At 69.6% G+C, this 56180-nt stretch carries 51 protein-coding genes and 1 tRNA gene (2 of these 52 only partly in view); 31 read left to right on the top strand and 21 right to left on the bottom strand.

Translation table 11 applies throughout. The features are described 5' to 3' along the window. Positions 1–2852: the start of an autotransporter outer membrane beta-barrel domain-containing protein gene (locus tag G5B46_RS17445; protein WP_165260782.1), read on the bottom strand. It extends 3196 nt beyond the left edge of the window; only the first 2852 of its 6048 coding nucleotides appear in the window; its start codon is at positions 2850–2852; the stop codon falls past the left edge of the window. Positions 2853–2954: 102 nt separating this feature from the next. Further along, positions 2955–3668: a glutaredoxin family protein gene (locus G5B46_RS17440; protein ID WP_165260982.1), complete on the bottom strand. Its 714-nt coding sequence runs from the start codon at positions 3666–3668 to the stop codon at positions 2955–2957. 116 nt (positions 3669–3784) lie between these two features. On the opposite strand from G5B46_RS17440, the gene G5B46_RS17435 reads away from it, so the two are divergent. The 14 genes from G5B46_RS17435 to G5B46_RS17370 all read left to right on the top strand — a co-directional run bounded on the left by G5B46_RS17435 (position 3785) and on the right by G5B46_RS17370 (position 15958). Further along, positions 3785–4201, top strand: a complete 417-nt coding sequence (locus G5B46_RS17435; RefSeq protein ID WP_165260780.1) for a MerR family DNA-binding protein — start codon at positions 3785–3787, stop codon at positions 4199–4201. Between the two features lie 61 nt (positions 4202–4262). Beyond that, entirely contained in the window at positions 4263–6053 is a 1791-nt protein-coding gene (locus tag G5B46_RS17430; RefSeq protein ID WP_165260778.1) for a M3 family oligoendopeptidase, read from the top strand. 109 nt (positions 6054–6162) lie between these two features. Next, the gene (locus G5B46_RS17425) at positions 6163–7512 is read left to right on the top strand and encodes an AarF/UbiB family protein (protein WP_165260776.1); all 1350 of its coding nucleotides are present in this window, start codon (positions 6163–6165) and stop codon (positions 7510–7512) included. Positions 7513–7659: 147 nt separating this feature from the next. After that, positions 7660–8511 carry a pirin family protein gene (locus G5B46_RS17420; RefSeq protein WP_165260774.1) on the top strand — a complete coding sequence of 284 codons (852 nt, stop codon included), beginning with the start codon at positions 7660–7662 and terminating at the stop codon, positions 8509–8511. A 234-nt stretch (positions 8512–8745) separates the two neighbouring features. Next, positions 8746–9219, top strand: a complete 474-nt coding sequence (locus tag G5B46_RS17415) for a PaaI family thioesterase (protein WP_165260772.1) — start codon at positions 8746–8748, stop codon at positions 9217–9219. Between the two features lie 2 nt (positions 9220–9221). Then, positions 9222–10145: an alpha/beta hydrolase gene (locus G5B46_RS17410; RefSeq protein WP_165260770.1), complete on the top strand. Its 924-nt coding sequence runs from the start codon at positions 9222–9224 to the stop codon at positions 10143–10145. Positions 10146–10210: 65 nt separating this feature from the next. After that, positions 10211–11155, top strand: coding sequence for a glycosyltransferase family 9 protein (locus G5B46_RS17405; protein WP_165260979.1), 945 nt, complete (start codon positions 10211–10213; stop codon positions 11153–11155). A 62-nt stretch (positions 11156–11217) separates the two neighbouring features. After that, positions 11218–11448 carry an aa3-type cytochrome c oxidase subunit IV gene (locus tag G5B46_RS17400; protein ID WP_165260768.1) on the top strand — a complete coding sequence of 77 codons (231 nt, stop codon included), beginning with the start codon at positions 11218–11220 and terminating at the stop codon, positions 11446–11448. A gap of 208 nt (positions 11449–11656) precedes the next feature. After that, a complete protein-coding gene (locus G5B46_RS17395; RefSeq protein WP_165260766.1) occupies positions 11657–12796 on the top strand; it encodes a Re/Si-specific NAD(P)(+) transhydrogenase subunit alpha in 1140 nt (379 codons plus the stop codon). After that, a complete protein-coding gene (locus G5B46_RS17390) occupies positions 12793–13536 on the top strand; it encodes a hypothetical protein (RefSeq protein ID WP_165260764.1) in 744 nt (247 codons plus the stop codon). Before G5B46_RS17395 ends, G5B46_RS17390 begins: the two co-directional genes overlap by 4 nt. Beyond that, positions 13537–13860: a proton-translocating transhydrogenase family protein gene (locus G5B46_RS17385; RefSeq protein WP_165260762.1), complete on the top strand. Its 324-nt coding sequence runs from the start codon at positions 13537–13539 to the stop codon at positions 13858–13860. It abuts the gene before it with no gap. Beyond that, complete coding sequence (locus G5B46_RS17380) at positions 13857–14177, top strand: hypothetical protein (RefSeq protein WP_165260760.1); 321 nt, start codon at positions 13857–13859, stop codon at positions 14175–14177. The genes G5B46_RS17385 and G5B46_RS17380 overlap by 4 nt, the downstream gene beginning before the upstream one ends. A 14-nt stretch (positions 14178–14191) precedes the next feature. Further along, entirely contained in the window at positions 14192–14479 is a 288-nt protein-coding gene (locus G5B46_RS17375; RefSeq protein ID WP_165260758.1) for a hypothetical protein, read from the top strand. Between the two features lie 60 nt (positions 14480–14539). Further along, a complete protein-coding gene (locus G5B46_RS17370) occupies positions 14540–15958 on the top strand; it encodes an NAD(P)(+) transhydrogenase (Re/Si-specific) subunit beta (RefSeq protein WP_165260756.1) in 1419 nt (472 codons plus the stop codon). Between the two features lie 242 nt (positions 15959–16200). Here the strand turns inward: G5B46_RS17370 and G5B46_RS17365 are convergent, their stop codons facing one another. Then, positions 16201–16551, bottom strand: coding sequence for a UrcA family protein (locus G5B46_RS17365; protein WP_165260754.1), 351 nt, complete (start codon positions 16549–16551; stop codon positions 16201–16203). A 324-nt stretch (positions 16552–16875) separates the two neighbouring features. Here G5B46_RS17365 and G5B46_RS17360 point away from each other — a divergent pair, with 324 nt between their 5' ends. Then, positions 16876–17667, top strand: a complete 792-nt coding sequence (locus G5B46_RS17360; protein ID WP_240903551.1) for a M23 family metallopeptidase — start codon at positions 16876–16878, stop codon at positions 17665–17667. On the opposite strand, the gene G5B46_RS17355 is transcribed toward G5B46_RS17360, so the two are convergent. Continuing rightward, positions 17664–18020 carry a phage holin family protein gene (locus G5B46_RS17355; protein ID WP_165260750.1) on the bottom strand — a complete coding sequence of 119 codons (357 nt, stop codon included), beginning with the start codon at positions 18018–18020 and terminating at the stop codon, positions 17664–17666. The two genes, G5B46_RS17360 and G5B46_RS17355, sit on opposite strands and share 4 nt — an antisense overlap. Before the next feature lie 209 nt (positions 18021–18229). On the opposite strand from G5B46_RS17355, the gene G5B46_RS17350 reads away from it, so the two are divergent. The 3 genes from G5B46_RS17350 to G5B46_RS17340 all read left to right on the top strand — a co-directional run bounded on the left by G5B46_RS17350 (position 18230) and on the right by G5B46_RS17340 (position 22296). Next, positions 18230–20362, top strand: coding sequence for a histidine kinase dimerization/phosphoacceptor domain -containing protein (locus tag G5B46_RS17350; RefSeq protein WP_165260748.1), 2133 nt, complete (start codon positions 18230–18232; stop codon positions 20360–20362). Between the two features lie 391 nt (positions 20363–20753). Further along, positions 20754–21641, top strand: a complete 888-nt coding sequence (gene rpoH, locus G5B46_RS17345) for an RNA polymerase sigma factor RpoH (protein WP_165260746.1) — start codon at positions 20754–20756, stop codon at positions 21639–21641. Between the two features lie 172 nt (positions 21642–21813). Next, positions 21814–22296, top strand: coding sequence for an ASCH/PUA domain-containing protein (locus G5B46_RS17340; RefSeq protein WP_165260744.1), 483 nt, complete (start codon positions 21814–21816; stop codon positions 22294–22296). A gap of 17 nt (positions 22297–22313) precedes the next feature. Here G5B46_RS17340 and vapC read toward each other — a convergent pair whose 3' ends face one another. Genes vapC through G5B46_RS17320 form a run of 4 tightly spaced genes read right to left on the bottom strand, consistent with a single transcriptional unit; the run spans position 22314 to position 25189 of the window. Continuing rightward, positions 22314–22724, bottom strand: coding sequence for a tRNA(fMet)-specific endonuclease VapC (vapC, locus tag G5B46_RS17335; RefSeq protein ID WP_165260742.1), 411 nt, complete (start codon positions 22722–22724; stop codon positions 22314–22316). Beyond that, complete coding sequence (vapB, locus tag G5B46_RS17330; protein WP_165260740.1) at positions 22724–22945, bottom strand: type II toxin-antitoxin system VapB family antitoxin; 222 nt, start codon at positions 22943–22945, stop codon at positions 22724–22726. Before vapB ends, vapC begins: the two co-directional genes overlap by 1 nt. A gap of 49 nt (positions 22946–22994) precedes the next feature. Continuing rightward, positions 22995–23864, bottom strand: a complete 870-nt coding sequence (locus tag G5B46_RS17325) for an alpha/beta hydrolase (protein WP_165260738.1) — start codon at positions 23862–23864, stop codon at positions 22995–22997. Between the two features lie 8 nt (positions 23865–23872). After that, positions 23873–25189 (bottom strand): MFS transporter, encoded by a 1317-nt coding sequence (locus G5B46_RS17320; protein ID WP_165260736.1) that lies wholly within the window; start codon positions 25187–25189, stop codon positions 23873–23875. Between the two features lie 160 nt (positions 25190–25349). On the opposite strand from G5B46_RS17320, the gene motA reads away from it, so the two are divergent. The 3 genes from motA to mnmD all read left to right on the top strand — a co-directional run bounded on the left by motA (position 25350) and on the right by mnmD (position 28534). Next, entirely contained in the window at positions 25350–26219 is an 870-nt protein-coding gene (gene motA / locus G5B46_RS17315) for a flagellar motor stator protein MotA (RefSeq protein WP_101711521.1), read from the top strand. A 156-nt stretch (positions 26220–26375) separates the two neighbouring features. Further along, entirely contained in the window at positions 26376–26681 is a 306-nt protein-coding gene (locus G5B46_RS17310) for a hypothetical protein (RefSeq protein WP_165260734.1), read from the top strand. Positions 26682–26749: 68 nt separating this feature from the next. Then, positions 26750–28534 carry a tRNA (5-methylaminomethyl-2-thiouridine)(34)-methyltransferase MnmD gene (mnmD, locus tag G5B46_RS17305; RefSeq protein WP_165260732.1) on the top strand — a complete coding sequence of 595 codons (1785 nt, stop codon included), beginning with the start codon at positions 26750–26752 and terminating at the stop codon, positions 28532–28534. A gap of 191 nt (positions 28535–28725) precedes the next feature. Here mnmD and G5B46_RS24740 read toward each other — a convergent pair whose 3' ends face one another. Beyond that, complete coding sequence (locus G5B46_RS24740) at positions 28726–29955, bottom strand: OmpA family protein (RefSeq protein WP_165260730.1); 1230 nt, start codon at positions 29953–29955, stop codon at positions 28726–28728. A gap of 724 nt (positions 29956–30679) precedes the next feature. Between G5B46_RS24740 and G5B46_RS17295 the strand changes: the two genes are divergently transcribed. Further along, positions 30680–31975 carry an MFS transporter gene (locus G5B46_RS17295; protein ID WP_165260728.1) on the top strand — a complete coding sequence of 432 codons (1296 nt, stop codon included), beginning with the start codon at positions 30680–30682 and terminating at the stop codon, positions 31973–31975. A 1-nt stretch (position 31976) separates the two neighbouring features. After that, positions 31977–32978, top strand: a complete 1002-nt coding sequence (locus G5B46_RS17290) for a helix-turn-helix domain-containing protein (RefSeq protein ID WP_165260726.1) — start codon at positions 31977–31979, stop codon at positions 32976–32978. Positions 32979–33102: 124 nt separating this feature from the next. Here the strand turns inward: G5B46_RS17290 and G5B46_RS17285 are convergent. Further along, a tRNA-Val gene (locus G5B46_RS17285) sits at positions 33103–33177 on the bottom strand. 108 nt (positions 33178–33285) lie between these two features. Continuing rightward, positions 33286–33642 (bottom strand): cell cycle two-component system response regulator CpdR, encoded by a 357-nt coding sequence (gene cpdR, locus G5B46_RS17280; protein ID WP_058350243.1) that lies wholly within the window; start codon positions 33640–33642, stop codon positions 33286–33288. A gap of 151 nt (positions 33643–33793) precedes the next feature. On the opposite strand from cpdR, the gene G5B46_RS17275 reads away from it, so the two are divergent. Beyond that, on the top strand, positions 33794–34726 hold the full coding sequence (locus G5B46_RS17275) for an N-formylglutamate amidohydrolase (RefSeq protein WP_165260724.1): 933 nt from the start codon (positions 33794–33796) through the stop codon (positions 34724–34726). A 523-nt stretch (positions 34727–35249) separates the two neighbouring features. Then, positions 35250–37085 (top strand): translational GTPase TypA, encoded by a 1836-nt coding sequence (gene typA / locus G5B46_RS17270; RefSeq protein ID WP_165260722.1) that lies wholly within the window; start codon positions 35250–35252, stop codon positions 37083–37085. Between the two features lie 168 nt (positions 37086–37253). Here typA and G5B46_RS17265 read toward each other — a convergent pair whose 3' ends face one another. The 3 genes from G5B46_RS17265 to G5B46_RS17255 all read right to left on the bottom strand — a co-directional run bounded on the left by G5B46_RS17265 (position 37254) and on the right by G5B46_RS17255 (position 42297). Continuing rightward, a complete protein-coding gene (locus G5B46_RS17265; RefSeq protein WP_165260720.1) occupies positions 37254–40235 on the bottom strand; it encodes a TonB-dependent receptor in 2982 nt (993 codons plus the stop codon). 497 nt (positions 40236–40732) lie between these two features. Further along, the gene (locus tag G5B46_RS17260) at positions 40733–42046 is read right to left on the bottom strand and encodes a sorbosone dehydrogenase family protein (protein WP_165260718.1); all 1314 of its coding nucleotides are present in this window, start codon (positions 42044–42046) and stop codon (positions 40733–40735) included. Continuing rightward, entirely contained in the window at positions 42046–42297 is a 252-nt protein-coding gene (locus tag G5B46_RS17255; RefSeq protein ID WP_101717094.1) for a GlsB/YeaQ/YmgE family stress response membrane protein, read from the bottom strand. The genes G5B46_RS17260 and G5B46_RS17255 overlap by 1 nt, the downstream gene beginning before the upstream one ends. Before the next feature lie 249 nt (positions 42298–42546). Here G5B46_RS17255 and G5B46_RS17250 point away from each other — a divergent pair, with 249 nt between their 5' ends. After that, positions 42547–43701, top strand: coding sequence for an aminotransferase (locus G5B46_RS17250; RefSeq protein WP_165260976.1), 1155 nt, complete (start codon positions 42547–42549; stop codon positions 43699–43701). Here G5B46_RS17250 and G5B46_RS17245 read toward each other — a convergent pair. From G5B46_RS17245 to G5B46_RS17225, 5 genes are all read right to left on the bottom strand, one after another. Then, positions 43698–44474, bottom strand: coding sequence for a polysaccharide deacetylase family protein (locus G5B46_RS17245; protein WP_165260716.1), 777 nt, complete (start codon positions 44472–44474; stop codon positions 43698–43700). The two genes, G5B46_RS17250 and G5B46_RS17245, sit on opposite strands and share 4 nt — an antisense overlap. Positions 44475–44712: 238 nt before the next feature. Then, complete coding sequence (locus G5B46_RS17240; protein WP_116567128.1) at positions 44713–45678, bottom strand: helix-turn-helix domain-containing protein; 966 nt, start codon at positions 45676–45678, stop codon at positions 44713–44715. Between the two features lie 6 nt (positions 45679–45684). Continuing rightward, positions 45685–46758, bottom strand: a complete 1074-nt coding sequence (locus G5B46_RS17235; protein WP_165260714.1) for an acetamidase/formamidase family protein — start codon at positions 46756–46758, stop codon at positions 45685–45687. Between the two features lie 13 nt (positions 46759–46771). After that, on the bottom strand, positions 46772–47578 hold the full coding sequence (ygiD, locus tag G5B46_RS17230) for a 4,5-DOPA dioxygenase extradiol (RefSeq protein ID WP_165260712.1): 807 nt from the start codon (positions 47576–47578) through the stop codon (positions 46772–46774). Position 47579: 1 nt separating this feature from the next. Further along, positions 47580–48782 carry an SRPBCC family protein gene (locus tag G5B46_RS17225; protein ID WP_165260710.1) on the bottom strand — a complete coding sequence of 401 codons (1203 nt, stop codon included), beginning with the start codon at positions 48780–48782 and terminating at the stop codon, positions 47580–47582. Between the two features lie 272 nt (positions 48783–49054). Here G5B46_RS17225 and G5B46_RS17220 point away from each other — a divergent pair, with 272 nt between their 5' ends. The 5 genes from G5B46_RS17220 to G5B46_RS17200 all read left to right on the top strand — a co-directional run bounded on the left by G5B46_RS17220 (position 49055) and on the right by G5B46_RS17200 (position 54522). Further along, the gene (locus G5B46_RS17220; RefSeq protein ID WP_165260708.1) at positions 49055–49915 is read left to right on the top strand and encodes a TauD/TfdA family dioxygenase; all 861 of its coding nucleotides are present in this window, start codon (positions 49055–49057) and stop codon (positions 49913–49915) included. A gap of 155 nt (positions 49916–50070) precedes the next feature. Next, entirely contained in the window at positions 50071–50901 is an 831-nt protein-coding gene (locus G5B46_RS17215) for an oxidoreductase (protein ID WP_165260706.1), read from the top strand. Between the two features lie 14 nt (positions 50902–50915). After that, complete coding sequence (locus G5B46_RS17210) at positions 50916–51401, top strand: VOC family protein (RefSeq protein ID WP_165260704.1); 486 nt, start codon at positions 50916–50918, stop codon at positions 51399–51401. 258 nt (positions 51402–51659) lie between these two features. Then, the gene (locus G5B46_RS17205; protein WP_165260702.1) at positions 51660–53648 is read left to right on the top strand and encodes a protein meaA; all 1989 of its coding nucleotides are present in this window, start codon (positions 51660–51662) and stop codon (positions 53646–53648) included. Between the two features lie 31 nt (positions 53649–53679). Next, complete coding sequence (locus G5B46_RS17200; RefSeq protein WP_165260700.1) at positions 53680–54522, top strand: hypothetical protein; 843 nt, start codon at positions 53680–53682, stop codon at positions 54520–54522. On the opposite strand, the gene G5B46_RS17195 is transcribed toward G5B46_RS17200, so the two are convergent. Both G5B46_RS17195 and G5B46_RS17190 read right to left on the bottom strand, forming a co-directional pair. Next, the gene (locus G5B46_RS17195) at positions 54519–55337 is read right to left on the bottom strand and encodes a nucleotidyltransferase domain-containing protein (RefSeq protein ID WP_165260698.1); all 819 of its coding nucleotides are present in this window, start codon (positions 55335–55337) and stop codon (positions 54519–54521) included. The genes G5B46_RS17200 and G5B46_RS17195 overlap by 4 nt on opposite strands. Positions 55338–55376: 39 nt before the next feature. After that, positions 55377–56180: the 3' portion of an MFS transporter gene (locus tag G5B46_RS17190; protein ID WP_165260696.1), read on the bottom strand. It continues 567 nt past the right edge of the window; only the last 804 of its 1371 coding nucleotides appear in the window; its start codon lies off the right edge, out of view; the stop codon is at positions 55377–55379.

Genomic DNA, 56180 nt, shown 5'->3' with positions numbered 1-56180 from the left:
GTCTCGGTGTTGGTGATCGTGACCCCGCGCGTGTTGCTGTACTGCACGATGGCCGTGCCGGCGGTGCTGCGGATCGTGCCGCTGTTGACGACGCTGGGGGCGTCGGTCGCGGGCGTGTAGTAGTTGGTGTAGTTCAGCGTCACCGCGGCGCCGGCGGTGCTGATCGTGCCGCTGTTTTCCAGGCTGTTGACGTTGTAGACGCCGTACGACAGGCCGCCGTCGGCCGTCTGGACGATCTGGCCGCTGTTGACGACCTTCAGCGCGCCGTTGACCCCGGCGGCGAAGTCGAGGCTGATCACGCCCGAATTGGTCACCAGGGCGCCGCCCGAGATCCCCGCGGACGGCGGGCTGGTGTAGGGCCGGCCCGAGACCTTGATCGCGCCGCGATTGTCGAAGGTTGACTTGTCGAGCAGCTGGATGCCGACCGACGACCAGCCGTTGGGCGAAGCCCGGAACGACAGGTCGCCCCGGCTGATGATCGAGACCTCGCCCGGATCGGTATAGCCGCCGGCATAGGGCGTGGTGACGACGATGCCCATCTGGTCGACGACGTCGAAGTCGACGTCCATGTCGACCGAGCCCTTGCCCGCCAGGGTCAGGGTCTTGGTGATCGGCGCGTCGGCGGTCAGGGTCAGCGCCGCACCGTTGCTCAGTTCATAGCCGATGCGCTCGAAGGTGGCGGCGGCCTTGAACTTGGCGGTCGCGTCGGCGCCCACCCGCAGGACGAGACGGTCGGAACCCTCGCCCGCGTCGACCTGGCCGGTGATGTTGCTGAAGACGCCATCGACATAGTTGCCCACGTCGGTGACCAGCAGGTCGCTGCCGGCGCCGAACCGCAGCGAGCCGTTCAGCTTGCCGCCTTCATCGACATAGGTGTTGGAGCCGGAGGACCAGCTGTACTGCGGACCAACGTCGCCGTTCAGCGTGCCGGCGTTGTAGATCTGGCCATCGGTCAGGATGATCGAGTTCCTGGTCCCGGTGACCACGCCGCCGGCCTTGTTCTCGAAGCGGGTCGAGGACAGGCTGACGCCCACGCCGTCGGCGGCCGTGGCGACGACGCTGCCGCTGTTGGTGAAGGTCCCGCCGCTCATCGAGGCGCCGACCGTCACGCCGGTGATCGCGCCGCTGTTGGTGGACTTGCTCGACCCGAACAGGTTGAGCCCGACGCCGCGCGTCGAGACGATCGTGCCGCTGTTGGTCAGCGAGCCGTAGTTGATGGACAGGGCGGTCGCGTCGCCGACGACCCAGCCGCTGTTGGTGAACACGCCGGCGCTGTCCCAGCCGTAGAAGCTGGCCTGGGCGCCGCCGCCGGTCAGGCCGGTGATCGCGCCGGTGTTGGTGAAGCTGCGCAGGTTCTGCAGCATCACGGCCGCGTCGGAGGTCGACGACAGGGCCGAAAGGATCTGGCCGCTGTTCTCGAAGGCCAGCTTGGCGGTGGAGTCCGAAGACCAGGCGTAGGAGAAGGCCGGCCCCCAGGCGCTCACTGCCCCGGTGGTCACGAACCGGCCGGCGCCGCCGATGGTCAGGCCGTCGATGGCGTCGCCGCCGAGCGTGGCGGTCACGTTCGGCGCCAGGATCAGCGCCAGGCGCTGGAAGTTGGTCGGCAGCACGATCCGGCCCGCCAGGTCGTCGACATTGGCGTCGGCGGTGATGTTGAACAGCAGGCGGTTGAGGCCGCTCCCGCCGTTGATGCGCCCCGAGACGCCGGCGAGGGTGTTCCGGGTGAAGTCCCACGTGCCCATCAGGGTGTCGTCGGCCGAACCGAAGATGACGTCGCCGTTGATGACGCCGCCCGTGTTGTCGAGGACCGACGCGCTCCAGAAGTTGCCCGAGGTCATGTAGATCGAGCCGTTGATCGTGCCGGCGTTGGTGATCGTACCCCCGTTGGTGATGATCGCATCGCCGCTGGTGGCGGTGATCACGCCTCCCGCCCGGTTGTTCAGCGTGACGTTGTTGGCCGTGCGGATGGCGTTGCCGCCACCGTCGTTCAGGACCAGGCCGCTGTTGTCGATCGTCACCGATCCGAACGGAATGTAGATCGCGCCGAAGTAGTCGCGGCCGCGCATCACGCCGGTGCTGGTGTTGATGACCTGCGAGGGCAGGACGCCCAGGCTGCTGTTGCCGTAGGGATAGAAGGCGTAGGCCGCGCCGTTTCCGCCGTCGATGAGGCCGGCGTTGGTCAGGACGCCGACCGGTGCGTAGATCGCCGCGACGCTGCCCGGCGTGTAGACGGTGACCGCACCGCCGGAGATCACCCCGCCCTCGCGGTTGTTGACCGACAGGAAGCCGCCGTACTGGATGCTCGGGGTGTATAGGCCGTACACCCGGCCGGCCACCACGCCGCTGTTGTCGAGCGTGGCGGCGGCCAGCCGGTAGCCGAAGGCGTTGTACTGCGTGCCGTCGGCCGAGATCGCGGCCCAGCCCTCGATGCGGCCGGCCTGGCCGACCGTGACGTCCAGGCGGGTGCTCGGATAGCTGTAGTTGCCGACCTGCGCCTGCACCGTCACGGCAGCGGAGCGATCGTCGGCGTCACCACGAATGGTCCCGTCCACGCGCAGCGTCGCCGTGGTGGCCGCCGCGCCGGTCGGCGTCGTGACGAACAGGGTGCTGGTGTCGAGCCCGGCGTCGCTCTGGAGCAGCGCCCCAGAGGCGACGACGACCGAGCCGCTGGTCGACACCGTGACCTGGCCGAGCGTCGTGCCCGTGCAGGTGGTCGTCGCCGAGGTGGTGACGGGAAGCGGCGTGCAATCGGCCAGGGCCGTGCCCGCAGCGGCTGCCGCCAGAACCGTCAGGCTGCAGCCCAGGAACCGCCGCCGCAGAGCCGACGACCGCGAAAAACTCAACCCCGACATAACCTGCCCCCAGATACATTTACTGAAGGTCGTGTACCGTTACGGTAGAGCTACGTCGAGTGACTGGTCGGTCGATTTTCGGCCTGCGGCGAAACCACCGCCTCAGTGCATCGGCCGCGCCAACATCCACACCGCCATGGCTGCCATCATCAGGTTCTCGGTCAGCGAGATGAAGCCCAGCGGCACGTTGCTGTCGCCGCCGACGCAGGCGCATTTCAGGTCGCGCTTGTCGATGTAGACGGCCTTGAACACCGAGACCGCGCCGATCCCGCCGATCACCAGGGCCAGCGGCGCGGAGAACCAGGTCAGCGCCCCGGCCGTCATCAGCACGCCCGCCAGGCCCTCGGCGAACGGATAGACGTAGGCATACGGCACCCAGCGCTTGGCCAGCAGGTCGTAACCCAGGAACATGCTGGAGAAGCTCTCGACGTCGCGCAGCTTCTGGATGGCCAGCACCACCATGGAAAAGCTGATGAACCACTCGACCGCCCGCGCCGTGAAGGGCGTTCCGTCCGCGGCGTAGGTCGCCGCCAGGGCCATCAGGGCGGTCATGGCGAAGAGGGCGATCACCGGCGTGTAGGTCTTGGCCTTGGGGTCGCGGGGCTTCTTGCCGAACCAGCGGCGCAGGTCGTCGAACCCGCCAATGCGCTCGCCGCCGACAAAGACCTGCGGCGTCGTCTTCACCCCGTGCTGTTCCTTGAAGGCGTCGGTCGCCTCGCGGGTGGTCAGGTGATGGTCCTCGACCTCGTAGCCCCGGGACCGCAGCAAATGCTTGGCCTTCAGGCCGTACGGACAGACGTGCTTGTCCATCACCATGCGGTAGAGGACGGCCTTCTTGGGGGCGGTCGAAGCGGCGGTCGTCACGGCGGTCTCCTTGTACGCGAGCGGGACCGGGCTCATATGGGTTCCGTACCATGGTACGGAGTCAAGCGATGACGACGACGAACGCCGCCACGACGATCGCGGGCCTGGCCAGGGCCGGCGGCGTGGGCGTGGAGACGGTCCGCTACTACCAGCGCCGCGGCCTTCTGGAGACGCCGCAGCGCGGCGAGGGTTCCGGTCTGTCCGGCGGCGTGCGGCGCTATGGCGACGAGGCGGTGCGGCGCCTGCGCTTCATCCGCTCCGCCCAGGCCGCCGGCTTCACCCTGGAGCAGATCAGCGAACTCCTGGCGCTGGACGCCGGCGAAGACCGGGTGCGGGCGCGCGAACTGGCCCGCGAGCGCATCGCCGACCTGGACCGCAAGATCGAGGAGCTGCAGGCCGCCCGCGCGGGCCTCTCGCGCCTGCTCCACACCTGCAGCGCCGATGATCGTGGACCCTGTCCGATCATCGCCGCGTTCGAGACCTGAGCGGAGAAACCCGCCGCTTCCGATTGCCTCCCGCCCTCCAGACGCCATATCCCTTGCTGCCATGAACGCGCCCTTCAAGCCCGACGCCCTCCCCGAGTGGAACCTCGCCGACCTCTATACAGGCCGCGAGGACCCCAAGATCGAAACCGACCTGGCCGCCGCCAAGGCCGCCAACGACGAACTGGCCTCGCTGGAAGGCATGTTCCTCGAGGCCCGCGGCGAGCCCGAGCGCCTGGGCAAGCTGCTCGATCGCGGCGTCCGGCTCTACGAAGAGGCCGTCAACGGCCTGTGGGGCGTGGGCGCCTATGCGGGCCTGGCCGCCTCGACCGCCCGCGACGACCCGGCCTGGGCGAAATTCGAGGCCGATCTTCGCGCCCGCTCCTCGCAGATTGCCGCCGACAGCCTGTTCTTCTCGCTGGAACTGAACCAGCTGGAGGACGCCGAGCTGAACGCGGCGCTGGACGCGCACGAGCCGGCCCGCCGCTGGACTCCGTGGCTGCGCCGCCTGCGCCTGTCGCGCCCGCACGAGCTGTCGGCCGAACTGGAGCGCTACATCGTCGACCGCGGCCCGGCCGTGGCCAACTGGGTGCGGCTCTATGACGAGACCCTGGCCAAGCTGTCGGCCAAGGTGGGCAAGGAGCAGCTGACCCTGCCCGAGGCGTTGAACCGCCTGTCGGATCCCGACGTGCGCCGCCGCCAGGCCGCCGCCGACGGCCTGGCCCAGGCGCTGGCCGAGCGCGCCTCGACGCAGGGCCTGGTGATGAACACCCTGGCCTTCGAGAAGCAGGTCGAGGACCGCTGGCGGCGCTATGACGACCCGGCCCACTCGCGCCACCTGGCCAACGAGGTCGACGCCGACGCCGTCGACGCCCTGGAACAGGCCGTGGTCGAGGCCTATCCGCGGCTGTCGCACCGCTATTATGCGCTGAAGGCCAAGGCCATGGGCCGCAAGACCCTGGACTACTGGGACCGTAACGCCCCGCTCGACGCGGCCCAGCCGCGCACCTATCCCTGGGCCGAGGCCAAGGACGTGGTGCTGGAAAGCTTCCAGGCCCTGGCCCCGAAGTTCGCCGACACGGCGCAGACCTTCTTCGCCCAGCCCTGGATCGACGCCCGCCCCCGCGCCGGCAAGCAGTCGGGCGCCTATTCGCACCCGGTCACCGCCGACCGCCACCCCTATGTCTTCATGAACTACATGGGCGAGCGGCGCGACGTGCTGACCCTGGCCCACGAACTGGGCCACGCCGTGCACCAGACCCTGTGCGCACCGCTGGGCACCCTGCTGGCCGACACGCCGCTGACCCTGGCCGAGACCGCCTCGATCTTCGGCGAGGGCCTGGTGTTCGACCGCCTGCTGGCCGAGGCGACCCCGGCCGACCGCAAGGGGCTTCTTGCAGGGAAAATCGAGGACGGGCTGAACACGGTCGTCCGCCAGATCGCCTTCCACCGCTTCGAGCGCAGGTTCCACGCCGCCCGCCAGGACGGCGAGCTGTCGCCCGACCAGATCGGCGCGCTGTGGATGGAGACCATGGCCGAGAGCCTGGGCCCGGCCGTCGTGCTCAACGAGGGCTACGAGCACTACTGGGCCTATGTCAGCCACTTCGTGCACGCGCCGTTCTACGTCTACGCCTACGCGTTCGGCGACCTTCTGGTGCGCGGCCTGATGGAAAAGCGCCGCGAGGACCCGCAGGGCTTCGCGCCCCTCTACGAGGACCTGCTGGCCGCCGGCGGCACCCGCACCTATGTCGAGGCGCTGAAACCCTTCGGCCTGAACCCGCGCGACAAGGCCTTCTGGGCGGCCGGCTGCAAGCAGCTGGAACGGCTGGTGGACGAGTTCGAGGCGCTGGTGTGAGACCCCCTCAGTCGCTCCGCGACAGCTCCCCCAGAGGGGGAGCATCTTGGCGCCTTAGATCCTCCCCCTCTGGGGGAGGTGGCCCGGAGGGCCGGAGGGGGTTTCGCCCATGACGTCCGACCCAGAACGCGACCGTCTCTCCGGCCGCCTGGCCCGCTTCGCCAAGGTCGGCGCGGGCCTGTCGGGCGCGGCCGTCAGCTACGGCGCCAACCGGGTCTTCGCCGGTGACGACGCGGCCGCCCGCAACGCCAAGGCCCTGAAGGCCGCGCTGGGGAACCTCAAGGGGCCGCTGATGAAGGCGGCCCAGATGTTCGCCACCGTGCCCGACCTCCTGCCGCCCGAGTTCGCCAAGGAGCTTTCCGAGCTGCAGACCAACGCGCCGGCCATGGGCTGGCCGTTCGTGCGCCGGCGGATGGCGGCCGAGCTGGGCGCCGACTGGGCCAGCAAGTTCGCAAGCTTCGAGCACGAGGCCGCAGCGGCTGCTTCCCTGGGCCAGGTGCACCGCGCGCTCGCGCCCGACGGCCGCAGGCTGGCGGTGAAGCTGCAGTACCCCGACATGCAGAGCGCCGTCGAAAGCGACCTTGGCCAGCTGCGCGCCCTGATCGGCCTGTTCAAGAAGATGGACGGCTCGATCGATCCCACGCAGATGATCGAGGAGATCGGCGACCGCCTGCGCGAGGAGCTCGACTACGACCGCGAGGCCAAGATGATGGCCGTCTACGGCGGCTTCTTCGCCGGCCGCGACGACATCAGGACGCCGCAGCCCGTTCCCGAGCTTTCCACCCGGCGCCTGCTCAGCATGACCTGGCTCGACGGCCAGGGGCTGATGGCCTTCAAGACCGCGCCGCAGGAGACCCGCGATCGCATCGCCGCCCTGCTGTTCGAGGCCTGGTGGGGCCCGATGACCCATATCGGGGTGATCCACGGCGACCCGCACCTGGGCAACTACACCTTCGGCGGAGAAGGCGCGGCGCACCTGAACCTGCTCGACTTCGGCTGCATCCGGGTGTTCCCGCCGCACTTCGTGGGCGGCGTGGTGCGGCTCTATCGCGCCCTGTCGGAGGACGACCGCGCCGGCCAGGTCGAGGCCTATCGCAGCTGGGGCTTCTCCAACCTGACCGACGAGTTGGTCGACGTGCTGAACGTCTGGGCGCGGTTCATCTACGGCCCGCTGCTGGACGATCGCGTTCGCACCGTGGCCGACGACACCCCGCCCGGCGAGTACGGCCGCCGCGAGGCGTTCAAGGTGCGCCAGGCGCTCAAATCGGTCGGCGGCATCGTGATCCCGCGCGAGTTCGTGTTCATGGACCGCGCCGCCATCGGCCTGGGCGCGGCCTTCCTGCACCTGGGCGCCCGCCACAACTGGCGCGCCCTGTTCGAGGCCTCGCTGGAGGGCTTCTCCGAAGAGGCGCTGGCGGAGCGGCAGGCCAAGGTGCTGGGGGCGGCTGGGATTGCATAATGCTCCTCCCCCGCATGCGGGGGAGGGGGACCACGAAGTGGTGGAGGGGGCGAGACGGGGCGCCGTGCCGGCCGTCGCCCCCTCCGTCACGGCGCTGATAGCGCCGCGCCACCTCCCCCGCTATGCGGGGGAGGAGTAGGAGTTCGCATGACCACCCGCACCATCGCCCGCCTGCACGGCGCCTATCGCGACGACATCGGCGACCTGACCACCCGCCGCCCCCTGCCCGGCCCGGCGATCGGCCAGCTGGACCCGTTCCTGTTCCTCAATCACCACGGCCCGCAGACCTATCGCCCCGGCAATCGCGGCCTGCCGTTCGGGCCGCATCCGCATCGCGGCTTCGAGACCGTGACCTTCATCCTCGAGGGCCAGCTGTCGCACCTGGACAGCGGCGGCCACGAGAGCATCATCGACGCGGGCGGCGTGCAGTGGATGACGGCCGGCAGCGGCCTGGTGCACGCCGAACTCTCGCCCGAGGCCTTCAAGAAAAGCGGCGGGCCGCTGGAGATCCTGCAGCTGTGGGTCAACCTGCCCAGCCGGCTGAAGATGACCACGCCGCGCTATGTCGGCCTGCAGGCGCCCGACATTCCCAAGATCGAAAAGGACGGCGCGACCATCGCGCTGATCTCGGGCGAGGTCGATGGCGTGACGGGGCCTATCGCGTCGCTGACCGGCGTGGCCATGAGCGTCGTGCGGCTGGACGCCGGGGCTGCGCTGTCGCTGCCGATCCCGGCCGGGCGGGCGGTGTTCCTCTATGTGGTGCGCGGGTCGATCACGATCGGCGGGCGGACGGCGGACGCCTTCAACCTGGTGGAACTGACCGACGGCGAGGGGCTGGACCTGGCGTCGGCCGACGGCGCGGTGCTGCTGCTGGGCCACGCCGACCCGATCCGCGAGCCGGTCGTCTCGCACGGGCCGTTCGTGATGACGACGCGGGAAGAGATCGTCCAGGCGATCCAGGATTACCAGGCTGGGAAGTTCGGCGAGGTCAGGGCTTAACCAGCCGCTCCGCCTCTCCCCTTGCGTTGTCATCCCGGCCGTAGCGAAGCGGAGCGCCGGGATCTCCCACGGTTGCCGAACCTGCCGATGTGGGAGATCCCGGCTCTACGGATCGCTGACGCGCTCCTCCGGCCGGGATGACAAGCTTCTTTGAGTTTCGGGGCGGAGCCAGCGCCCACAGCCGTACTCAAAGGAAACTTGCCCCCTCATTCAAACGGCCGTTAGACTTCACCCATGTCCGATGACCTGACCGAGGCCCAGAGCGCCGCCATCCCGCCCGGCTACGCCCAGCTGAACTGGACGCGGGGCTTTGGCCGACAGATCGGGCCGCTGTACGAGCGCGCCGACGGGCCCGGCGAAGCCACGCTGGGCTTCCGGGTCGAGGAGCACCACACCAACGGCCTGGGCAATTGCCACGGCGGCATGCTGATGAGCTTCGCCGACATGGCCTGGGGCCGGATCATCTCGCTGCAGAAGTCGTACAGCTGGGTCACGGTGCGGCTGATGACCGACTTCCTGTCGGGCGCGCAGCTGGGCGAGTTCGTCGAGGGCCGGGGCGAACTGCTGGCGCAAGAGGACCTGGTCTTCACCGTGCGCGGCCGCATCTGGACCGGCGAGCGCACCCTGATGACCGGCACCGGGATCTTCAAGGCGCTGTCGCCCCGCAAGCCGCGCCCCGGCGAGATCGCCTTCCGCGAGGAGGCCTGAGCATGGCCGACGACCAGACCCTGCCCGCCTCGCTGCTGGCCCCGTTCAACGGCGCGCCGCCGCCCGCCCCCGCCTGGTTCGAGGCGGCGATCGCCATCGCGCCCGAGCGCTCGACCATCGCCGTCGAGGGCGTCGACATCGAGCTCCTGACCTGGGGCGAGGTCGGCAAGCCTGGCCTGCTGTTCCTGCACGGCAACGGCGCCCACGCCGACTGGTGGAGCTTCATCGCGCCGTCCTTCGCCAAGGACTGGCGGGTGGCGGCCATCTCCTGGGCCGGCATGGGCTCCAGCGGCTGGCGGGAGGCCTACAGCGCCGACACCTTCGCGGCCGAGGCCTTCGCCGCCGTCGAGGCCGCGCAGCTGGAAGCCGGCGGGGTCAAGCCGATCTTCGTCGGCCACTCGTTCGGCGGCTTTCCCACCCTGTTCTGCGCCGCTCGATACCCTGAGCGCCTGCGCGGGGCGATCATGGTCGACACCTCGATCCAGCCGCCGGAGAAGCGCTGGAAGGGCCCGCCGCCGCGCTCGGGCTTCGGGACCAAGGTCTATCCGACCCTGGAGGAGGCCCTGACGCGCTTTCGCCTGGCGCCGCCGCAGCCGTGCGAGAACCTCTACATCGCCGACTACATCGCCCGCCGCTCGCTGAAGCAAGTCGAGGGCGGCTGGACCTGGAAGTTCGATCCGGCCATCTGGCAGCGGTTCTCGATGCCCGACCTTGGCCTGCTGCTCAGCCAGATCGCCTGCCCCGCCGCGCTGATGTGGGGCGAGCGGTCCGGGCTTATGCACGCCGAGACCTTGGACTATATGATCGCGCACATGCCCAAGGACGTGCTGCGCTTGCCCATCCCCGACGCCGACCACCACGTGATGCTCGACCAGCCCCTGGCCTTCGTGGCCGGGCTCCGCGGACTGCTGGCCGCCTGGGCCTGACCGTGGGCGGCAAATCCAACGGGCCGGTGCTGGTCTACACGCCCGATCGCGGCATCGGCGACCTGATGTGGCACCTGCCGACGATCCGGGCGATCGCCGCGACCACACCCGAGGGCGAGGTCGTTCTGGCCGCCCGCCCGGCCAGCCGCGCGTCCGAGGTGCTGGCCGTCGAGCCGACGGTGAGCAAGGTCGTCGACGCCCCGAACTACAAGGACCGGCTCAAGGGCGTGCGCGAGGTGCTCGACTTCCTGCGGATCTGCCGCACCGAGAAGCCGCGCGCGGTGTGGATCCTCGAGAAGATCGACCGCCCCGCCATCGCCGCGGCCCTGGCCGGCGTGCCCGAGCGGCGCGGTTTCGGCCTGGGGCACGGCCAGGAGGGCTGGCTGAACACCGGCCCCTACCTGCCCAAGTCCATGCGGCCGGCCCACCGGATCGACAAGCTGGAAGCCTTCGAGAAGGCCCACGGCCTGGTGGTGACCAGCCGCGAGCCGGCCCTGAAGCTGGATCCCAAGGCCCTGGCCGCCGTCGCCGCCCGCTACGCCGACCGCCCAGGCCCGTGGCTGACCCTGGGGATCGGGGCCAGCGAGCTTCCCCGCACCTGGCCGGCCGAACGCTTCGCCCAAGCCGCCGCCGCGCTGTCGGACCTTTTCGGCACGGTGTTCTGGATCGGCGGCCCGCACGAGGCCGAACGGGCGCGGGCGGCGATCGGCGACCTGCCGGGCAACGTCGTGGCCTGCGACCTGACGCTGGACCAGTCGGCGGCGCTGATCGCGCTGTCGGCCGGGTTCCTGGGTAACGACTCGGGCCCGCTGAACGTCGCCGCCGCCGTCGGCACGCCCGCGGTCGGGCTGATGGGCACCAGCCCCGTGCCGGCCTATTCGCGCTGGCTGTCGATCCTGGACGGCGGCGCCGGCCGCATCACCGACATCTCGGTCGACCAGGCCACGGCCGCCGTGCGCGCCCGCTTTACCGCCGAGGCCTGGGACAATCGGTCCGTCGTGGACGCTTGAGCCCCGGGCCACGCCGTTGTATCGGCGATACGCCAATAAATTTTCCACAGGGACGAAACCACATGGCCGGCGACTACCACCGCGGTGAAATGGACATCCACGAGCAGGTCGCGACCTACGACGCGTTCGGCAAGATGACCAAGTGGGGCTCGCTCGCCGTCGCCGTGCTCGTCACCTTCTTCACCCTGCTGTTCTGCACCCCGGCCGGCTTCGTCGGCGCGGCGATCACCGCCGTGGTGATGACCGCCCTGGGCATTGTGTTCCTTCGGGAAAAGGCCACCCCGGGCCACTGACACCGGTAGACATCGGCAAGATTTTGCGCCCGACGCGAGGGAATCCCTCGACAAGGGGCAAGAACCTCCCCTAAAGAGCAGCCCAAGCTGCTGGAGCGACGTTCGACGAAAGTGTTAGCTTTTCGCCGAACGTCGTTTCAACTTTAGGATCCCGAGTCCGCGCGAAGCGCCCGGGCTCGGAAGAGCGAACAACGCTCACGGGGGAGGTATGCCGATGGCCGTCATCGCCGTCACGAAAGAGACCCGCGCCAACGAAACGCGGGTCGCCGCGACGCCCGAGACCGTCAAGAAACTGATCGCCGCCGGCTTTTCGGTGACGGTCGAGGCCGGCGCGGGAACCGCCGCCTCCTACCTCGACGCCGACTACGAGGCGGCCGGGGCCAAGCTCGCCAAGACCGCCAAGGACGCCATCAAGGACGCCGACGTCCTGTTCAAGGTGCGCGCGCCCGAAGCCGCCGAGATCGCGGCCCTCAAGAGCGGCGCGATCGTCGCCGCCGCCCTCAATCCCTACCAGGACAAGGATACGCTGAACGCCCTGGCCAAGGCCGGCGCCAGCGCCATCGCCATGGAGTTCATCCCGCGCATCACGCGGGCCCAGGTGATGGACATGCTGTCCAGCCAGGCCAACCTGGCCGGCTATCGCGCCGTGATCGAGGGGGCCGAGGCCTACGGCAAGGCCCTGCCGATGATGATGACCGCCGCCGGCACCGTCGCCGCGGCCAAGGTGTTCATCATGGGCGTGGGCGTGGCCGGCCTGCAGGCCATCGCCACCGCCCGCCGCCTGGGCGCCGTGGTCACCGCGACCGACGTCCGCCCCGCCACCAAGGAGCAGGTCGAGAGCCTGGGCGCCAAGTTCCTGGCCGTCGAGGACGAGGAGTTCAAGAACGCCCAGACCGCCGGCGGCTACGCCAAGGAGATGTCGGCCGAGTACCAGGCCAAGCAGGCCGAACTGGTCTCCAGCCACATCGCCAAGCAGGACATCGTCATCACCACCGCCCTGATCCCGGGCCGTCCCGCGCCCAAGCTGGTCAGCGCCGCCCAGGTGGCGTCGATGAAGGCCGGCTCGATCCTGGTCGACCTGGCCATCGAGCAGGGCGGCAATGTCGAGGGCGCCAAGCTGAACGAGACCGTGGTGACGGCCAACGGCGCCAAGATCCTCGGCCACGCCAACCTGCCCGGCCGCATCGCCGCCGACGCCAGCGCGCTCTACGCCCGCAACCTGTTCGCCCTGTCGAGCCTGTTCCTGAACAAGGAAGGCGCCTTCGCGCCCAACTTCGAGGACGAGATCCTGCAGGCCGCGGTCGTCACCAAGGGCGGGGCGATCGTGCACCCGAACCTGCAGGGATGAGCCGCGCCGCCCTCTTCCTGGGCGCCGCGATCGCCCTGGCCGGCGGGGCCTCGAGCGCCGCGGCCGACCCCAACGCCTTCGTCCAGGCCTATGGCGAAAAGCTCGCCGTCTCCTCGGTCGACGTGTCGATCAAGGACGGGCTGATCCCGGTCAGCAGCGACGTGCAGGCCAAGGCCTATGTCGAGCAGCGGATGCCCGCCGACCAGAAGGCGCGGTACGAGGCCTTCGTCGCGACCCGCACCCTGACCGACGACACCGCCGCCGAGCGGCTGGCCGAGTTCTTCACCATCGACAACATCGCCGACCGCCTGAAGGCCGACGATTCGACGGCCCGCCGCGCGCGCCTGTCGATCGTGATCGACAAGGCCAAGTTTCCGGTGATGAAGCTGCCGGGCCAGGTGCTGCCGATCAAGAACACCATCCTGAGCGGCAGCTTCCGGATCGAGGACGCCGCCTCGGGCGCCCTGCTGGCCGAAGGCCGCATCAACGACAGCGTCGCCTTCGTCCCCGACATGCAGGAAGCCAAGAAGCGCAACGCGCTCAAGGTCCTGAACTTCGGCCGCGACGATCACCTCCAGGTGCTGGCCGCCGCCGGCAACGGCCTGGCCCGCGACGCCCAAGCGGTGTTCCGCGACCCGGCCCTGGAGCGCATGAGCCCTCACAAGATCGAGGGCGTGCGGGTCCAGCAGGCCTCGTTTGAAATCCGGGTCTCGCCGCCCGCCACGTCCCAGGAGCCGTAAATGGAAGCCGTCGACCCCACCGTGTTCCGCCTGGCGATCTTCGTGCTCGCCATCTTCGTCGGCTACTACGTGGTCTGGAGCGTGACGCCCGCGCTGCACACCCCGCTGATGGCCGTGACCAACGCCATCTCGTCGGTGATCATCGTCGGCGCGCTTCTGGCCGCCGCCGCGCACGGCGCCTCGGGCGAGGCCGCCGCGGGTTCGGTGTGGATCTCCAAGGGCGCCGGCGCCGTCGCCGCGGCCTTCGCGGCGGTCAACATCTTCGGCGGCTTCCTCGTCACCCAGCGGATGCTGGCCATGTACAAGAAGAAAGAAAAGAAGTGAGCCTGGCCCTGTCGATCCTGGGCGCGACGACCGTCCTGGCCGGCTTCGCGCTGCTGTTCGCCAACGCCGCCCGCGTGCGGCGTACGCGCCAGCGTGCGTCGCTGAGCCGGCGCTGGACCTCGATCGCCTGCCTGCTGATCGGCGCCGCCACCCTGCAGGCGACCGCCGCCCAGCGAGACGCCGAGAACCGCCAGGCGACCGCCATCGACCGGCAACAGCTCCGCCAGGACCTCGCCAAGGCCGAGCAGCAGCTGAGCCGGAACGAACGCGAACTCGCCGCTCTCAAGGCCGAAGTCCAGGAGGCCGACGCCCGATGAATGGCGCCTCGCCCATGCTGACCGTCGCCCTGATGGGGGCCGGCTTCGCGCTGGCCTTCCTGCTGCTGCTGTTCATGCTGTGGAGCAGCGGCAAGAGCCCGAAAGTGCGTCGACTCGGCGAATTGGTCGCGTCGCTGCTCTATCTCCTCGGGCTGGCCGGACAGGCCTGGAACACCCGCGAGAGCGCACTGGCGGATGCCATGCGCCTAGCTGTCACGATCTGCGCGATGGTCCTGGTCGTGAGCATCTTCCGCTACTTCAAGGCGCTCCGGAGCGGCGATCACGCCGACGGCGCGCGATGACCAACAATCGATGCGGCCTGGCCGCGACCAAAACAACGCTCTTGGGGGGCAAGGCCTGACATGAACGCCAATCTCGCCGCCGTCCTGTACCTCGTCTCCGGGGTGCTGTTCATCCTGGCCCTGCGCGGGCTTTCCAGTCCCGAGACCAGCCGCAAGGGCAACACCTACGGCATGGTCGGCATGGCCATCGCCGTGGTCACCACCCTAGCCACGCTGTGGAGCCAGGGCGCGCTCGACGCCGTGACCCTGGGCCTGATCGTCGGCGGCGTCGCCGTCGGCGGCGGCGTGGGCGCGGTGATCGCCCGCAAGGTGCCGATGACCTCGATGCCGCAGTTGGTCGCCGCCTTCCACTCGCTGGTCGGCATGGCCGCCTGCTTGGTCGCGGTCGCCGCCATCTACACCCCGGCCGCCTACGGCATCGTGGGCGAAGACGGCCACATCCACCTCAACAGCCTGATCGAGCTTTCGCTGGGCCTGGCCATCGGCGCCATCACCTTCACCGGCTCGGTCATCGCCTTCGCCAAGCTGAACGGCAACATGGGCGGCGCGCCGATCCTGCTGCCGGCCCGCCACCTGCTGAACATCATCATCGCGCTGGCCATCGTCGCCCTGATCGTGGTGCTGGTCGTCACCGGCGGCCAGGCCAAGTGGGCCTTCTGGGGCATCTTCGCGCTGAGCCTGCTTATCGGCGTCACCCTGATCATCCCGATCGGCGGCGCCGACATGCCGGTCGTGGTGTCGATGCTGAACAGCTATTCGGGCTGGGCGGCGGCGGCGCTGGGCTTCACGCTGGAGAACACCACCCTGATCATCACCGGCGCCCTGGTCGGCAGCTCGGGCGCGATCCTGTCCTACATCATGTGCAAGGGCATGAACCGCTCGTTCGTCTCGGTGATCCTGGGCGGCTTCGGCGCCGACGCCGCAGCGGCAGGCCCCGGCGGCAAGGTCGAGACGCGTCCCGTCAAGCAGGGCAGCGCCGACGACGCGGCCTTCATCATGAAGAACGCCAGCAAGGTGATCATCGTCCCGGGCTACGGCATGGCCGTCAGCCAGGCCCAGCACGCCCTGCGCGAAATGGCCGACAAGCTGAAGGAAGAGGGCGTGGAGGTGAAGTACGCCATCCACCCCGTCGCCGGCCGCATGCCGGGCCACATGAACGTGCTGCTGGCCGAAGCCAACGTCCCCTACGACGAGGTGTTCGAACTGGAGGACATCAACAGCGAGTTCTCGACGGCCGACGTGGCCTTCGTCATCGGCGCCAACGACGTGACGAACCCCGCCGCCAAGACCGATCCGACCAGCGCCATCTTCGGCATGCCGATCCTCGACGTCGAGAAGGCCCGCACCGTGCTCTTCGTCAAGCGCGGCATGTCCTCGGGCTATGCCGGGGTCGAGAACGAGCTGTTCTTCAAGGACAACACCATGATGCTGTTCGCCGACGCCAAGAAGATGGTCGAGGGCATCGTCAAGGGCCTCTGAGCCTTCGGCCCCTTCCAGAAAGACGAAAGCCCCGGTCGCAGGACCGGGGCTTTTTCGTTGATCCTCCCCCTCTGGGGGAGGTGGCCCGAAGGGCCGGAGGGGGGGCGTTTTCAGCTTCCGAAGCGCTGGCCGAGTTCGCAAACCCTGCCTTCGCCGACGCCTCTCCATCGGGAAATGGGTAAAAAAGCAAAGGCCCCGGTTTTCACCGGGGCCTCCGCGGCGGATCGATCGGCATGGGCTGCTCAGTAGACAGCCACCGCGACCGGAGCCAGCTTGCCGGCCGAGGCCAGGGCCTTGCGTTGCTGGGTAGACAGCTTGTCGTTGATCTCGGCGCGAACCTCGTTGGCGCAGGCGCGGCGCGACAGCAGGTCCAGGCGTTCCTTGCTGGCGCGGACGCCGCAGAACTGCTTCACGGCTTCCTTGGAGCGGGCTTCGAACTCGGCGGCGTCGGCGGGGCTGGCCAGGTTCAGATCGCCCACCCGAACGGTCACGGCGCGCTCGCCGGCGTGGGCCACCTGGGCGATGCCGATCAGCGGCACGGCGGCCAGGGTCAGGGTGGCGATCGAGGTGAGGCTGATCATGAACTTGCGCATCTGGGTCTTCCCTCTGTTCCAGGGCGCGTCCGCCGCGCCTCCATGAACAAAGGTGTACTGAACGATACTTGAAGAGTCCCGTTAAGTGTCGTTCATGACTCCGTATTCATAGTATTGCCTGACTTTAATGTTCTAAATTCCACGTAATGTTTGACAGTATCGCGACAGCGGCCAGCCAAGCTCTGGAAAGCGCCACGGCGCAGCTGCCGCCTTTCCGCCCGATCGGTCGGGCAGATAGCCGCGTTCATGATCGCGAAAGGCCAAGCCTCTAAGACGGCGCGGCCCGCCGGTCCTCGCGTCGACCGTTCCACGAGGTTCCGCTCCTTGGCGCCAGACATCCAGGCCCCGCCCGCCCGCAAGTTCGCCCTGCCGCTGACGCTCGGCTTCGCCGTGCTCGTCGCCGCGGCGTCCGTGCCGGCCGCCCGCGCCCTGGCCGACCTGATCGCGCCCGCGCCGATCCTGGAACCGGTCGCCGCCGCCCCGGCGACGCCGCAGCAGGCCCCGCCGCCCCCGCCCGCCTACGCCTTCGACGCGCCGCTGCCCGGCCGCGAGGTCGCCTCGCCCTTCGGCCTGCGCCAGCTGCCGTGGGAAGAAGGCGGCCGCCTGCACGAGGGCGTCGACATCGCCGCCCCCTCGGGCACGGCGGTGAAGGTCGCCGCCGACGGCATTGTCGCGCGCACCGGGACCGACCCCGGCTACGGCCGCTTCGTCGAGGTCAGGCACAAGGACGGCTTCTCGACGCTCTATGCGCATCTGGGCCGCAATCTCGGCATGAAGAAGGGCGTCTATGTGAAGCGCGGCACGCCGATCGCCGTGGTCGGCGACAGCGGCCGCTCGACCGGCTCGCACCTGCATTTCGAGATCAGCCGCAAGGGCCGGCCGCTGAACCCGGCCCACTTCATGGACCGGACCTTCGCCAGCGCCGACGACCTGCCGCTGAAGGCCGCCGCCCGCGTACCGCGCAAGGTGCGCCTGGCCCACGTCTCGCGCTGGCCCGAGGGCATGAAGGAGAAGGTCGCCGCCCGGCGCGCGGCCAAGGGCGCCGCCTCCGGAACCCAGGCGAGCCGCGGCGAGGACGGCCGCGTGCGCGTGCGGATCGAGGTCGCCGCCAGCTAGTCCCGCTCGGCCCCCTCGCCCAGCAGCAGGTGGCCAAACCAGCTGACGACGCCGATCACGATCGTTCCAAAGATCCCCGCCCAGAAGCCGTTCACGGCCAGGCCCGGCAGGATGTAGGCCACCAGGCCCAGCATGGCGGCGTTCACCACCAGCAGGAACAGGCCCAGCGTCACCAGGGTGATCGGCAGGGTCAGCAGCACCACCACCGGCCGCACCACCGCGTTCACCAGCCCCAGCAGCACGGCGGCGATGGCGATCGTCTGCCAGCCCGCGGCATGGACGCCGGGCACGATGCGCGAGGCCAGCCACAGGCCCAGCCCCGCGAACAGCGCGCGCAGGAGAAAACCGGTCATCTGGAAACTCCCCGAAGTCGTCGCCGACCTTTACGCCCGCCAAAGCTGCACACAAGCGCCGTTCGCGCGCCGGGATGCGAAATGTCGACAAGACGACGGTGAACCTGTTCAATGACGCGTACTGTCAAGCACCGGCCTAGGCCGCATGGAGCCGCCGCCGTGACTACAGCCTTCCTTCCGCGCGTCCTGACGCCTGATCGGCCCCGCGCATGACCGCGGCGCCGACGCCCGAACAGATCCAGGCCTGCGACCGCGAGCCGATCCACATTCCCGGCGCGATCCAGCCGCACGGCGTACTGCTGATCCTCGACCGCGACAGCCTGACGGTGCGCATGGCGGCCGGCGACGTCGCCGGCCTGCTGAAGGTCGAGGCCTGGCTGGGCCAGACGGCCGGGGCGCTGATCGGCGACGAACTGGCGGCCCAGGTGGCGGCCATCTCCAACTCGCGCCCGGCCGGCGGCTTCATCGGCGTGCTGGCCCGGGGCGGCCGCAATCTCGACCTCAGCGCCACGGTGCAGGGCGAACTGGTGCTGCTGGAGATCGAGCCCGGGCTGGAGCGGCCGATGGCCGGCTCGCAGATCCTGGCCCATCTGGAGGCCGCCGCCGCGGCCTTCGAGCGCTGCCCCGGCCTGAAGACGCTCTATGACCGCGCCGCGCTGGAATTCCGCCGCCTGACCGGCTTCGACCGGGTGATGATCTATCGCTTCGGCGACGACGACGCCGGCGAGGTGGTCGGCGAGGACCGCGCCCATCACCTGAAGAGCTTCCTCAACCACCGCTTCCCCGGCTCGGACATCCCCAGGCAGGCCCGCGCTCTGTATGTGCGCAACCTGGTGCGGGTGATCCCCGACTGCACCTACACCCCCGCCCCGCTGGAGCCCGCGCCCGACAGCCCGCTCGACATGAGCGACCTGGCCCTGCGCAGCGTCTCGCCGGTGCACATGCAGTACATGCGCAACATGGGCGTCATCGCCTCGGCCTCGGTGTCGATCGTCAAGGACGGACGCCTCTGGGGCCTGGTGGCCTGCCATCACAACAGCCCGCGCCTGCTGCCCTACGAGATCCGCGCCGCCTGCCGCGCCCTGGCCGGCGGCCTGGCCCGCCAGATCAAGGCCAAGGAAGAGGCCGAGACCTGGCGCGAGAAGCTGCGCCTGCGGGCCCTGGGCGACGACCTGACGGCCGTGCTGGCCCAGTCCGACGTCGGCGACCTGTCGCTCGAGGAGCACGCCGCCGACCTGGTGGCGCTGGGCGAGGCCGACGGCGTGGCGGTGTTCCGCGACGAAGCCATCGAGACGGCCGGCAAGACCCCGCCGCACACGGCCCTGGCCATGCTGCGCGACTGGCTGCTGGACGTCGACGCCGGCGGCGTGATCGCCACCGACCGCAGCGAGACCGTCTTCCCCGGCGCCGGCGCCTTCCGAAGCTGGGCCTCGGGCCTGATGGGCGTGGTCATCGAGCGCTCGCCCCTGCTGGCGGTGCTGTGGACCCGCGCCGAAGAGGTCGAGGTCGTGCGCTGGGCCGGCGATCCCTACCGCACCGCCAAGGCGGCCGGCGGCGACGGCGCCCTGACGCCGCGCGCCTCGTTCGACGCCTGGACCGAGACCGTGCGCGGCCGCTCGCGCCCCTGGAGCGGCTCGCAGACCGAGGCCGCCCTGCGCCTGCGCCAGGACCTGCTGGACCTGCGCCGCGCCCGCCGCACGGCCGAACTGAACAGCCAGCTGCGCGCCACGCTGGACGACAAGGACGACCTGCTGCGGCAGAAGGACTTCCTGCTGCGCGAGGTGAACCACCGGGTGCAGAACAGCCTGGCCCTGGCCGCCGGCTTCCTGACCATCCAGATGAAGGCCATCGAGGATCCGGCCGCCCGCGCGCCGCTTGAGGAAGCCAGCCGCCGCCTGACCGCCGTGGGCCTGGTGCACCGCCGCCTCTATCGCGGCGACCAGCTGGAGACCGTCTCGCTCGACCGCTACCTCGTTGAGCTGGCCGAGGAGCTGGTGGAGTCGCTGGGCCAGGAATGGGCGCGGATGATCCGCGTCGACGCCGCCCCAGCCACGGTCTCGACCGACAAGGCCGTGACCATCGGCCTGGTCGTCACCGAACTGGTGATCAACGCGGTCAAGTACGCCTATGGCGGCCGGCCCGGCCGGGTCGACATCGGCCTCACCGAACAGGGCGGCCGCGTGCGCATCTCGGTGGCCGACCAGGGCGGCGGCAAGCAGGGGCCGCGCGTCGGCTTCGGCAGCAAGATGATGGACGCCATGGTCCGCCAGCTGGCCGGGACCCTGGCCTATCACGACAACAATCCCGGCGTGCGGGCCGAACTGGACGCCCCGGCGGGCTGAGCCGACGGTTCTTCTTCTCCCGTCATTCCCGCCCTTGTGGCGGGAACCCCTGGTTCCGTTCGCATGTGAAGCGCCAGCGGACTGCTCAGCAGTCCGCCCCATCCGCCCTTTCGGCTGACAGAGGGGTTCCCGCCACAAGGGCGGGAATGACGGGCGGCTATGGAGAAGGCGGCCCCTCTCCAGCCCCCCCTTGCAATTTTGAGAATGATCGTTCATTTTTTTGAGAATGAACGTTCATTCCGCCATCGAAATGTCCAATACCTGAGCCAGGGTGTCGGACATTACAATTGCGTTATCGCCCTTACCTTCGCCGCAACCCGTACCTATCTCACCCATTCGAAAGTGGGCTCCGGACGCCAAGTTGGCGCCCAGCCCAGGGGATGTTGAACTCATGGCTGTGAATTCCTTGTCGGTGATGTCGCCGGACGGCGGCCTGTCGCGCTACCTCACCGAAATCCGCAAGTTCCCGATGCTGGCGAAGGACGAGGAGTTCATGCTCGCCCAGCGCTGGAAAGAGCATCAGGACAGCGACGCCGCGCACAAGATGGTCACCAGCCACCTGCGCCTCGTGGCTAAGATCGCCATGGGCTATCGCGGCTACGGCCTGCCGATCGGCGAGGTGATCTCCGAAGGCAATGTCGGCCTGATGCAGGCGGTCAAGAAGTTCGAACCCGAGAAGGGCTTCCGCCTGGCCACCTACGCCATGTGGTGGATCCGCGCCTCGATCCAGGAATACATCCTGCGCTCGTGGTCGCTGGTGAAGATGGGCACGACCGCCGCGCAGAAGAAGCTGTTCTTCAACCTGCGCAAGGCCAAGAGCCAGATCAGCGCCTTCGAGGACGGCGACCTGCGCCCCGAGCAGGTCAGCGCGATCGCCACCAAGCTGGGCGTGCTGGACAGCGAGGTCATCTCGATGAACCGCCGCCTGTCGGGCCCCGACGCCTCGCTGAACGCGCCGCTGCGCGCCGACGGCGAAAGCGAGTGGCAGGACTGGCTGGCCGACGACGAGCAGGTCAGCCAGGAGACCATGGTCGCCGAGAACGAGGAAAAGTCGCTTCGCATGACCCTCCTGGAGGAGGCCATGGTCGAGCTGACCGACCGCGAACGGCACATCCTGACCGAGCGCCGCCTGAAGGACGACCCGACCACCCTGGAAGACCTGGCCGCCCAGTACGGCGTCAGCCGCGAACGGGTCCGCCAGATCGAGGTCCGCGCCTTCGAGAAGCTGCAGAAGTCCATGCGCGAGGCGGCCATCGCCAAGAACATGGTCGAGGCGTAACAGCCTCCGATCTGCTAGAATAAAGGCCGTCGCGACGCTGTCGCGGCGGCCTTTTCGTATCGCGGGCGTCGCCGAGCCGTCACAAACGGCCTTTTCCTCGCCGCCGACGCGCTCTAAGAGCCTCGCCTCCGATTTTTCCGGCGCTCCGCCGGCCGCAATTCAAAGACTTCCCATGACCCGTCACGAACTGAAGACCTGGCCGCAGTATTTCGCCGCCGTGCGCTCGGGCAAGAAGCGCTTCGAGATCCGTCGCAACGACCGCGAATTCAAGGTCGGCGACGTGCTGGTGCTGCGCGAGTTCGATCCCGAGCAGGACGTCTACACCGGCCAGACCGAAGAACGTCAGATCACCTTCCTGCTGTCGGAAGAGGACTACGGCGTCATCCACGGCTTCGTGGCCATCGGCTTCGGCGACGTGGTGCACCACCCCAGCGCCGCCGAGGACCACCCGCTGACCGCCGGCGAACTGGCCGAATGGCACGAGACCGCCGCCGCCAACGCCGTCCTGCGCGGCGAGGAGGCCCGCCGGGTCTCGAAGTCGTACGTGACGACCAACATGAGCGTCGCCGCCGACCGCCACGGCGCGGTGGCCGCCCTGGCCGAAAGCGAAGCGGCCTTCCACGCCGCCGCCGCGCGCATCGTCCGCAAGGGCTGAGGGTGACCGGGCGGGGCCTATACCCCGCCCGCCAGCCAGTCCTCGCAACGCAGGCCTTCGACACGCTCGAACTCTCCGAGGTCGCCAGTGACCACGACGAGGCCGCGTGAACGAGCATGACCTGCGATCAGCAGGTCATATCCCCCGATCGATCGCCCGGATCGTTCCAGCACCGCGCGGATATCGGCGGCGTGATCCGCCGCTGAGGCGTCGAAGGGCAGCACTTCCAAGCGCCCCGCGAACTGTTCGACCGCATTTCGATGATGGTCCGGTCGAGCCGATTTCGCCGCACCATGCAGCAACTCGGTCAGAACGATCGTCGAGATGCACAGTCCATCGGCGTTTAGATTGAAGCGATCACGCATCCCCTCAGGCCGATCCCTGAGCACACGAATGCAAAGGTTCGTGTCGAGCATGTATCGCAGCATCAGAAGCCTTCGCGCTTCTGCGCCGCAGGTTGCTCCCGTTCTCCCAGATCCACACCCGCCTCAGCAAAGAAGTCGTCCCAGGCGGCGTCCGACGGCACGATGACGCGCCGCTTTCCCTCCCGCAGCACCGTCACCGAACGGACGCCATCCGGAAACGCCACGTCTTTCGGCAGGCGGACCGCCTGGGATCGATTGGACTGAAACAGTGTCGTTCGGACCATGACGGCCTCCTGGATATACAACCAGTATATCCCAGAGTTTGCTTGACGCCTACCGCCCCTCTCGCACCGCCTTCACGCCGCTCAGGATCGCCTCGGCCACGAAGCCGGGATCCTCGTGCGGCAGGCCATGGCCGGCCGTGGGCGCGATGGTCTGGGTCGCACGGGTCGACAGAGCCAGGAACTGCTTCTGCAGGTCTTGGGTGACCGCCTCCAGCTCGACAGCCAGCGGCTCGCCCAGTTCGGGGACCATCCGCCATTTCGGGCTGTGGGTGGCCACCACCATCGGCTTGTCGCCCAGCGTGCGCAGCGCACGGGCCTGTGCGCTACTGGCGCCGACGTCGAGATTTTCCGGATTGAGGCTAGGATCGCGCGGCATCCGCGTGAGAAAGCCGCGCGCGTCGGAGAGCGCCTTCGGTTCGTCCGACGCCTGCGCCGGCAGCCTGGCCAGCCAGGCGTCCATCTGATCGGGATGGGTCGAGGAGATCAGCACCAGTCCGGCCGTCTGATCCGGATAGCGAGCGGCGAAGACCTGGGCGTGCAGCCCGCCGATCGAGTGACCGGCCAGCAGGAACGGCGGCGCGATCTTGGCCGCGCGCAAGGCGGCCTCCAGGTCGGCGGCCGCGTCGGCGCTGGTGCGCGGCCTGCCCGCCGGGGCCGGATCGCTGCCGCCCAACCCGGCGCGGTCATAGAGGCAGACCCGCGCGGCCTCCGACACCCGCGCCGCGATGCGGCCCCAGGCCTCGTCCTCCACCGGCGCGCCGCCCATGCCGGCGTCGACCACCACGGTGGGGGCGCCCTGACCCTGGCAGGAGAGACGGATCATCCGCCCGCCGCCGACATCGAAGCGTCCGTCCTGAGCCTGGGCCTGACCGGCGACGGCCGTCGACAGCGCCACGGCCAAGGCGAGAATTCGGCGCATCGGCATTCCTAGACCCCGCCCTCGTCTCCGCGCTCCAGGCCCGCGATGGCCGCCTCTTCGGTCGCCTCGGCGTCGCTGACCTTGCGCAACACGGCCTGGCGCAGGGCGTAGGCCAGCATCGCCGCCAGGATCAGGGCGTTGAGCACGAATGGCGCCCAGCCGACGGCCTCGTAGAGCAGCACGAACAGCGGAGCGACCACCACGTTGAGGCCGTTGATGGCGGCGATGGCGCCGGCCGCCCCGGCCTGGTCCTTGGCCCCGACCGACAGCGAGGCCCCGGCCGTGAACCCCGGCCGCGCGAAACCATAGCCCAGCGACGACACCGCATAGCCGATGGCCACCGCGGCGTAGTCCGGCGCGAAGGCGACGACCACGTTGCCCAGCGCCGCCACCGCCACGCCCCAGCGCATCAGTTCGCGCGGGCCCATCGAGAACATCCGGATCAGGCCCCACTGGGCCAGCAGGCCCGCCACCGCCCCGGCCGCCATGGCCAGGGTGATGAACCCCTGGGCCTTGACCGGCTCGACGCCCAGCTTGTCGATGATCAGAAAGCCCAGGGTCTGGGTCTGGGCGGTCTGGCAGGTGGCCACCAGGAAGCCGAACAGCAGGAAGGGGGCCAGGCGCGGATCGCGCCACAGGCTGTCGCCCCGCCGCAGCGACGGAAAGGCCAGGCGCCCGCGGGGCTGGGGCTCGCCGGCCGTGGGGGGCGGCGTGCTTTCGTCCAGGCCGCGCCTGACGATCCACATCATCACCGCCGCCAGCCCCGCGAAGGCGAACATCGGCCCGGCCAGCCCCACCACCGGCAGCACGAACAGCGGCGCCAGCAGCGGCCCGACCACGGTGCCCAGGCCGAAGGCGCCGGCCAGGGTGGCCATGGCCTGGGTGCGCTCCTCCCGCCTGGTCCGGTCGGCCAGGTAGGCCTGGGTGGCCGGATTGGCGGCCGAGCCGAACAGGCCAAACAGCGCCCGCGCCAGCAGGAACAGCACGAACACCACCATCGGCGGCAGCAGCTGGTGCAGCCCCGCGCTGACCACGAAGGCGCACAGGGTCATGGACACGCAGAACCCGCCCAGCCCCAGCAGGATCAGGGGCTTTCGCCCCCGCACGTCCGACCGCTTGGCCCAGAACGGCGAGGAGATCGCCCACAGCAGGGCCGAAAGCGAGAAGATCGCCGCCACCATGGCGTCGGGAATGCCGATCTGGCGGCCGATGGCGGGAAGGACGGACAGCATGCCCGTATTGCCCAGCGCCGTGGCCGCCGACACCCCGAACAGGATGGCGAAGGCCCGCCGGTTGACCTGTTGATCTTGAGCGGCGGCAGACATCGAACAAACGTTAGAGGGGGTTTGCGCCCAGGGGAAGGCCCCGCTTTCGCCGACCGCGGGCCGCGCCATCCGGTCGCGGATTCGCGCTCGCGGCCCGATACCTTGGATTAAGCATTAACAGCGATGATGCCGGCTGAAATCCGCGGGGCTCTCTTTCGTCATGTTCCAGATCATCGGCATCGTGCTGCTCTTCGGCCTGGTGTTCGGCAGCTACCTGATGGGCGGCGGCAAGATGGACGTGATCCTTCACGCCGCGCCGCACGAACTGATGGCCATCCTGGGCGCGGGCATCGCCGCGTTCCTGATCTCGAACTCGATGACCGTGATCAAGGCCACGGCCGGCGGCTTCGGCAAGATCTTCGCCGGTCCCAAGTGGAAGGCCAGCGACTATCGCGACCTGCTGTCCCTGCTGTTCCTGCTGACCAAGACGATGAAGTCCAAGGGCGTCATCGCCCTGGAAAGCCACATCGAAAAGCCGCACGAGAGCTCGATCTTCTCGCGCTATCCCAAGATCTCGAAGGACCACTTCGCCGTCGACTTCATCTGCGACACCCTGCGGATGATGACCATGAACCTGGAGGACCCCCACCAGGTCGAGGACGCGATGGAAAAGCAGCTCGAGAAGCACCACCACGAGGCGCTCGAGCCGGCCCACGCCCTGCAGTCGATGGCCGACGCCCTGCCCGCCCTGGGCATCGTCGCCGCCGTGCTGGGCGTCATCAAGACCATGGGTTCGATCACCGAGCCGCCGGCCGTGCTCGGCGGCATGATCGGCGGCGCCCTGGTCGGCACCTTCCTGGGCGTGTTCATGGCCTATGGCCTGGTCGGCCCGATGGCCGCCCGCCTGCAGGCCGTCGTCAACGAGGACGGCGCCTTCTACAAGATCATCCAGGCCGTCCTGGTCGCCCACCTGCATGGCAACGCCGCCCAGATCAGCGTCGAGATCGGCCGCGGCAACGTGCCCAGCGTCCACCAGCCCAGCTTCATCGAGCTGGAAGAGGCCCTGACCCAGATCCCGAACGAAGCCTGATCCGCCAGGCTTGCTCCGTACACGGCCAGATCACGCCGCCGTGATCTTTGGCTTGCAACGAGACGTGAAAAGCGGTTCCTTGCCATGGTGCGGCCCGGCCTCTCGCCGGGCCGTCGCCGTTTCCGGTCGCAAGGCCAGTCGCAAGGAAAGCCCCCGATGACCACCCAAGTCCTCCGCAAGATCCTCATCGCCGGCGCGGCCATGACCGCCCTGTCGCTGGCCGCCTGCGGCAAGAAGGACGAGGCTCCCGCCGCCGACGACAAGGCCGCCGCCGCCGCCGCCGCCGGCGCCAGCGAAGTGACCGCCGCCGACGCCGCCGGCGCCGAAGGCCAGGCCATGGCCGACGCCAACAAGGCCGCCGCCGACGCCGCCGCCGAGCCCGACGCCGTCTCGGCCGCCGAAGCCCCGGGGACCGCCCCCGCCGCCGCTCCGGCCGAGGAAAAGAAGACCGAGGGCCACTGAGCCCTTCTTCGGTTCTGGAATGATCGAGGGGCCGTCCGCGAGGGCGGCCCTTCTTCTATGATGGCCCCATGACTTCCGACTCCTCCCCCTCCCCCCTCGGCTCGCCGCTGATCTGGCGCGAGGACGGCCTGCCGCAGTCGCGACTGTACGGCGACGTCTACTTCTCCAGCGCCGACGGCCTGGCCGAGACCCAGGCGGTGTTCCTTGAGGGCTGCGGCCTGCCGGACGCCTGGGCCGGGCGCGAGCATTTCACGGTCGGGGAGCTGGGGTTCGGCACCGGGCTCAACATCGCCGCCCTGCTCGACCTGTGGCGACGCGGCAAGCCTCCGGGCGGCCGCCTGCACGTCTTCTCGATCGAGGCCCACCCGATCACCCGCGACGAGGCCGCCCGCGCCCTGGCCGTCTGGCCGCAGTTGGGCGAGGCCGCCCAGGTGCTGCTCGATCATCGGCCAAGCGAGGCGCGCGGCTTTCACCGCATCGACCTGCCCGGCTTCGACGCGACGCTGGACCTGGCCGTCATGGACGTCTCGCAGGCCCTGGCGGCCTGGAGCGGCCGGGCCGACGCCTGGTTCCTGGACGGCTTCTCGCCGGCCCTGAACCCGGCGATGTGGAGCGAGGAGATCCTCGCCGCCGTCGCCGCCCGCACCGCGCCGGGCGGCCGCGCGGCCACCTTCACCGTCGCCGGGGCCGTGCGCCGGGGCCTGGCCGCCGCCGGCTTTACCTGGGACAAGCGCCCGGGCTTTGGCCGCAAGCGCGAGCGGCTGGAGGCGACCTACCCCGGCGAGGCCGCGACGCCTTCCCGTCCCAAGAGCCTGGCGATCGTCGGCGGCGGGATCGCGGCCGCTGCGCTGGCCCGCGCCGCTCGGGCCGAGGGCCTGCAGGTCACCGTATTCGACGCCGACCAGGCGAAGGCCTCGGGCAATCCGGCCGCCCTGGTCACGCCGGCGCTGGACGCCGGCGGCGGCCCCCGCGCGGCCTTCCCCGCCCAGGCCCTGGCCCGCGCCGCCGCCCTCTACGACGCCCTGCCCGGGGCGGTGCTGGCGCGCGGCGTGCTGCGCCTGGCCACGGGGCCGCGCGATCCCGATCGCTTCGCCGCCGTCACCGGGCAGGACCTGTTCGCGGCCGGCGAGATGACCGCTCTTGACGCCGCCGAGGCCGGCGCGGCCCTGGGCGAGCCCGCGGCCGGCGCGCTGCGCATGGACCTGGCCCGCGTGGTCGATCCCGCCGTCGTCCTGGCCGTCTGGCGCGGCGCGGCGGTCGCGGCCGAGGTCACGCGCCTGGAGAAAACCGGCGACGGCTGGCGCCTTCATGGCGCGGACGACGTGCTGCTGGCTGCCGCCGACGCCGTCGTGCTGGCGGGCGGGGCCGACCTTACCCGGCTGTGGCCCCAGGCGCCGATCCGCCCGGTTCGCGGCCAGACCAGCTGGACCGGCCCGCTGGGCGGCCCCGCCGTCGTCCCGGCGGCCTTCGGCGGCTATGCGGTTCCCACGCCCGGCGGCGGCGTGCTGTTCGGCGCCACCCACGACCGGGGCGACACGGCCGTCGACCAGCGCGAGGCCGATCACGCCCGCAATCGCCAGGCCCTGGCCAAGGGCCGCCCCGACCTGGCCGCCCGCCTGGCCGCCGCGCCGCTGGACGGCCGCGCGGCGGTGCGCGCGACGACCGCCGACCACCTGCCGCTGGCCGGCGCGGTTCCCGACGCGCCGAGCGGCCTTCATGTGCTGGGCGGCCTGGGCGGCCGAGGCTTCACGACCGCCCCGCTGCTGGCCGAGCACGTGATCGCGCTGATCCTGGAAACGCCCTCGCCCCTGCCCCGCGACCTGGCCGCGCTGGTCGAGCCCGGACGCCCCTGAAGATCCTCCCTCTGGGGGAGGCGCCCCGAAGGGCCGGAGGGGGCCGATTTCGCGACCGCTTCCCTCTCCGTCCGCTTCGCGGACACCTCTCCCTTCAGGGAGAGGGTCTTCGACAAAGCAAAAGGCCCCGGAGTTTCCTCCGGGGCCTTCGCATTCGTCGGGAAGCCTAGAGCCTCCGTTCGGTCTCGATCTTAGAAGTTGATCGAGATGGTCGAACGGCGGTTCAGCGGTTCCTTCACGCCGTCGCCGGTGGCGACGGCCGGAGCGGTTTCACCCTTCCAGTCGACCGCCAGGGTCGTGGCCGGGACGCCCGCCGAGACCAGACCATCGGCCACGGCCTTCGCACGACGTTCCGACAGGCGGACGTTGTACTTGGGCGAGCCCGAGGTGTCGGTGTGGCCCACGACCGTGATCTTGGTCGCGTTGCCGCCCTTGGCGTAGTCGGCGGCCTGCTGCACCACGGCCTGGGCTTCCGGCGTCAGCACGTACTGATCGAACGGGAAGTAGACCACGAACTCGCGGGCCTCATACGCTGGCGGAGGCGGCGGGGGAGGCGGCGGCGGGGGCGGAGGAGGCGGCGGCGGCGGGGGAGGCGGCGGCGGCGGGGGCGGAGGCGGCGGGGGCGGCGGCGAGCCGAAGGTGTAGCGCACGCCGAGGGTGATCGACGTGTCCTTGTAGTCGCCTTCGAAGGTGCCGACGTCCGTCACGGCGCCGCCGGCCGGGCCGACGTTGCTCGTCACCGAACCCCAGTTGAGGCTCTTGGCGACCAGGTAGCGGCCGGTCAGGTCGATCGACCAGTTCGGGGTCACGTCCCAGGCCAGGCCCAGCAGGCCCTGGTAGGCGAAGCCCTGGTCGGTGTCGTCGAAGCTGGTGTTCTGGATGCGGGCGGCGCCGGCGGGAACGCCGCTCAGCTGGCCGTACACCTTGTTGTGGACCCAGGCCGTACCGACGCCGGCGCCGATGAACGGACGCCACGACGAGTCGGGCAGGAAGTCATAGATGACGTTGGCCATCAGGGTGGTGGCCTTGACCTCGCCGTTCGGCGTGCCGCAGGTCGGGTTCGTCGCGGTGCGAACCGGGCCGGCGGTGCAGAGGCCGATCGGCTGCGGGCGCGAGGCGTTCTCGGAGCGGACGCCCGAGATGTCGCTGCCGCGGTAGCCGTATTCGCCTTCCACGCGCCAGTTCGGCGAGATGCGATAACCGATGCGAGCAAAGCCCGCCCAGTCTTCGTCCGTCGAGAAGGTCCAGTCGTACGGACGACCGTCGGTGGCGTTCACCGACGAGCTCGCTTCGATGCCCTCAGCCGAGTGGTAACCGACGTCGCCGGCCACATACCATCCGCTCAACGCGCTTTGGGCGGAGGCGCCGGACGCCGCGCAGAGCGCGACGGTTGCGACGCCAGCCAGCAACCCGAATTTCATGATGAGAACCCTCTAATAAAGTTAGCCTGGACGCCCCCCGCGGGGCGGCTTCCATGACGACAAACGCACGACTTCGCAAATCGGATGTGGCGCCAGCGCCACAGTGAGGCGGTTTCGTCGAATTCTCGACAATTTGCCCCCAGCGATCGGAACACGGACGTCGGCCGCGTGCGGCGCAGGCCTTCCGCGCCGCAGCAATGGTCGCGCAGTTCGCCGCCGGAATCCAGGTCAACCCTGACGATTATTTCAGATATCAACGACCGCTGATCGTTGTTCTTTCGCCGCCACGGCGGAGGCGACCAGCGACGCGACGCGCCGCTGGTCACGGGCCAGGCCGCGATCGCCCCCACGACCGGCCGCCTTGGCCACCCTCACATCCTCACCGCGTTGGAGGATGCGGCGAAGCTTTCGGGGCGAACGGTTCGCCTCGACGCCGCCCACGCCTGTGGAGTGCGCGACGACGCCGAGCCGCCCCCCCTTCGCGCCGCCAGGGATCGAGGGATCGACAACCCGTCGCGGCGCGGAGAGCCCGTCCGCGCAAAGGCGGCGGACAGTTCGCGCGACCGCTACCACCAGGGCCGCGGAACTGTCGCGTCCCAAACCTGGAACGTTTCGCCGCCCCGCCGGACTGCACGGGCTGGACAGGCGCCGTCGTTCGGTTAACTACGAAGATCGGAGGTTTGCGCGGGGTGACGCAAACCTTGGAGCGTGGTGCCTGAAGAGCGTGAGGTCGCGTCCGGACCAGTATTCCAAGCTCGACGCGTCCGGCGTGGCCCTGCTGGCGGCCGGCCACTTCATGGCCTTCGTCGACCGGGCCGTGCCCAGCGTCTACGCACCGGCGCTGAAAGCCGAGTTCCACCTGACCGACACCCAGCTGGGCGCGCTGCAGGGCCCTGCCTTCGTGGCGCTCTACGTCGCCGCGACCCTGCTGGCCGGCCATCGCGGCCACCGCCTGTCGCCCGCGCCGCTGCTCGCCAGCGCCGCGGCCCTGTGGACGCTGGCGACCCTCGCCCTGACCCTGGCCCCGACCTATGAGAGCCTGCTGGCCGCGCGGCTGGTGCTGGGCCTGGCCCAGGCCGCCTTCGCGCCCGCGGCCCTGGCCCTGATCGTGGCGGCCGCCCCGCCGGCCCGGCTGTCGCGCTGGGTGTCGATGTTCACCTCCGGCTCGTCAATGGGGCGCAGCGGCGCCCTCCTGGCCGGCGGCCTGGCGCTGGGCGCGTTCTCCAGCGGAGCCCTGCACGCCTTCGGCCAGGCGCCCTGGCGCGCGGCCGTCGTGCTGCTGACCCTGCCCAACCTGCTGCTGGTGGCGCTGCTGGCCTGGCGGCTGCGCGGACTGGCGCCGGCTCGCCCCGGCGACGATGGCCTGGGACGCGCGCTGGCCCGCCTCGGCGCGCGCCCGCTGGGCCTTGGCCTGCACTTCCTCGGATCCGGCGGCGTCATCCTGGCGGTCCAGGCCGCCGCGGCCTGGGCGCCGTCGGTCGTCAACCGCGCCTGCGGGCTGAGCCCGACCGCCAGCGCCCTGCTGACCGGCGCCGTCGTCCTGGTCGCCGCGCCGAGCGGGCACCTGGCGGCCGGCCGGCTGATGGACCGCCGCCTGCGCGCCGGCGGCGGTCCGGCCCTGGTGCTGGCCGGCGGCCTCGCCACGGCCGTCCTCGGCGCCGTGCTGCTGGCGGGCGCCGCCGCCCCCGTCACCGCGGCCGGCGCGCTGTTCCTGATCACCGCGGGCGGCGGCGGCGCGGCGCTGGCCGCCCTGGCCGGCCTGCAGCCGCTGAGCCCCCCGCCCCTGCGCCCGGCGATGAACGGCCTCTACCTGGCCTTCGTCACCGTAGCCGGACTGGGCTTTGGCCCGCTGCTGACCGGCCTGGTCAGCGATCGCCTGTTCACGGGCCCGCACGGCTTGGCCATGGCCCTGGCGCTGGTCACGGTGCTGGCCGCGACCCTGGCGGTGATGGCCGCCGCCCTCGGCGCGAAGGCGTGGCGAGCCCTGGCCCGCGAAACCCGCGAGGCCGCCGGCGCCTGACATGCCCACCGCCACCGACAGCTTCCGCTTCTCCAGCGACGACCATCCCGCCGACGAGGCCTTCGCCCTCTATGCGACCCTCTATTCGCGCGGCTCCGACGTCAGCCGCGGCGAGGGCCGGTTCTTCGCCCAGGTGCGCGGCTGGCGGCTGGACAAGGTGCTGTTGTTCGAGCGCCGGCTGTCGGGCGTCGTCCACGCCCGCCGCGAGCGGATCGCCGGCGACGGCTTCGACCACTTCGTGCTGACCCACGTGCTGGACGGCCAGGTGCGCCTGGAGGTCCCCGGGCCGCCGCGCATCCTGGGCCCCGGAACCAGCGTGCTGCTCGACACCCGCCGGCCGATGCGCACCGAGCACGACGACGCCCGGATCCTGACCGCCAGCATCGCCCGCGACGTGATCGAGGCGGCGATGGGCCCGGCCGGCCGCCTGCACGGCCAGCTCCTGGCCCCGCCGGACAATCTGGTGCTGGCCGACTTCCTGGCCTCGCTGGCCCGTCACGGCGACGCCCTGGGCTCGGCCGCCCTGCCCGCGCTGGGCCGCGCCTTCGTCGACATCCTCTCGTCGGTGGGCGGCGACGCGGCGCGGGTCGGCCGCGAGGACCAGCGCCGCGACCTCTCGCGCCGCGAGGCGGTGCGCCGCTTCGTCATTCCGCGCCTGGCGGACAGGTCGCTGTCGGTCGAGGCCATCGCCGCCGGGGCCGGCATCTCGCGCTCGTCGCTCTATCGCCTGTTCGAAAAGCAGGGCGGCGTGGCCCGCTTCATCCAGCTGACGCGCCTGGACGCCCTGCGCCGCGTGCTCGACGCCCGCGACCCCGCCGCCCCGAACGACGCCGCCCTGGCCGAACGCCTGGGCTTCTCCAGCCCCGCCCAGATGGCCCGCCTGTTCGCCGAGGCCTATGGCGACAGCCTGCAGGCCTACCGCGCCGCCCTGGCCGACAAGCCGCGCGACGATCCCGGCGTCAGCAAACGACGCTGGGACGGCTGGCTCGGAGAACTGGGATGAGGGCGCCGCGCGCCTGAGGCCGCGATTCGATCTGCGCCGAAGACCCGCCTGTGCCCGAGCGCACGAAAAGCCGCTCCCGCATGTGCCGGCGGCGCTTCAAATCGAACTGAAAGAAGGGAAGGGATGGTGGACGCGACAGGGATTGAACCTGTGACCCCTACGATGTCAACGTAGTGCTCTCCCGCTGAGCTACGCGTCCGCCGAAGCGATCCGAAGCGCCTTCGTGAAGGCGTCCCGGCCGGGAAGGTGTGGGGGTATAGCGGCGGCTTGGCCGGTGCGCAAGCCGCCTTGAAAACTTTTTCGCGCCCTACGCCGCCATCATCTTTTCGACCTCGGAAACGAGGTCGCGCAGGTGGACGGGCTTGGACAGCACCTTGGCGCCGGCCGGCGCGCGATCCTGGGCCGAAAGGGCCACGGCGGCGAAGCCGGTGATGAACATGATGCGCAGGGCCGGGTCACGGGCGGCGGCCTGGCGCGCCACTTCGATGCCGTCCATGCCGGGCATGACGATGTCGGTCAGCAGCAGGTCCCACGGATGCTCGAGGTGGCTGACGGCCTCTTCGCCGTCGGCGCAGGCGGTGACTTCGAAGCCTGCCCGTTCCAACGCCCGGGCCAGGAAGCCCCGCAGCGAGTCGTCGTCTTCGGCGAGGAGGATGCGGGCCATGTCGCTTACGTGTCCGTTGGATCTCGTCTCTGGAGCCCGAATCTTATGTTCAGGACGGTAAATCGCCGGTGAACCGGCGCGGTCCGTCCACAGATACGACAGGGCGCGAGGGCATTTGACCGCAAGCCCGGCGCCCTCGACTATGTGACGCATGAACGCATGGGATCCGATCACGCCGGAAACGGCCTCCGCCCAGGCCGGCGGAGCCGCGCTCGGGCGCGAACCGGCGTTCAAGGCCGTGCGGGCCGCGCCGGACGGCTCGCCCGCGCCGACGCCCGTGGTGTTCGCCTCGCCGCATTCGGGCGCCCTGTATCCGCCGGAGATGATGGCCGCCGCCCGCCTGCCCGAGACGGTGCTGAGAGGCTCGGAAGACGCCTTCGTCGACCGGCTGATCGCCGGCGCCCCGGCGCGGGGCGTGGCCACGATCCGCTCGCGCTTGGCCCGCGCCTATATCGACCTCAACCGCGACCCTTGGGAACTGGACCCGGCGATGTTCGAGGACGACGCCCTGCCCGAGTTCGCCCGCGGCCGCACCGCGCGTGTCGCCGCCGGCCTGGGCGCGATCGCCCGCGTCGCCGACGGCCGGCCGATCTACGCCCGCAAGCTGACCTTCGAGGAGGCCAAGGCCCGGGTCGAGCACGGCCACCGCCCCTATCACGACATGCTCGACCGCCTCCTGGCCCAGGCCCGCGCCGCCCACGGCCTGGCGGTGCTGATCGACTGGCACTCGATGCCGGCGGCCGCGACGCGCGGCACCCGGGCCAGGGTCGGCGGTCCATGCGACATCGTACTGGGCGACCGCTTCGGCGCAGCCTGCGCGCCGGGCCTGACCAAGCTGGTCGAGGAGGCCCTGGAGGCCATGGGCTATCGCGTGGCCCGCAACAGCCCCTATGCCGGCGGCTACACCACCGAGCACTACGGCCGGCCGGCCCGCCGCACCCATGCGCTGCAGATCGAGATCAACCGCGCGCTCTACATGAACGAGACGACGCGCGAGCCGACCGAGGGCCTGGCGGTGCTGACCGCGCACGTGGAGCAGCTGACCGCGCTGCTGACGCAGGCGGACTGGGCGGCGCTGAAATAGGGAAAACGAGCGGGCGCGAGGCCTCCCGCGCCCGCAAACCGCCGCAAAGGGCTGCAAACTCGCGCCGCGTCGGGCTCAGGCCAAAAAAAAAGCCCGGCGGTAAGGCCGGGCTAGTTCATTAGGGAGGAAACGCCCAGGAAGGGCAGAAGCGGCAGCGCCGCCTCACACCTTCCTTATAGGGTGCGCTGCGAAATCGAGCAAGCGGAAAGTTGGACAACGTTGTCGAATTTTCCGCGACAACATGAAGCAACCCCATGCACAGCAAGGATCGGAGAACGTCGATCTTCAAGCTTGACCATAAAATAGGCATTGCTGCACTGCAGCATTAGTTGCCAAAGAAACGACAACCGCCAGAAACCACCTCAAACCCGGTAGGAATAAGGGTTTGCGAGATGACACCGGTAACCGCGACATAAGGCGCCTTACGCACGGGGTGGATAAACGCAGCGCAGTCGCGTAAAAGCCGCGCGCCTGACGCGCGCAGCGTCTCATCCGATTTTCTCCGAAAGCCCGCCGCCCTCCCATGTCCATGCGAAATATCGCCATCATCGCGCACGTCGATCATGGCAAGACCACCCTCGTCGACCAGCTGCTGGCCCAGTCGGGCGTGTTCCGCGCCAACGAGGCGACGACCGAACGCGCCATGGACTCCAACGACCAGGAGCGCGAACGCGGCATCACCATCCTGGCCAAGTGCACCAGCGTCCTGTGGAACGGTGAAGCGGGCGAAACCCGCATCAACATCATCGACACCCCCGGACACGCCGACTTCGGCGGCGAGGTGGAGCGCATCCTCGGCATGGTGGACGGCTGCGTCCTGCTCATCGACGCCGAAGAAGGCGTCATGCCGCAGACCAAGTTCGTGCTGACCAAGGCGCTGAAGATGGGCCTGCGCCCGATCCTCTGCATCAACAAGGTCGACCGCGCCCACGCCGATCCGGACCGCGTGCACAACGCCGCCTTCGACCTGTTCGCCGCCATCGGCGCCACGGACGAGCAGCTGGACTTCCCGCACATCTACGCCTCGGGCCGCTCGGGCTGGGCCACGCTGGACCTGAACGTGCCGAGCGACAACCTCGCCCCGCTGTTCGACCTGATCGTCCGCCACGTGCCGGAACCCAAGCAGATCGCCAAGCGCGACGAGCCGTTCCAGATCCTGAACGTGCTGATCGAAAGCGACCCGTTCCTGGGCCGCCTGCTGACCGGCCGCATCGAGAGCGGCAAGGCCGTCCCGGGCATGGCCATCCACGCCCTGGACCGCAACGGCAAGGAAATCGAGCGCGGCCGCATCACCAAGGTGCTGGCCTTCCGCGGCCTGAAGCGCCAGCCGATCGACGAAGGCGCGGAAGCTGGCGACATCGTCGCCATCGCCGGCATGAGCAAGGCGACCGTGGCCGACACCCTGTGCGCCCTGGAAGTCACCGAGGCCCTTCCCTCGCAGCCGATCGACCCGCCGACCATCTCGATGACCGTCTCGGTCAACGACAGCCCGCTGGCCGGCCGTGAAGGCGACAAGGTCCAGTCGCGCGTCATCCGCGACCGTCTGCTGAAGGAAGCCGAAAGCAATGTCGCCATCCGCGTCACCGAGAGCACCGAAGGCGACGCCTATGAAGTGTCGGGCCGCGGCGAACTGCAGCTGGGCGTGCTGATCGAAAACATGCGCCGCGAAGGCTTCGAGGTCTCGATCTCGCGTCCGCGCGTCGTGTTCCAGGCCGATCCGGAAACCGGCAAGCGCCTCGAGCCGATGGAAGACGTCATGATCGACGTCGACGACGAGTTCTCGGGCATCGTCATCGAGAAGCTGTCGCTGCGTAAGGCCGAGCTGCGCGACATGGGCCCGTCGGGCGCGGGCAAGACCCGCATCCAGCTGACCGCCCCGTCGCGCTCGCTGATCGGCTACCAGGGCGAATTCCTGACCGACACCCGCGGTTCGGGCGTGCTGAACCGCGTGTTCAGCCACTACGAAGCCTACAAGGGCGCCATCGACCAGCAGCGCAAGGGCGTGCTGATCAGCAACTCGGACGGGGAAACCGCCGCCTACGCGCTGTGGAACCTGGAAGAGCGCGGCGTGATGTTCGTCGGCGCCGGCGAGAAGACCTATCAGGGCATGATCATCGGCGAGAACAGCCGCCAGGATGACATGGACGTCAACCCGATGAAGGCCAAGCAGCTGACCAACGTCCGCGCCTCGGGCAAGGACGAGTCGATCCGCCTGACCCCGCCGCGCAAGATGACCCTCGAGCAGGCCATCGCCTACATCGAGGAAGACGAACTGGTCGAAGTGACCCCGAAGAACATCCGCCTCCGCAAGCAGACGCTGAACCCCTCGTTCCGCAAGAAGCGCGTGAAGGAAGACTAGTCTTCTCAGGGTCCTTCGAGATCTGAAACGGGCCGCCGACCTTCGGGTCGGCGGCCTTTTTCATGCGCGGCGGCCAAGGTCCTCCCCCGCTTCGCGGGAGGAGGATCAAAAGAAAAGGCCGCCGCCCGGCGGGGCGACGGCCTTTCCGGCTTTCAGACCGGGCTGCGCTTACCAGCTGCGCTCGATGCTGAGGAAGCCGCGACGGCCCCGCAGCTCGTAGCCCCAGATTTCCGAGTTGCCGACGCGATAGCTGCTCGAGATCGAGGGCGGGGCCTCGTCGAACAGGTTCTGCACGCCGAAGGTCATGGTCGTCTTGTCGTCGATCTGCTTGCGGGCCGAGACGTTGTGATAGGCCATGAACTCGGTGTGGTACTTCACGTGGACGTACTTGTAGTACGTCGAGCCGACCACGTAGTCGTAGCTGGTCGAGGTGGCGTACTTGGCGCTGCCCACGGTGTCGCCCAGGATCTCGGCGTCGGAAGCCTTGCCGGTGATGGTCGACGACCAAGTGTAGGTCCACGGCCCCTTGCGGTACGACAGGCTGGCCTTACCCGAGAAATCGGGACCATCGTAGATGTAGGTCGTGCCGTTGTAGTCGTCCTCCTCGGTCTCGCCGAACAGGTTGGAGGTGTCCTGCAGCTGCCAGCTGAACTGGCTGTTGAAGTACAGCTGCCCGCCGTTGTCGAAGTCGTGGCGGTAGTCGGTGGTCAGGTCGATCGCGCGGCTCTTCTGCGAGGCGACGTTGACGTAGTCGTTCTTGACCAAGGTCAGCAGGTGCGTGGTCGGATCGCGCGTCACCAGCGAGCAGAACGGGCTGGAGAGGCCCACCGACTCGTAGCAGCGGGCGGCGATCTTGGCGGCGCCGAACTGGGTGATCTCGTTGCTGATGTCGATGTCGGCGTAGTCGACCGCGACCTTCAGGTTGATGAAGCTCGGGGTGAACACCACGCCGATGGTCTTCGACTCCGAGGTCTCGGCCTTCAGGATGCCCTTGCCGCCACCGGCCGTGACCAGGGTGGAGTAGCTGGCCTGGGTGGCCGACACGCCCTGGGCGGCGCAGTTGGTGACGATGGTCTGGCTGGCGCCGCTGCTGCCGTAGAGGATGCAGGGGTCGGCGACGCTGTAGCCCGTCTGGTCGGCGAGGTAGAGCTCGTACAGCGACGGGGCGCGGAACGAGGTGCCGTCGCTCATGCGCAGGCGCCAGGTCGGGGTGATCTGCCAGTTCAGGCCGATCTTGTAGGTGTCGCTGTCGCCGTAGCTGTCGACCTCGGTGTGACGACCCGAGACCTGCAGGTCCAGGCTCTTGACCAGGAACAGGTCCTTCAGCACCGGCACGTCGATTTCGGCGAAGGCCTCGGTCGTCGTGTCCGTGCCGAAGGTGTGGCCGGCGCGGGTCAGGTTCCAGTTGTTGTTGTTCAGCGACGCCGTGCCCGGGCTGTCGTCGAAGTCGTCGTGACGATAGGTGAAGCCGAAGGCGGCCCCGACCTTGCCGGCCGGCAGGCTGAACAACTCGCCCGAGAAGCTGGCCTCGACCAGCGACTGCTCATAGGTGGTGTGACCCACGTCGACGCCGAACAGGAAGGCCTTCTCGGCGTCGGTGAACTGGCCGGCCAGGACGCGCGAGCTGAACCACGGGATGCCGGTCGGCAGGGTCGAGCAGTCGCCGCCCGAGATCGTCACCAGCGACTGGACGCAGTAGTTGCTCGCGCCGGCGGCCGTGGTGGCGGCGATGGCGTCGCTGTTGATCGAGCTGACCGAATAGGTGCCGTCCGACTTGCCGTACTGGCCATAGACGTCCCAGTCCCAGCCGCTCAGGAAGCCCAGCTTGGAGCCTTCCAGGAACTTGAAGTCGCCGCGCAGGCCGCCCAGGCCGCGATAGTAGTCGACCTTCTGGATCGAGTCGTAGGCCACCGCGATGACCGGATAGGCCGTGCCGCCGGCCGCGCCGAAGATGTTGTTCGGGTTGGTCGTGGCGACGGTGGGGAACAGCTGGCGGGCGCCGTTCTGTTCGGAGTTGCGGCGGTTGTAGAGGAACTCGCCATAGGCCTCGACGCCGGCGCCCAGGTCATAGCCGCCGGTCACGTAGAAGCTGGCCCGCTCGACCGGGCTGATGACCGTGGCCCGCTGCCAGACCGACGAGTCGTAGTTGGCGACCCGGTAGGTCTCCGGATAGTTGGCGCGCGCCACGCGGGCGAGGTTGGCGAAGGCGGCGTTGCTGGCCACGAAGCCCGGGGCGGTGTTGCCGGTGTACGAATAGCTCGTGCCCGGCTGCATGTACTGGAAGTAGCCGCCGTAGCCGCTGGTGTAGGCGACGTTGTTGATCTGGTTGAAGCACTTGTAGTCGCCGGTGGCCGGATCGGTCAGGTCGACGCGGGCGCCGTTGGTGGTGCTGTAGTAGTTGTCGGCAGAGCAGCTGGTGTAGTCGCGGTCGCCGCGACGCAGGGCCATCTGCTTGTAGTAGCTGGCCGAAGCGCTGATGTAGCCGCGGTCGAAGGTCTTGCCCCACGAGGCTTCGGCCGAATACTCCTGGCCGCCGCCGCCCTTGGCGAAGGGCGCGTTGCCGTAGACCCGCACCCGGCCGCCGTCATAGTCGGTCTTGGTGATGTAGTTGACGACGCCGGCCACGGCGTCCGAGCCGTAGATCGACGAGGCGCCGTCCTTGAGGATCTCGACGCGGTCGATCATCGCGTTGGGGATGGTGTTCAGGTCGACCGGACCGACCGTGCCGCGTACGCCCGACGGCGTCAGGCGGCGGCCGTTCAGAAGCACCAGGGTGCGGTTGGCGCCCAGGCCCCGCAGCGAGATGGTGTTCACGCCCGGGCCGCCGGTGACGTTGTAGCCGGTCAGTTCGTCGGCCACCTGGAACGAGCCGCTGGCCAGAGACGAGCTCTGGATGATCTCGGTGGTGTTGACCAGGCCCTCCAGTTCACTCTGTTCCGAAGTGATCACCTGGATCGGCGAGGCGCTGTTGTAGGCGTTGCGCTTGATGCGCGAGCCGGTGACGACGATGGCCTCGACGGCGTCGCCGTCTTCCGCGGCCTTTTCGGATTTGGCCGAAGCCTGGGTTTGCGTCTGCGCCCAGGCGCCGACGGGCGCCAGCCCCAGGCCGGCGATCACCGACGAGGCCAGCAGCAACTTGCGATCAAGCATCTAGAATATGCCCCCATGGATAGGTGTGCGTGGAAACTTCGCCCCTCGCGAAGCTCCTGCTCTGACGGGGTCTTTAGGACGCGGAAGCCGACCAGGGAGCGCGAACACGCCTCCCCAATCGATTTTTCATCCATATTTCCCGGCAAAGCCGCCTTCGTCGGCAATAGTTCGCCGCCGAAGATCATGGGCAGGACATTAGTTCGTCACAGTTCGGCCGTTATATCGCGACCGAAAGACATGTATTCTATTTAATAGTTTTGTGAATTCATTCTAGAAATACATAGATACTGATGGATACCTTCTCCATCTTGAAGGTTGTGAATGACAGCGTCTCGCCGCTGGAGGCGGATCGGACGGCCCCGCGACCGCCCGGCTTTTGGGCGCCGCAGGCGTTTGCGGGTGAATCGGAGCGCGCCGTTCCCCCTTCCCATGAACGTATCGATCCGCCCGATCGCCGCGCAGGCGGGGAAGCTCGGAGACGGGATCGGGCGATCACCTCAGCGCCGCCGGGAGACCCGCCAGATGACGTCGCCGACGTCGTCGGCGACCAACAGGCCGTCGCGCAGGTCCAGCGCCACGCCCACCGGCCGCCCCAGGGCCTCGCCGTCGGCGTTGAGGAAGCCCGTCAGGATGTCTTTCGGCGGACCCGACGGCTTGCCGCCGGCGAAGGGCACGAAGACCACCTTGTAGCCGCTGTGGGGCTTGCGGTTCCACGACCCGTGCTGGCCGATGAACGCCCCGCCGCGCGACGGCCCAAGCAGGGCCGAGCCGCCGTCGAAGGCCAGGCCCAGCGAGGCGGTGTGCGGCCCCAGCGCATAGTCCGGCTTGATCGCCCGGGCCACCAGGTCCGGCCGCTGCGGCTTGACCCGCGCGTCCACGTGCTGGCCGTAATAGCTGTAGGGCCAGCCGTAGAACCCGCCGTCCTTCACCGAGGTCATGTAGTCGGGCACCAGATCGCTGCCGATCTCGTCGCGCTCGTTGACCACCGTCCACAGCGCGCCGGAGGTCGGCTCCCAGTCCATGCCGTTGGGATTGCGCAAGCCGGTGGCGAACAGCCGCTTGGCGCCGGTGGCCACATCGATTTCCCAGATCGCGGCCCTGCCCTCTTCTTCCGCCAGGCCGTTCTCGCCGACATTGCTGTTGGAGCCGACGGTGGCGTAGAGGCGCGTTCCGTCGCGGCTGGCGATCAGGCTCTTGGTCCAGTGGTGGTTGCGCGGCCCGGCCGGCAGGTCGGTCACCCGCTGGCGCGGCGCGGTGATGGCGGTCTCGCCTTCCTTGTACGGAAAGGCCAGCACCGCGTCGGTGTCGGCCACGTAGAAGGTTTCGCCCACCAGGGCCATGCCGAACGGCGAGTTCAGGCCCGACAGGAAGGTCGAGCGCAGGTCGGCGACGCCGTCGCCGTTGGTGTCGCGCAGCAGGGTGATGCGGTTGGCGCTCTTGGTCGCCGCGCCCGCGCGCTTCATCACCATGCCCTGGATCTTGGCCTTCAGGCCCTTGCCGTCCTCGGGCTTGGGCGGGGCGTTGGTCTCGGCCACCAGCACGTCGCCGTTGGGCAGCACGTGGATCCAGCGCGGATGATCCAGCTTGTCGGCGAAGGCCTGCACGACCAGCCCTTCGGCCGGACGCGGCGCGCCGCCGGCCGGCCAGCCCCTGGCGGGCGCGATGTTGACCGTCGGCAGCAGCGTCTTCTTGGGCGCCGGCAACTGCGGGTTCGCGCCGGTGCCGGCGGCCACGTCGAGGTCGGCCCGCTCGCCGCAGGCCGCCAGGCTCAGCGCCGCCGCGCTCGCGGCGACGACCAGCAGCCGCTGCATCAGGCGCGTCGGCGGAACAGGCCCAGCAGGGCCAGCAGCACCACCGCGCCGACGGTCGAAACCACCAGGCTGCCGATCCAGCCGGTCGCCCCCAGGCCCAGCATGCTGGCCAGGAAGGCGCCGATCAGCGACCCGACCAGGCCCACGACCAGATTGGTCAGCAGCCCGTGGTCGCGCTTCATGATCTTCTCGGCCAGCCATCCGGCGAAGATACCGATGATGATCGCGCCGATGAAACCCACGCCGTTCATGCCGTCTTCCTCCTGCAGCCCTTGGCGGTGAGGGAAATGCGCGGAGTGCGGCAGAGGTTGCCTTGGGCCGGCGCGAGCCCCCTCCGGCCCTCCGGGCCACCTCCCCCAGAGGGGGAGGATCTATCGCTGCAGATGCTCCCCCTCTGGGGGAGCTGTCGCGGAGCGACTGAGGGGGCCGCGCGGCGGAAGGTCTTGGCGACGCGCCAGGGTCGAGCCATGGTCCGCGCCTTGCATCGCGTCGAGCGCCCCATGGTCCACCCCGTCTTCGCCGACCTGCCCGTCACCGTGTTCGAGGAGATGAGCGGTCTCGCCCGTGAGCTGGGGGCGATCAACCTGGGCCAGGGCTTCCCGGACGACCAGGGGCCGATCGCCCTGCGGCGCAAGGCCGGGCAGGCGCTGATCGAGGGCTCCAACCAGTATCCGCCGATGCGCGGCCTGCCGGAACTCCGCCGCGCCGCAGCCGGCCACTACGGCCGCGCCCAGGGCCTGGACCTGGATCCCGACCGCGAGATCATCGTCACCTCGGGCGCGACCGAGGCGCTGGCGGCGGCCTTCCTCAGCTTGATCTCGCCCGGCGACGAGGTGGTGCTGTTCCAGCCGCTCTACGACGCCTATCTGCCGATGGTGCGGCGCGCGGGCGGGATCCCGCGCCTGGTGCGCCTGACCCCGCCGCACTGGCGGTTCGACCAGTCGATGCTGGAGGCCGCCTTCAGCGACAAGACCAAACTCGTGGTGCTCAACAGCCCGCTCAACCCGGCCGGCGTCGTCATGCCCGACGAGGACCTGGCCCTGCTGGCGCAGTTCTGCGTGCGCTTCGACGTCACCGCCGTCTGCGACGAGGTGTGGGAGGCCGTGGTCTTCGACGGCCGCGCCCACAAGCCCCTGATGACCTTCCCCGGCATGCGCGAGCGGACGGTGAAGATCGGCTCGGCGGGCAAGATGTTCGGCATGACAGGGTGGAAGGTCGGCTTCCTGTGCGCCGCCCCGCCCCTGGCCCGCGCGCTGGCCGGCGCCCACCAGTTCCTGACCTTCACCACCCCGCCCAACCTGCAGGCCGCCGTAGCCTTCGGGCTGGACGCGCCGGGCGACTGGTTCGAGGCCATGCCGGCCGGCCTGCAGCGCTCGCGCGACCGGCTGGCGACGGGCCTGCGGCAGGCGGGTTTCACCGTGCTAAGCAGCGGCGGCACCTACTTCCTCAATGTCGACCTCGCCGCCTCGGGCATCGAGGAACCCGACCGCGCCTTCGCACTGCGGGCGGTGCGCGAGCATGGCGTGGCGGCCATTCCGGTCTCGGCCTTCTACGCGGAGGATCCGGTGACCAGCGTGCTGCGGCTGTGCTTCGCCAAGGGCGACGACGTGCTGGACGCGGCGGTGGAGCGGCTGGCGCGGGCGCGCGCCGGCTAGGGATGCGCCGCGGCCCAGTCCATCACCTCCTGCAACGGCGCGACCCACACCTCTTTCGGATTGGCTTTCAGCCAGGCCAGCAGTTCCCGGTGCGCCGGGTTCGACACCTGCAGGTAATCCCCGCCCACGCCGTGGAACAGGAACACCGCCACGCCGCCGCCGGCCGCGGCGCTCTTGGCGAAATCGATCAGCTGGGCGCCGGTGACGCCTTCGGGAAAGCCGCGCGAGGGCACGTGCATCGGATCGATCTTCGCGCCGGCCAGATCCTGCGGCGTCGTCACCACGCCGCGCGCATAGGTCACCAGGTTCGAGGCCCGCAGCGCCTCCAGATAGTCGACGCCGCCGGCCTTGCTGGCCCCGCAGGGCGTGGCGAAGCCGTGGCGGGCCTTGCCGTCGATGGCGGTCAGCAGGACGTTCTGCTGCTCGATCTCCTTGAGCAGGCTGGCGGGGGTGTAGGCCTCGGCGACGTAGCGCGGATCGGCCGGAAAGCTGGCGGCCGGGCAGGCGTGAAAGATCGTGTGGTTGGCCAGCTCGTGCCCGCCGGCGGCGACGGCGCGCCAGCGCGGAATGTCGGCCGCCTTCACGCCCGACAGGAAGAAGCTGCCCTTGAGGCCCGCCGCGTCCAGCGCCGGTACGGCGTTGTCGAGCTGTGAGGCCAGGGCGTCGTCATAGGTCAAGGCCACGGCCGCCTTGGCGCCGTTCGGCCATTGGGCGGCGTTGGCGGCGGTGATCCCGCACGCAAGGCTAATGACGATCGCCAGCAGCGCCTTCATCGGCCGCCCTCTCCCTTTGTTGTTGGGGGACGCTAGGGGCGGCCGGGGAAGGAGGCAACGGGATTAAGGAAAACAAATTTCCCCCTCCGCTCTCGATTGTCATCCCCGCCGCAGCGAAGCGGAGCGCCGGGATCTCCCACCGTTCAGAATCCGCAAGCGTGGGAGGTCCCGGCTCTACGGACCGCTGACGCGCTCCTTCGGCCGGGATGACAATGATGGGGACTGGCGAAAGCGCCCCCTAAGCCGCCACCCGCTCCTCGTCCCGCACGCTGCGGCGGAAATCCCGAGGCGAGCAGCCGTACTGGTCGCGGAAGGCGCGGCTGAAGTGGGCGCTGCCGTTGAAGCCCCAGCGAAAGCAGATCTCCGAGATCGAGAGGCGCGCGAACTGCGGGCTGGCCAGGTCGTTGCGGCAGCGCTCCAGGCGGCGGGTGCGCAGATAGTGGCTGAAGGTCTCCTCGACGCCCTCGAACAGCTTCTGCACGTAGCGCGGCGAGACGCCCTCCTCGTCGGCCACCCGGCGGATGGTCAGGTTCGGGTCGGGCAGCAGGGTCTCGATGGTCTGGCGCAGGCGCTGCAGGTGGGCGCTGCGGGCGTCGGTCGGCCAGGCCGCGCCGCGCTCCTCGCCGGCTTCCAGCAAGCACAGGCCCAAGAACTCGGCCAGGGCCAGCTCCACGGGGCGCAGCTGGTCGACGGTCAGGTCTTCCAGCGAGTCGGCGGTCGAGCGCAGCAGGCCCGACAGGATGTGCTTGACCCCGCCCTCCCCGCGCAGCCGGCCGACCCGCAGGGCGCGCGGCGCGACCAGGCGATGGTTCAAAGCGACGCGCGGCGCCCGGACGAACATCAGCCGGCAGCGGGTGGAAAGGCGCAGGGCGGCGGCCTGGCCGGTGGGGCCGAAGGCGATGTCGCCGACCGTCAGGTCTTCGGCCAGGTCATCGCTGACCACCGCCGCCTGGCCGTCGAGCAGCACCGCCATCCACACCGCCGCCGGCTGGTTGGTCAGGCGGCCCGAGATGGTCTGGGCCCCGGCGTTGACCAGGGCGAACTCGATGCCCAGCGGGCTGGTCAGGCAGACCACCGAGGTCGAGGCCGGCTCCAGCTCCGACAGCCCCTCGACCGGCAGGCCCAGGCGCGACATGGCCTCGCGCCAGGCGTCCGAACGCTCGGCCCGGGGATAGCTGTCGGTGCTGAACGACCAGGCCCGCAAGGCGGATCAGGCCTTGGTCGGGAAGATGTCGCGCGGGATGCGCACGTGGCAGCCCTGCTTGCCGTCGACCACCTGGGTGACGCCGAAGTCGGAGGCCACGCTCATCAGCGAATAGGCGTCGTTCTTGCTCAGGCCCACGTGATCGGACAGCAGGCTCAGCATGTTGAGGGAGGCTTGCTTCATGGCCACGTTCAGGTCCTCGTCGAACCCGTGGACGATCCACCACTTGGGGGTCTCCAGCAAAGGCCCGGGGGTCTCGAAATCCTTCCGCAGCACGATCTGCATCAGGACGTTGAGCGAACTTTCGATCGCGGTGCCTGAAAGTTCGCCATCGCCCTGGCTGACGTGGGGATCTCCAATGGAGAACAGGCCGCCCTCCACCTGCACGGGATAGTACATCGTCGCCCCCGCGCCGATGCGCCAGTTGTCGATGTTGCCGCCGTGCAGGCCGGGCGGGATGGTGCTGACGCGACCGTCGACGGCCGGCGCGACGCCGGCCGTGCCCAGGTGTGGTCGGGCGGGAATGCGCACGCCCGGCAGCGCGCTCTGGCGGTCGCATTCGGGGCAGTTGGTGATCGTGCCCGGCGTCAGGTACTTGCCCGGAAAGTCGTAGGCGTAGAGGGCGCTGGCGGTGTTGAAGTCGGCGTCCAGCTCGTAGATCGTCACCCGCTCCTTCTCGCCGAACTCCTTGTAGAGATAGCCCCAGTTGGCCGCGAGGTTGGAGCCGTAGCGGTTGCGCGGAACCATGCGCAGATAGCGCACCTCCAGTACGTCTCCGGGCTTGGCGTCCTCGACATAGATCGGGCCGGTCATGATGTGGACGCCGGGATTGCGGTCGTCCTCCGGCACCTCGGTGAAGATGCGGGTGACCGCCTCGTCCATCATCAGGTCGGGGGCGTCGCCCGCGTGGTGGGTGATGGCCTCGGCCTGGATCAGGTCGCCGCTCTTGATGCGCAGGGCCGGCTTGATCGAGGGATCGAAGTATCCCCAGTGGATGGTCTCGGGCGTGGCCTTCAGGTGGTGCAGGGCGCCGGGCGCGACGTCCGGGCGGACCTGGCCGGGTTCGCAGATGAAGGGCATCGGAAGTGTCCTCTCAGGCGGCAGCCAGCGTGACGCTGGTCATGCTCAGCGAGCCGTGCTCGATGTGGTCGGGGGAAAAGCGGGCGACGTCGCCGGGCAGGCGCGCGCCCAGCACGTAGAGCAGCGGCCAGTAGTGGTCGGCCGTCGGGACGGCGCGGCGGGCGTCCTCGCCCAGCTTCTCGAATTCGACGGCGGTCAGCGGCTGATCATCCGCGATCGCCGCCTTGATCGCCTCGTTGAAGCGCTGCGACCAGTCGTAGGGCGCGCAATGCCGGTCGCCCCAGTCCATGGCCGGCAGGTTGTGGACGATGTTGCCGGTGCCGACGATCAGCACGCCCTCGTCACGCAGCGGGGCCAGGCGCCTGCCCATCTCGTAGTGCCAGTCGGGCGACTTCGTGCCGTCCATCGACAGCTGGATCACCGGCACGTCGGCGTCTGGATACGCCTTGCACAGCACCGACCAGGTTCCGTGGTCCAGGCCCCACTGGCGCTCGTCCAGCACCACCGGGATCTCGGGCGACAGCAGGTCGCGCACGCGGGCCGCAAGCTCCGGCGAGCCGGGCGCCGGGTACTGCACCTCGAACAGGGCGCGGGGGAACGAGGCGCCGAAGTCGTGGATGGTGCGCGGGCTGGTCATGGCCGTGACGCCGACGCCCCGGGTGATCCAGTGGGCCGAGACGCAGAGGATGGCCTTGGGCTTGCCGTGCGCGGCCTCGATCTCCTCGGCCATGGCCCGCCAGGTCCTGGTGGTGTCGTTGGTCTCCAGCGCGATCATCGGGCTGCCGTGACCGAAGAAGACGACGGGAAGGCGCGAGGTCATCTCAGGCGGCCTCCACCGGAGCGGCCGGGGTCTCAGGCCCCTTCATCCGCGCCCACTGGGCCTGGTAGCGCGGGGCGAGCCAGCGATTGAACTGCACCTGCGCCCCCTCCTGCCAGGAGTAGCGGCCGCGGATGGCGAAGCGCGAGCGCAGGCCCTTCTGGACCAGCTCGTCGACATGCATGTCCTGGGCGATGATCTGGCCGGCCGAGGTCATGATCATCTCCAGCCGCTCCTTGAAGCCGTAGCTGTCACGCGCGCCGGGGGCGACCAGGATGCCGGTGTCCTGGGCCATGGTCTCAGGCCCCGTGGGGCGCAGTATCAGGTAGATGACCATGTCGCTGGTCATCACGAGCGACAGGGTCGGCGGGATGTTGGCGAAGGTCGCCCGGCCCCGGTCCTCGTCCGACAGCTTGGGGAAGATCGGCAGCACCGCCTTCTGGGTCGGATTGAAGCTGGCGTCCGGGTGCAGAGTGCCGTTGTAGCGCAGGAAGCCCGCGTCGCCGGGCGCGGCCTCGGGGAAGCTGGCCAGCTCGCTGGGGATGAAGTCGTGCAGCACGCCGCGGTGCAGCTTGCTGGCGTGGTAGCCGTCGTTGTTGTTCTCGAACATCACCTTCCAGTTCCAGGCGAACTGGCCGGTCATCGGTTCGAGCGCCTCGGCGGCCTCCAGGTCGAAATTGGCGATGGCGGCTTCGACGGCCTTCAGGCGCGGGGCCAGGGGCTCGGCGTCCGCATCGAAATTGACGAAGATGAAGCCCAGCCAGATCTCGACCTTGAAGGTCGGCAGGCTGATCTTCTTCTTGTCGAAGCCGCAGGTGCGGTCCATGGCCGGGGCGTTCACCAGGTCGCCGTTCAGCGAATAGACCCAGTGGTGATAAGGGCAGACGAAGCCGCGGGCGTTGCCCTTGCCCTCGGCCACCAGCATGGCGCGGTGCTGGCACACCGACGACATCGCCTTGATCTCGCCGGCCCGGTTGCGGGTGACCAGGATCGGCTCGCCGACGATCTCGGTGGTGAAGAAGTCGCCGGGCTCCTGCACCTGGTCCACACGGCCCACGCACAGCCATTCGCGGTCGAACAGGGCGGCCTTCTCGAACTCGTAGAAGGCAGCGTCGGTGTAGCAGGCCGGCGGCAGGGTCTCGGCCGCGCCCACCTCGTGGGTGGAGCTGGACAGCCCGTCGAAGAAGGCGTCGCTGAACAGGGTCACGGCCGGGCGCTCGCTTTTGGGAGAAGACCCCTCAAGGCTGGCGCCGCCAAACGCCCCGGTCTTGCTCCAGCGCGCACGAAAACTTGGTCAGCGGCAGGCCCGGGCCGCACGGTCGCCCGCCGATCGGGCGCTGCTGTCGCCGTGCTGCGCAAGGACCCCGCTTTTGACCATACGCGCACGAGAGGCGGGCAAGAGACAGTGCGCGCTGAGGCAAGACCGTGATTTTTCAGCCGCCTAGGCTCATCGCCAGACAGTCACCAAAGGTCGACCCCATGCTTGCCGAAGCCCCGCCCGTCCTGGCCAGGAAGCCGCTGAAAGACGACTTCGGCGCGGAGATCCTCGGCGTCGACCTGCCGACCGCCACCGACGCCGAGCTCGACGGCGTGGTCGCCGCTTTCCACGCCCACGGCGCGGTGCTGGTGCGCGACCAGAAGATGACCCCGGACGACCTGATGGCCTTCATCGGCCGGTTCGGCGATCCGGAGGACCACACCCAGACCCGCTTCACCCTGCCGGGCTATCCGAAGATCTTCATCCTCTCCAACCGCGTGGTCGACGGAAAGCCGATCGGGGCCCACAACGACGGCGTCGGCTGGCACACCGACTACAGCTACAAGCCGCAGCCCGTCATGCTGACCATGCTCTACTGCGTGGAGGCGCCGGAGGAAGGCTCCGACACCCTGCTGGCCGACGGCTGCGCGGCCTGGGAGGCGCTGAGCGCCGAGAAGCAGGCCGAGCTTCTGCCGCTGCGCCTGCACCACAGCTACAAGCACTTCATGGCCACCCGCGAGTTCGGGGCCCAGATCCTGTCGCCCGAGATGGAGGCGGCCAATCCCGACGTCGAGCACCCGCTGATCCGCACCCACCCGGCCGACGGCCGCAAGGCGCTGTGGCCCTCGACCGGCACGGTGACCAAGGTGATCGGCAAGCCCGGCCCGGATGGCCTGGCCCTGCTGGACGAGCTGGTCGAGTTCATGACGCAGGAACGCTTCGTCCACCGCCACAAGTGGCGCGTCGGCGACATCCTGATGTGGGACAACCGCTGCACCCTGCACACCGGCACCCTGTACGACGACAAGAAGTACTTCCGGACCATGCACCGCTTGTGGGTGAAGGGCGACGCGCCGTTCTGACCCTTTTTCTTGTCATCCCGGCCGAAGGCGCGAAGCGCCGTAGAGCCGGGATCTCCCAGGCCGGCCGTCGACGTGGGAGATCCCGGCGTTCCGCTACGCTCCAGCCGGGATGACACATTAGGGTGCGGGCCGCCTTCCCCTCTTGGAGTTCAACAATGACCCAGACCTGGCTGATCACCGGCGTGTCCGGCGGGCTCGGGCGCGAGATCGCCGCGGCCGCCCTGGCGCGGGGCGACGTCGTCGCCGGCACGGTGCGCAGGGCCGCCGACGTCGCCGCCTTCGAGGCCCTGGCCCCCGGCCGCGCCCACGGCCTGGTGATGGACGTCACCGACCCGGTCGCCGTGGCCCAAGCCGTGAAGGCCGCAGAGGCCCTGACCGGCCGGATCGACGTGCTGGTCAACAACGCCGGCTACGGCCTGGTCGGCGCGGTGGAAGAGGCCTCGCTCGACGAGGTGCGCGCCCAGTTCGAGACCAACGTCTTCGGGCCGCTGACCGTGCTCAAGGCCGTGCTGCCGGCCATGCGGACGCGGCGCGCGGGCCGGATCGTCAACATCACCTCGGTGTCGGGCCTGGCGGTCTGGGCCGGCACCGGCGTCTACTGCGCCAGCAAGTGGGCGCTGGAGGCCCTGACCCAGTCCCTGGCCGCCGAGGTCGCCGAACTGGGGATCAAGGTCGTCAACGTCGCCCCGGGCGGCCTGCGCACCAGCTTCGCCAAGGGCTCCAAGACCATCGTGGCCGACAAGATCGCCGACTACGAGGGCCTGGCCCGCGACGCCGAGCGGATCATGGCCGACCATGCGGGATCCGAGCCCGGCGATCCGAAGAAGGCCGCGCTGGCGGTGCTGGCGATCGTCGACGCCGAGAACCCGCCCCTGCACCTGCTGCTGGGCGACGACGCCCTGAAGTACGCCGCCTACGCCGCCGACGGCCTGAAGGCCGACATCGACGCCTGGCGCGAGCTCTCCCTTTCCATCGCCTTCGACTGAACGAGGACTTCCCCGTGACCAACACCCTGATCTTCGTCGACCTGGCCAGCGACGACCCCGCCAAGGCCGGCGAGTTCTACGCAAAGGTGTTCGGCTGGCAGAACGACGCCCGGCCGCAGGGGATCTATCACCGCATGGTCCCGGGCGGTCAGTTCAAGAACCCCGACGGCTCCGACAGCCAGATCGGAAACCTGCACCTTGGCATCTTCGACGCCGCCAACGCCCGCCCGCATCCGGAGGTGGCGGGGGTCGAGCCGCGCACCCTGTCGACCGACGGCCGCAAGCCGCGCATCTGGATCCTGATCAGCGACGACGACAGCGCCGACCGGATCCTCGGAACCGCGCAAGACCTGGGCGCGACCCTGCTCTGGCGCGATCACTACTGGGCCGAGTTCAACGGCTACAACCACGCCTTCCGCGACCCCTGGGGCAACGAGATCGTGCTGTGGGGCAAGGCGGGGCAGAACCCGCAGGTGCCGGAGAGCTTCAGCAAGGAATGATCCCTCTCCCCTTGCGGGAGAGGGTGGCCCGCGAAGCGGGTCGGGTGAGGGGTCGAAAATCCTGTCCGCTGCGGCGGCGGACAGGCTGGGCGTGGCGTCAAAAGTCTGAGAGACCCCTCATCCGTCATCCTTCGGATGACACCTTCTCCCGCAAGGGGAGAAGGACGCTTTGCGCACCTGCGAAGCCCCATATTGCACCGCACCCAACACCGGCGCATCATCCCGCGATAATCATAAAAGACCGCCGGGAGCGCGAGGATGTCGGACAAGGCCTATCAGCACGCGCCCGATCCGCCGTGGATCTTCCGGACCTATGCCGGCCACTCGACGGCGCAAAAGTCCAACGCGCTCTATCGCTCGAACCTGGCCCGCGGCCAGACGGGCCTTTCCGTCGCCTTCGACCTGCCCACCCAGACCGGCTACGATCCCGACCACATCCTTTCACGCGGCGAGGTCGGCAAGGTGGGGGTGCCGATCAGCCATCTGGGCGACATGCGCGCCCTCTTCAGCGAGATCCCGCTGGAGAAGATGAACACCTCCATGACCATCAACGCGCCGGCCGCCTGGCTGCTGGCGATGTATGTGGCGCTGGCCGACGAGCAGGGGGCCGATCGGCGCTTGCTTCAGGGCACCACCCAGAACGACCTGATCAAGGAATACCTGTCCCGCGGCACCTACATCTTCCCGCCGGGCCCGAGCCTGCGGCTGATCGGCGACATGATCGCCTGGTGCTATCGCGAGGTTCCCAAATGGAACCCGATGAACGTCTGCAGCTACCACCTGCAGGAGGCCGGCGCGACGCCCGAGCAGGAGCTGGCCTTCGCCCTGGCGACCGCCATCTCGGTGCTCGACACCGTCCGGGCCGGCGGTCAGGTGCCGGAAGAAGACTTCGAGATCGTCGCCTCGCGGATCAGCTTCTTCGTCAACGCCGGGGTGCGGTTCGTCACCGAGCTCTGCAAGATGAGGGCCTTCACCCAGCTGTGGGACCAGATCCTGCTGGAGCGCTACGGCGTGCAGGACAAGAAGGCCCGCCGCTTCCGCTACGGCGTGCAGGTCAACAGCCTGGGCCTCACCGAGCCGCAGCCCGAGAACAACGTCTACCGCATCCTGATCGAGGCCCTGGCGGTGACGCTTTCCAAGGACGCCCGCTGCCGCGCCCTGCAGTTGCCGGCCTGGAACGAGGCGCTGGGCCTGCCGCGCCCGTGGGACCAGCAGTGGTCGCTGCGGCTGCAACAGGTGCTGGCCTACGAGACCGACCTCCTGGAATACGAAGACCTTTTCGCCGGCAGCCACGTGGTCGAGGCCAAGGTCGCCGAGCTGTCGAAGGGCGCGCTGGAGCAACTGGCCCTGATCGACGAGATGGGCGGCGCGGCCAGCGCCATCGACTACATGAAGGCCCAGCTGGTGGGCTCGAACGCCAAACGGGTGCGGGCCGTCGAGACCGGCGAGCTGACCGTGGTCGGCGTCAACCGCTGGACCGACAGCGAGCCCTCGCCCCTGTCGGCCGGCGAAGGCAGCATCGAGACCGTCGATCCGAAGCTGGAGGCCGAGGTCGTCGCCCGCATCCAGGCCTGGCGCGCGGACCGTGATCCCGCCGCCGTCGAGGCTGCGCTGGCCGGGCTGAAGGCCGCCGCGATCGACGGTCGCAACATCATGGAGCCCTCGATCGCCGCCGCCCGGGCCGGGGTCACCACCGGCGAGTGGGCCGGGGCCCTGCGCGAGGTGTTCGGCGAGTATCGCGGCCCGACGGGCGTGGCCGTCGTCGTCTCCACCGGCGAGGCCGAGGATGTCGAGGCGGTGAAGGCCGAGGTCGAGCGGGTCTCGCAGGTGCTGGGCCGCACCCTGACCTATCTCGTCGGCAAGCCGGGCCTGGACGGCCACTCCAACGGCGCCGAACAGATCGCCACCCGCGCCCGGGCCTGCGGCATGGAGGTGGTCTATGACGGTATCCGCTCGACGCCGGAAGAGATCGTCCGCCGCGCCAAGGAGAGCCGCGCCCATGTCGTGGGCCTGTCGATCCTGTCGGGCTCGCACCTCGACCTGGTGCAGGAGGTCGTGCGGCTGATGCGCGCCGAGGGACTGGAGCACGTGCCCGTGGTGGCCGGCGGCATCATCCCCGAGGCCGACGCCCTGATCCTCAAGCAGATGGGCGTGGCGCGGATCTACACCCCCAAGGACTTCCGCATCACGCAGATCATGGGCGACGTTGTCCGGCTGGTCGAGGCGACGGCGCTGGAGCAGGCTTGAGTCCGGCGCGGCAAGCGCTACCTTTGCGGGCATGAATCCGCTCCGCAAGGTCGCCGACGGCGTCCGCGTCCACATGTCCGCCGCACAGCTTGGCCGCGAGATCGCGCCGACGGCGGCCTGGGGCGGCCTGACCCTGGGCGTCTGGGGCGGTTCGCCCGAGGTGCAGCCGCCGCTGTGGATCGCCGGTTTCGGCCTGGCCCTGGCCTTCTGGATCGCGGGCCGGCGCGAGGATGCGCCCGACCAGCCCTCGCCGGGCGTCTGGCGCGCCAGCCGCAAGACCCGGTTCCAGGCCCGCTGGAAACACCGCCTTCCCTTCGCGGGCCTGGCGATCGCGCTGCTGCTGACCGGCCAGTCCTGGTGGTACGGCGACCTCTGGGGCGTGATCTACGCCATGGCGCTGAACCTGGCCTTCGGCTGGCTGATCTGGCGGCGCCCGCCGCTGGAGCCCGCGGCCGTCGAACTGCGGGTCGACGAGACCGGCGTCTACGATCGCGGCCTGGGCTGGACCATCCCGTGGGCGGCGATCCAGGCGGTGCGCCCGCGCAGCGCCGACCGCCGCGGCAAGCTGTGCCTGCGCCTGGGCCCCAACGACCTGCCCGGCCTCACCCCCGCCGACCGCGCGGTGGGAACCGACATCGAGATCGATCTGGCCCCAACGGCCGTGGGCGTCGACACGGTGCGCGCCGAGATCCTGCGCCATCGCCCCGACCTCGATGCCGCTTCCAGCCAACGGCTCGACGGCGCGATCGTCGTCCCGATCCCCGGCGCGGCCACGGAATCCGACGAGCGCGACGACACCGCCCTGGGCGCGGTCGGCGTCATCCTGATCGCCCAAAACCCCGCCATCCTGCTGGCGATGGGCGGCTCGGACTAGCCGCCGAAGCCGACCAGAGCGCGGAAGGCGTCCTCGGTTCGCGCCCAGAGCGCCGGATCGCGCGGCGCGAAGGAAGGCTTGGCGCTCACCGCCCACATCATCTGCTCGCGCACATAGGCGTCGATGGCCGGGATGCGCGCGCCCACGCCGACCGCCTCGCCGGCCGCCTGCTTGCGGCGGCGCAGGTCCTCCAAGGCTTCGGCGGTTTCGGCCGGCAGGCGCACCTTATCGAGCAGGCGCGGCAGGCTCATTGGCGGTCGGTCGCCCGGATGCTCGCGCAGCCATTGCAGGGCCACCGCCGGCCTGATGACGTAGAAATACTTCTTCAGCCGAACCTCTTCGCGGCCCTCGATGAAGCTGCCCCACTGACGGCGGGCCAGGCCGTGATAGTGGCCGACATCACCGTGCAAATCGCGCCAAGCCAGGGCGATCGGTTCGAACACCGGGCGGAACCCCGGATCCTCGGCATAGAGAATGGGCGAGGACAGCCACTCGGAGACCACCGCGTTTCCGCGCGCCACCAGCTTCAGCGCCTTGCTCACGTCCCAGCCGCCGATGTCGAGATCATCGTCGATCGGGCGCTCGATGACGTCGCGCGACGGGGTCAGGGTCAGATAGTCGGCCACCGGCCGGGCATAGACGAACCGCACGTCGTAGTCGCTGTCGGGCGAGTGGAACCCCCAGGCACGGCTTCCCGACTCCACGGCCAGCAGGATGCGCACGCCTTCCTCGCGAGCGATGGCGTCAAGGCGCTCGACGACCTGGGCGCGGCGGTCTTCGGATACGGCGTCGGCGAAGCTGTGATCGATGGTCATCCTGGCGTTGTGGCCGCCGGAAAGCTTGACCGCAAGGCGTCAGTTCCGCGCCAGCCGCCAGGCCGCCGCGCAGCCCACCAGGGCCAGCGGCGTGAACGCCGCGAACAGCCAGGGGCCGTGGGCGAAGGCGGCGGTCGGGTCGATGCCGTGGCCAAAGCCCAGCAGGTTGGCCATGGCCCCGGCGGCGGCCGAGCCGGCCGCGCCGCCGATCAGTTGCACGGTCGGTACGGCGGACGAGGCCAGGGCCTGCTCCTCGACCGGCGCGCCGGCGATGGTGCGGCGGGCCAGGAACGCCCAGCACAGGCCAAAACCGCAGCCGACGGCCAGCAGCGACAGGCCCGTGCTCCACAGGCCGCCGCGCGTCACGGCCAGGGCCGATAGCGCCACCCCGACCAGGATCACCAGGGCGCCGGCGCGGATGGCCAGGGGTTCTTGCCTGGCCTTCAGGCGCGCGACCAGCATGGCGCAGACGGTCCAGCCCGCGGCGATGCCGCCAGTGACGTAGCCGGCGACCAGCGGCGAGGCGCCGTGGCGGGCCTGGATGAAGGCGGGTCCATAGACGGTGAAGCCGATGGCGGCGGCCTCGCAGGCGAACATGGTCAGAAGGCCAAGGCCGGTGGCGGTCGACAGGTCGGCGGCCGAGCGCGGCAGCAGGCGGTCGGGCGAGGCGCGGTTGACGGCCAGCATCGCCGCCATGGCCGCGACGCCGAGAAGCGCGCAGACGCCCGCGACGGGGGGCGAGGCCACGACCCCGGCCGCGCCGATCAGGCCGACGCCGACGACCAGCAGCAGCAGCTGGCGGCTGGGAATGCGGGTCGCGCCCGCCCGCCGCTTCTCGCCCGG

This window comes from Caulobacter sp. 602-2, from assembly GCF_011043625.1.
Lineage (GTDB): Bacteria > Pseudomonadota > Alphaproteobacteria > Caulobacterales > Caulobacteraceae > Caulobacter.
Note: the sequence above shows the minus strand (reverse complement) of the source record. Positions and strands in the feature narration are given on the sequence as shown.

Excerpts from the sequence above, each read along its gene's own strand:
- G5B46_RS17205 (WP_165260702.1), top strand. The coding sequence starts at position 51,660 with ATGTCGGACAAGGCCTATCAGCACGCGCCCGATCCGCCGTGGATCTTC.
- ygiD (WP_165260712.1), bottom strand. The coding sequence starts at position 47,578 with ATGACCTCGCGCCTTCCCGTCGTCTTCTTCGGTCACGGCAGCCCGATG.
- vapC (WP_165260742.1), bottom strand. The coding sequence starts at position 22,724 with ATGCTGCGATACATGCTCGACACGAACCTTTGCATTCGTGTGCTCAGG.
- G5B46_RS17365 (WP_165260754.1), bottom strand. The coding sequence starts at position 16,551 with ATGCGCAAGTTCATGATCAGCCTCACCTCGATCGCCACCCTGACCCTG.
- G5B46_RS17430 (WP_165260778.1), top strand. The coding sequence starts at position 4,263 with ATGAACGCGCCCTTCAAGCCCGACGCCCTCCCCGAGTGGAACCTCGCC.
- rpoH (WP_165260746.1), top strand. The coding sequence starts at position 20,754 with ATGGCTGTGAATTCCTTGTCGGTGATGTCGCCGGACGGCGGCCTGTCG.
- G5B46_RS17440 (WP_165260982.1), bottom strand. The coding sequence starts at position 3,668 with ATGGTGATGGACAAGCACGTCTGTCCGTACGGCCTGAAGGCCAAGCAT.
- typA (WP_165260722.1), top strand. The coding sequence starts at position 35,250 with ATGTCCATGCGAAATATCGCCATCATCGCGCACGTCGATCATGGCAAG.
- G5B46_RS17195 (WP_165260698.1), bottom strand. The coding sequence starts at position 55,337 with ATGACCATCGATCACAGCTTCGCCGACGCCGTATCCGAAGACCGCCGC.
- G5B46_RS17355 (WP_165260750.1), bottom strand. The coding sequence starts at position 18,020 with ATGACCGGTTTTCTCCTGCGCGCGCTGTTCGCGGGGCTGGGCCTGTGG.
- G5B46_RS17350 (WP_165260748.1), top strand. The coding sequence starts at position 18,230 with ATGACCGCGGCGCCGACGCCCGAACAGATCCAGGCCTGCGACCGCGAG.
- mnmD (WP_165260732.1), top strand. The coding sequence starts at position 26,750 with ATGACTTCCGACTCCTCCCCCTCCCCCCTCGGCTCGCCGCTGATCTGG.
- G5B46_RS17435 (WP_165260780.1), top strand. The coding sequence starts at position 3,785 with ATGACGACGACGAACGCCGCCACGACGATCGCGGGCCTGGCCAGGGCC.
- G5B46_RS17385 (WP_165260762.1), top strand. The coding sequence starts at position 13,537 with ATGGAAGCCGTCGACCCCACCGTGTTCCGCCTGGCGATCTTCGTGCTC.
- G5B46_RS17375 (WP_165260758.1), top strand. The coding sequence starts at position 14,192 with ATGCTGACCGTCGCCCTGATGGGGGCCGGCTTCGCGCTGGCCTTCCTG.
- motA (WP_101711521.1), top strand. The coding sequence starts at position 25,350 with ATGTTCCAGATCATCGGCATCGTGCTGCTCTTCGGCCTGGTGTTCGGC.
- G5B46_RS17340 (WP_165260744.1), top strand. The coding sequence starts at position 21,814 with ATGACCCGTCACGAACTGAAGACCTGGCCGCAGTATTTCGCCGCCGTG.
- G5B46_RS17410 (WP_165260770.1), top strand. The coding sequence starts at position 9,222 with ATGGCCGACGACCAGACCCTGCCCGCCTCGCTGCTGGCCCCGTTCAAC.
- G5B46_RS17325 (WP_165260738.1), bottom strand. The coding sequence starts at position 23,864 with ATGCGCCGAATTCTCGCCTTGGCCGTGGCGCTGTCGACGGCCGTCGCC.
- cpdR (WP_058350243.1), bottom strand. The coding sequence starts at position 33,642 with ATGGCCCGCATCCTCCTCGCCGAAGACGACGACTCGCTGCGGGGCTTC.
- G5B46_RS17290 (WP_165260726.1), top strand. The coding sequence starts at position 31,977 with ATGCCCACCGCCACCGACAGCTTCCGCTTCTCCAGCGACGACCATCCC.
- G5B46_RS17405 (WP_165260979.1), top strand. The coding sequence starts at position 10,211 with ATGTGGCACCTGCCGACGATCCGGGCGATCGCCGCGACCACACCCGAG.
- G5B46_RS17420 (WP_165260774.1), top strand. The coding sequence starts at position 7,660 with ATGACCACCCGCACCATCGCCCGCCTGCACGGCGCCTATCGCGACGAC.
- G5B46_RS17400 (WP_165260768.1), top strand. The coding sequence starts at position 11,218 with ATGGCCGGCGACTACCACCGCGGTGAAATGGACATCCACGAGCAGGTC.
- G5B46_RS17310 (WP_165260734.1), top strand. The coding sequence starts at position 26,376 with ATGACCACCCAAGTCCTCCGCAAGATCCTCATCGCCGGCGCGGCCATG.
- G5B46_RS17395 (WP_165260766.1), top strand. The coding sequence starts at position 11,657 with ATGCCGATGGCCGTCATCGCCGTCACGAAAGAGACCCGCGCCAACGAA.
- G5B46_RS17260 (WP_165260718.1), bottom strand. The coding sequence starts at position 42,046 with ATGCAGCGGCTGCTGGTCGTCGCCGCGAGCGCGGCGGCGCTGAGCCTG.
- G5B46_RS17370 (WP_165260756.1), top strand. The coding sequence starts at position 14,540 with ATGAACGCCAATCTCGCCGCCGTCCTGTACCTCGTCTCCGGGGTGCTG.
- vapB (WP_165260740.1), bottom strand. The coding sequence starts at position 22,945 with ATGGTCCGAACGACACTGTTTCAGTCCAATCGATCCCAGGCGGTCCGC.
- G5B46_RS17425 (WP_165260776.1), top strand. The coding sequence starts at position 6,163 with ATGACGTCCGACCCAGAACGCGACCGTCTCTCCGGCCGCCTGGCCCGC.
- G5B46_RS24740 (WP_165260730.1), bottom strand. The coding sequence starts at position 29,955 with ATGAAATTCGGGTTGCTGGCTGGCGTCGCAACCGTCGCGCTCTGCGCG.
- G5B46_RS17245 (WP_165260716.1), bottom strand. The coding sequence starts at position 44,474 with ATGAAGGCGCTGCTGGCGATCGTCATTAGCCTTGCGTGCGGGATCACC.
- G5B46_RS17320 (WP_165260736.1), bottom strand. The coding sequence starts at position 25,189 with ATGTCTGCCGCCGCTCAAGATCAACAGGTCAACCGGCGGGCCTTCGCC.
- G5B46_RS17215 (WP_165260706.1), top strand. The coding sequence starts at position 50,071 with ATGACCCAGACCTGGCTGATCACCGGCGTGTCCGGCGGGCTCGGGCGC.
- G5B46_RS17250 (WP_165260976.1), top strand. The coding sequence starts at position 42,547 with ATGGTCCACCCCGTCTTCGCCGACCTGCCCGTCACCGTGTTCGAGGAG.
- G5B46_RS17415 (WP_165260772.1), top strand. The coding sequence starts at position 8,746 with ATGTCCGATGACCTGACCGAGGCCCAGAGCGCCGCCATCCCGCCCGGC.
- G5B46_RS17390 (WP_165260764.1), top strand. The coding sequence starts at position 12,793 with ATGAGCCGCGCCGCCCTCTTCCTGGGCGCCGCGATCGCCCTGGCCGGC.
- G5B46_RS17200 (WP_165260700.1), top strand. The coding sequence starts at position 53,680 with ATGAATCCGCTCCGCAAGGTCGCCGACGGCGTCCGCGTCCACATGTCC.
- G5B46_RS17220 (WP_165260708.1), top strand. The coding sequence starts at position 49,055 with ATGCTTGCCGAAGCCCCGCCCGTCCTGGCCAGGAAGCCGCTGAAAGAC.
- G5B46_RS17265 (WP_165260720.1), bottom strand. The coding sequence starts at position 40,235 with ATGCTTGATCGCAAGTTGCTGCTGGCCTCGTCGGTGATCGCCGGCCTG.
- G5B46_RS17235 (WP_165260714.1), bottom strand. The coding sequence starts at position 46,758 with ATGCCCTTCATCTGCGAACCCGGCCAGGTCCGCCCGGACGTCGCGCCC.
- G5B46_RS17255 (WP_101717094.1), bottom strand. The coding sequence starts at position 42,297 with ATGAACGGCGTGGGTTTCATCGGCGCGATCATCATCGGTATCTTCGCC.
- G5B46_RS17275 (WP_165260724.1), top strand. The coding sequence starts at position 33,794 with ATGAACGCATGGGATCCGATCACGCCGGAAACGGCCTCCGCCCAGGCC.